49 protein-coding genes and 2 pseudogenes (1 of these 51 running past the window's edge) are annotated in these 55,866 nt (G+C 68.6%); 22 read left to right on the forward strand and 29 right to left on the reverse strand.

Annotated features, from left to right (window positions below; all coding sequences use genetic code 11):
• The first annotated feature begins 106 nt into the window (after positions 1-106).
• The 7 genes from ACLF3M_RS23810 to ACLF3M_RS23840 are packed head-to-tail and all read left to right on the forward strand — an operon-like array spanning position 107 to position 6,896.
• A complete protein-coding gene (locus ACLF3M_RS23810; RefSeq protein WP_430659481.1) occupies positions 107-1,111 on the forward strand; it encodes an ABC transporter substrate-binding protein in 1,005 nt (334 codons plus the stop codon).
• Positions 1,111-1,884: an ABC transporter ATP-binding protein gene (locus ACLF3M_RS23815; protein ID WP_430659482.1), complete on the forward strand. Its 774-nt coding sequence runs from the start codon at positions 1,111-1,113 to the stop codon at positions 1,882-1,884. The genes ACLF3M_RS23810 and ACLF3M_RS23815 overlap by 1 nt, the downstream gene beginning before the upstream one ends.
• On the forward strand, positions 1,881-2,714 hold the full coding sequence (locus ACLF3M_RS23820; RefSeq protein ID WP_430659483.1) for an ABC transporter permease: 834 nt from the start codon (positions 1,881-1,883) through the stop codon (positions 2,712-2,714). Before ACLF3M_RS23815 ends, ACLF3M_RS23820 begins: the two co-directional genes overlap by 4 nt.
• A gap of 10 nt (positions 2,715-2,724) precedes the next feature.
• Positions 2,725-4,071, forward strand: coding sequence for an FAD-dependent oxidoreductase (locus ACLF3M_RS23825; protein ID WP_430659484.1), 1,347 nt, complete (start codon positions 2,725-2,727; stop codon positions 4,069-4,071).
• Positions 4,068-5,216: a CaiB/BaiF CoA transferase family protein gene (locus tag ACLF3M_RS23830; RefSeq protein WP_430659485.1), complete on the forward strand. Its 1,149-nt coding sequence runs from the start codon at positions 4,068-4,070 to the stop codon at positions 5,214-5,216. Before ACLF3M_RS23825 ends, ACLF3M_RS23830 begins: the two co-directional genes overlap by 4 nt.
• Positions 5,213-5,989 carry an enoyl-CoA hydratase-related protein gene (locus ACLF3M_RS23835; protein WP_430659486.1) on the forward strand — a complete coding sequence of 259 codons (777 nt, stop codon included), beginning with the start codon at positions 5,213-5,215 and terminating at the stop codon, positions 5,987-5,989. Before ACLF3M_RS23830 ends, ACLF3M_RS23835 begins: the two co-directional genes overlap by 4 nt.
• Positions 5,990-5,993: 4 nt before the next feature.
• Positions 5,994-6,896, forward strand: a complete 903-nt coding sequence (locus tag ACLF3M_RS23840) for a LysR family transcriptional regulator (RefSeq protein WP_430659487.1) — start codon at positions 5,994-5,996, stop codon at positions 6,894-6,896.
• Positions 6,897-6,912: 16 nt separating this feature from the next.
• Here the strand turns inward: ACLF3M_RS23840 and ACLF3M_RS23845 are convergent, their stop codons facing one another.
• A complete protein-coding gene (locus ACLF3M_RS23845) occupies positions 6,913-7,089 on the reverse strand; it encodes a hypothetical protein (RefSeq protein ID WP_430659488.1) in 177 nt (58 codons plus the stop codon).
• A 139-nt stretch (positions 7,090-7,228) separates the two neighbouring features.
• Between ACLF3M_RS23845 and ACLF3M_RS23850 the strand changes: the two genes are divergently transcribed.
• The gene (locus tag ACLF3M_RS23850) at positions 7,229-8,635 is read left to right on the forward strand and encodes an alpha/beta hydrolase (RefSeq protein WP_430659489.1); all 1,407 of its coding nucleotides are present in this window, start codon (positions 7,229-7,231) and stop codon (positions 8,633-8,635) included.
• Between the two features lie 141 nt (positions 8,636-8,776).
• Here ACLF3M_RS23850 and ACLF3M_RS23855 read toward each other — a convergent pair whose 3' ends face one another.
• A complete protein-coding gene (locus ACLF3M_RS23855) occupies positions 8,777-10,471 on the reverse strand; it encodes a DcaP family trimeric outer membrane transporter (RefSeq protein WP_430659490.1) in 1,695 nt (564 codons plus the stop codon).
• 169 nt (positions 10,472-10,640) lie between these two features.
• A complete protein-coding gene (locus ACLF3M_RS23860) occupies positions 10,641-11,036 on the reverse strand; it encodes a cupin domain-containing protein (protein WP_430659491.1) in 396 nt (131 codons plus the stop codon).
• Positions 11,037-11,124: 88 nt separating this feature from the next.
• On the opposite strand from ACLF3M_RS23860, the gene ACLF3M_RS23865 reads away from it, so the two are divergent.
• Positions 11,125-11,334 carry a hypothetical protein gene (locus tag ACLF3M_RS23865; protein WP_430659492.1) on the forward strand — a complete coding sequence of 70 codons (210 nt, stop codon included), beginning with the start codon at positions 11,125-11,127 and terminating at the stop codon, positions 11,332-11,334.
• Positions 11,335-11,476: 142 nt separating this feature from the next.
• Here the strand turns inward: ACLF3M_RS23865 and ACLF3M_RS23870 are convergent, their stop codons facing one another.
• Complete coding sequence (locus ACLF3M_RS23870; protein ID WP_430659493.1) at positions 11,477-12,145, reverse strand: FCD domain-containing protein; 669 nt, start codon at positions 12,143-12,145, stop codon at positions 11,477-11,479.
• A complete protein-coding gene (locus ACLF3M_RS23875) occupies positions 12,142-12,891 on the reverse strand; it encodes a GntR family transcriptional regulator (protein WP_430659494.1) in 750 nt (249 codons plus the stop codon). The genes ACLF3M_RS23870 and ACLF3M_RS23875 overlap by 4 nt, the downstream gene beginning before the upstream one ends.
• A 176-nt stretch (positions 12,892-13,067) precedes the next feature.
• On the opposite strand from ACLF3M_RS23875, the gene dctP reads away from it, so the two are divergent.
• Genes dctP through ACLF3M_RS23900 form a run of 5 tightly spaced genes read left to right on the forward strand, consistent with a single transcriptional unit; the run spans position 13,068 to position 16,478 of the window.
• On the forward strand, positions 13,068-14,057 hold the full coding sequence (dctP, locus tag ACLF3M_RS23880) for a TRAP transporter substrate-binding protein DctP (protein ID WP_430659495.1): 990 nt from the start codon (positions 13,068-13,070) through the stop codon (positions 14,055-14,057).
• Between the two features lie 7 nt (positions 14,058-14,064).
• Positions 14,065-14,538, forward strand: a complete 474-nt coding sequence (locus ACLF3M_RS23885; RefSeq protein WP_430659496.1) for a TRAP transporter small permease — start codon at positions 14,065-14,067, stop codon at positions 14,536-14,538.
• A gap of 2 nt (positions 14,539-14,540) precedes the next feature.
• Complete coding sequence (locus ACLF3M_RS23890) at positions 14,541-15,836, forward strand: TRAP transporter large permease (RefSeq protein WP_430659534.1); 1,296 nt, start codon at positions 14,541-14,543, stop codon at positions 15,834-15,836.
• A 4-nt stretch (positions 15,837-15,840) separates the two neighbouring features.
• Positions 15,841-16,281 (forward strand): type II 3-dehydroquinate dehydratase, encoded by a 441-nt coding sequence (locus ACLF3M_RS23895; RefSeq protein WP_430659497.1) that lies wholly within the window; start codon positions 15,841-15,843, stop codon positions 16,279-16,281.
• Complete coding sequence (locus ACLF3M_RS23900) at positions 16,278-16,478, forward strand: hypothetical protein (protein ID WP_430659498.1); 201 nt, start codon at positions 16,278-16,280, stop codon at positions 16,476-16,478. Before ACLF3M_RS23895 ends, ACLF3M_RS23900 begins: the two co-directional genes overlap by 4 nt.
• Before the next feature lie 322 nt (positions 16,479-16,800).
• Here ACLF3M_RS23900 and ACLF3M_RS23905 read toward each other — a convergent pair whose 3' ends face one another.
• The 10 genes from ACLF3M_RS23905 to ACLF3M_RS23950 all read right to left on the reverse strand — a co-directional run bounded on the left by ACLF3M_RS23905 (position 16,801) and on the right by ACLF3M_RS23950 (position 27,656).
• The gene (locus ACLF3M_RS23905; RefSeq protein ID WP_430659499.1) at positions 16,801-18,225 is read right to left on the reverse strand and encodes a DUF1254 domain-containing protein; all 1,425 of its coding nucleotides are present in this window, start codon (positions 18,223-18,225) and stop codon (positions 16,801-16,803) included.
• A gap of 469 nt (positions 18,226-18,694) precedes the next feature.
• A complete protein-coding gene (locus ACLF3M_RS23910; protein ID WP_430659500.1) occupies positions 18,695-19,114 on the reverse strand; it encodes a c-type cytochrome in 420 nt (139 codons plus the stop codon).
• Positions 19,098-19,982, reverse strand: coding sequence for a cytochrome c oxidase assembly protein (locus ACLF3M_RS23915; RefSeq protein WP_430659501.1), 885 nt, complete (start codon positions 19,980-19,982; stop codon positions 19,098-19,100). The genes ACLF3M_RS23910 and ACLF3M_RS23915 overlap by 17 nt, the downstream gene beginning before the upstream one ends.
• Entirely contained in the window at positions 19,970-20,281 is a 312-nt protein-coding gene (locus tag ACLF3M_RS23920) for a hypothetical protein (RefSeq protein ID WP_430659502.1), read from the reverse strand. Before ACLF3M_RS23920 ends, ACLF3M_RS23915 begins: the two co-directional genes overlap by 13 nt.
• The gene (locus ACLF3M_RS23925; RefSeq protein WP_430659503.1) at positions 20,278-20,913 is read right to left on the reverse strand and encodes a cytochrome c oxidase subunit 3; all 636 of its coding nucleotides are present in this window, start codon (positions 20,911-20,913) and stop codon (positions 20,278-20,280) included. The genes ACLF3M_RS23920 and ACLF3M_RS23925 overlap by 4 nt, the downstream gene beginning before the upstream one ends.
• The gene (gene ctaF, locus ACLF3M_RS23930; protein ID WP_430659504.1) at positions 20,910-22,856 is read right to left on the reverse strand and encodes an aa3-type cytochrome oxidase subunit IV; all 1,947 of its coding nucleotides are present in this window, start codon (positions 22,854-22,856) and stop codon (positions 20,910-20,912) included. Before ctaF ends, ACLF3M_RS23925 begins: the two co-directional genes overlap by 4 nt.
• A 14-nt stretch (positions 22,857-22,870) precedes the next feature.
• Entirely contained in the window at positions 22,871-23,857 is a 987-nt protein-coding gene (locus ACLF3M_RS23935; protein ID WP_430659505.1) for a cytochrome c oxidase subunit II, read from the reverse strand.
• Positions 23,854-24,282: a c-type cytochrome gene (locus ACLF3M_RS23940; protein ID WP_430659506.1), complete on the reverse strand. Its 429-nt coding sequence runs from the start codon at positions 24,280-24,282 to the stop codon at positions 23,854-23,856. The genes ACLF3M_RS23935 and ACLF3M_RS23940 overlap by 4 nt, the downstream gene beginning before the upstream one ends.
• Before the next feature lie 124 nt (positions 24,283-24,406).
• The gene (gene fdhD, locus ACLF3M_RS23945) at positions 24,407-25,252 is read right to left on the reverse strand and encodes a formate dehydrogenase accessory sulfurtransferase FdhD (protein WP_430659507.1); all 846 of its coding nucleotides are present in this window, start codon (positions 25,250-25,252) and stop codon (positions 24,407-24,409) included.
• A 1-nt stretch (position 25,253) separates the two neighbouring features.
• Positions 25,254-27,656, reverse strand: coding sequence for an FdhF/YdeP family oxidoreductase (locus ACLF3M_RS23950; protein ID WP_430659508.1), 2,403 nt, complete (start codon positions 27,654-27,656; stop codon positions 25,254-25,256).
• Between the two features lie 369 nt (positions 27,657-28,025).
• On the opposite strand from ACLF3M_RS23950, the pseudogene ACLF3M_RS23955 reads away from it, so the two are divergent.
• Together ACLF3M_RS23955 and ACLF3M_RS23960 are read left to right on the forward strand one after the other, a co-directional pair.
• A pseudogene (locus ACLF3M_RS23955) lies at positions 28,026-28,148 on the forward strand (type II toxin-antitoxin system ParD family antitoxin); the annotation flags it as partial.
• Positions 28,149-28,248: 100 nt separating this feature from the next.
• Positions 28,249-31,566 carry a CheR family methyltransferase gene (locus ACLF3M_RS23960; RefSeq protein WP_430659509.1) on the forward strand — a complete coding sequence of 1,106 codons (3,318 nt, stop codon included), beginning with the start codon at positions 28,249-28,251 and terminating at the stop codon, positions 31,564-31,566.
• A 233-nt stretch (positions 31,567-31,799) separates the two neighbouring features.
• Here ACLF3M_RS23960 and ACLF3M_RS23965 read toward each other — a convergent pair.
• A pseudogene (locus ACLF3M_RS23965) lies at positions 31,800-32,717 on the reverse strand (GAF domain-containing protein); the annotation flags it as partial.
• A 20-nt stretch (positions 32,718-32,737) separates the two neighbouring features.
• The gene (locus ACLF3M_RS23970; RefSeq protein ID WP_430659510.1) at positions 32,738-33,229 is read right to left on the reverse strand and encodes a tyrosine-type recombinase/integrase; all 492 of its coding nucleotides are present in this window, start codon (positions 33,227-33,229) and stop codon (positions 32,738-32,740) included.
• 1,953 nt (positions 33,230-35,182) lie between these two features.
• Between ACLF3M_RS23970 and ACLF3M_RS23975 the strand changes: the two genes are divergently transcribed.
• Positions 35,183-35,410, forward strand: coding sequence for a hypothetical protein (locus ACLF3M_RS23975; RefSeq protein WP_430659511.1), 228 nt, complete (start codon positions 35,183-35,185; stop codon positions 35,408-35,410).
• Positions 35,394-35,762 carry a hypothetical protein gene (locus ACLF3M_RS23980; RefSeq protein ID WP_430659512.1) on the forward strand — a complete coding sequence of 123 codons (369 nt, stop codon included), beginning with the start codon at positions 35,394-35,396 and terminating at the stop codon, positions 35,760-35,762. Before ACLF3M_RS23975 ends, ACLF3M_RS23980 begins: the two co-directional genes overlap by 17 nt.
• A gap of 170 nt (positions 35,763-35,932) precedes the next feature.
• Here the strand turns inward: ACLF3M_RS23980 and ACLF3M_RS23985 are convergent, their stop codons facing one another.
• The 12 genes from ACLF3M_RS23985 to ACLF3M_RS24040 all read right to left on the reverse strand — a co-directional run bounded on the left by ACLF3M_RS23985 (position 35,933) and on the right by ACLF3M_RS24040 (position 52,828).
• Positions 35,933-36,133, reverse strand: coding sequence for a Flp family type IVb pilin (locus ACLF3M_RS23985; RefSeq protein WP_430659513.1), 201 nt, complete (start codon positions 36,131-36,133; stop codon positions 35,933-35,935).
• Positions 36,134-37,460: 1,327 nt separating this feature from the next.
• Positions 37,461-38,870, reverse strand: a complete 1,410-nt coding sequence (locus ACLF3M_RS23990) for a hypothetical protein (protein WP_430659514.1) — start codon at positions 38,868-38,870, stop codon at positions 37,461-37,463.
• A gap of 8 nt (positions 38,871-38,878) precedes the next feature.
• Entirely contained in the window at positions 38,879-42,427 is a 3,549-nt protein-coding gene (locus ACLF3M_RS23995) for a DEAD/DEAH box helicase (RefSeq protein WP_430659515.1), read from the reverse strand.
• Positions 42,428-42,466: 39 nt separating this feature from the next.
• Positions 42,467-43,807: an MBL fold metallo-hydrolase gene (locus ACLF3M_RS24000; protein ID WP_430659516.1), complete on the reverse strand. Its 1,341-nt coding sequence runs from the start codon at positions 43,805-43,807 to the stop codon at positions 42,467-42,469.
• The gene (locus ACLF3M_RS24005; RefSeq protein WP_430659517.1) at positions 43,804-46,833 is read right to left on the reverse strand and encodes a DUF1156 domain-containing protein; all 3,030 of its coding nucleotides are present in this window, start codon (positions 46,831-46,833) and stop codon (positions 43,804-43,806) included. The genes ACLF3M_RS24000 and ACLF3M_RS24005 overlap by 4 nt, the downstream gene beginning before the upstream one ends.
• A gap of 13 nt (positions 46,834-46,846) precedes the next feature.
• Entirely contained in the window at positions 46,847-47,290 is a 444-nt protein-coding gene (locus tag ACLF3M_RS24010) for a DUF7680 family protein (RefSeq protein WP_430659518.1), read from the reverse strand.
• A 4-nt stretch (positions 47,291-47,294) separates the two neighbouring features.
• A complete protein-coding gene (locus ACLF3M_RS24015; RefSeq protein WP_430659519.1) occupies positions 47,295-50,204 on the reverse strand; it encodes a DUF499 domain-containing protein in 2,910 nt (969 codons plus the stop codon).
• A 203-nt stretch (positions 50,205-50,407) separates the two neighbouring features.
• Entirely contained in the window at positions 50,408-50,779 is a 372-nt protein-coding gene (locus ACLF3M_RS24020) for a hypothetical protein (protein WP_430659520.1), read from the reverse strand.
• Positions 50,776-50,991 (reverse strand): hypothetical protein, encoded by a 216-nt coding sequence (locus tag ACLF3M_RS24025; protein WP_430659521.1) that lies wholly within the window; start codon positions 50,989-50,991, stop codon positions 50,776-50,778. The genes ACLF3M_RS24020 and ACLF3M_RS24025 overlap by 4 nt, the downstream gene beginning before the upstream one ends.
• Positions 50,992-51,018: 27 nt before the next feature.
• Positions 51,019-52,128, reverse strand: coding sequence for a recombinase family protein (locus tag ACLF3M_RS24030; protein ID WP_430659522.1), 1,110 nt, complete (start codon positions 52,126-52,128; stop codon positions 51,019-51,021).
• On the reverse strand, positions 52,125-52,631 hold the full coding sequence (locus ACLF3M_RS24035) for a DUF2924 domain-containing protein (RefSeq protein ID WP_430659523.1): 507 nt from the start codon (positions 52,629-52,631) through the stop codon (positions 52,125-52,127). Before ACLF3M_RS24035 ends, ACLF3M_RS24030 begins: the two co-directional genes overlap by 4 nt.
• On the reverse strand, positions 52,628-52,828 hold the full coding sequence (locus ACLF3M_RS24040) for a hypothetical protein (protein WP_430659524.1): 201 nt from the start codon (positions 52,826-52,828) through the stop codon (positions 52,628-52,630). The genes ACLF3M_RS24035 and ACLF3M_RS24040 overlap by 4 nt, the downstream gene beginning before the upstream one ends.
• A gap of 276 nt (positions 52,829-53,104) precedes the next feature.
• Between ACLF3M_RS24040 and ACLF3M_RS24045 the strand changes: the two genes are divergently transcribed.
• The 4 genes from ACLF3M_RS24045 to ACLF3M_RS24060 all read left to right on the forward strand — a co-directional run.
• Entirely contained in the window at positions 53,105-53,431 is a 327-nt protein-coding gene (locus ACLF3M_RS24045) for a helix-turn-helix domain-containing protein (RefSeq protein ID WP_149537228.1), read from the forward strand.
• A 13-nt stretch (positions 53,432-53,444) separates the two neighbouring features.
• Positions 53,445-54,164 (forward strand): ImmA/IrrE family metallo-endopeptidase, encoded by a 720-nt coding sequence (locus ACLF3M_RS24050; protein WP_430659525.1) that lies wholly within the window; start codon positions 53,445-53,447, stop codon positions 54,162-54,164.
• A 120-nt stretch (positions 54,165-54,284) separates the two neighbouring features.
• Complete coding sequence (locus ACLF3M_RS24055; RefSeq protein WP_430659526.1) at positions 54,285-55,451, forward strand: hypothetical protein; 1,167 nt, start codon at positions 54,285-54,287, stop codon at positions 55,449-55,451.
• On the forward strand, positions 55,444-55,866 hold the start of the coding sequence (locus tag ACLF3M_RS24060; protein WP_430659527.1) for a hypothetical protein. 513 nt of this gene lie beyond the right edge of the window; the window shows 423 of its 936 coding nt (coding positions 1-423); it begins with the start codon at positions 55,444-55,446; the stop codon falls past the right edge of the window. Before ACLF3M_RS24055 ends, ACLF3M_RS24060 begins: the two co-directional genes overlap by 8 nt.

Raw genomic sequence — 55,866 nt, forward strand, 5'->3', positions numbered from 1 at the left:
CCGCATATCAGCACTTTCGCGAACGCCCCTCCCATGCCTAGCATCAGGCAGGCGCGCACCGCCAACCCGGCGGGCCGCGGTTCGGCATGGACAGGGAGCGACTCCTATGGCGATCGGGCGCAGGACCCTCATGGCATCGGCCGCGGCAGCGACCGGCGCCTTCCTCGACGTGGACGCGAAGGCGCAGGGCCGCACGGTGGTGAACCTGCAGCTGGGCTGGCTGCTCTCGGGCAACCAGATCGGCGAGGTCTGCGCCAAGCAGCTCGGCTACTACGATCAGGAAGGGCTGGAGCTGCGCTTCCAGGCCGGCGGCCCGAGCATCGACGGTGTCGCCGTCGTCGCCTCCGGCCGGTTCGAGGTCGGCCAGGTCTCCTCCTCGCCCTCGCTGATGCTGGCCTCGTCCCAGGACCTGCCGATCCGCTGCTTCGCCGCCGGCGCGCAGGTGCATCCCTTCAGCTACATCTCGCGTTCCTCGAAGCCGGTGCGCGAGCCGCGCGACCTCATCGGCAAGAAGGTCGGCACGCAGTCCACCGCGGTGATCCTGCTGCGTGCAATGCTGGCGAAGCACAGCATCCCGGAGAACCAGGTCCAGGTCGTCCCGATGGGCGCCGACATGTCGCCGCTGATGACGGGCCAGGTGGATGTGGTCACGGGCTGGTTGACCAACACCAGCGCGATGAAGGTGATCCCCGATCCCGTCATCATGCGGCTGTGGGACACCGGCGTGCGCCTGTACGCCCTGCCCTATTACGCGACGGCGCAGACGATCGAGCGCCGCGCTGACGTGCTGGCGAAGTTCCTGCGCGCCTCCGGGCGCGGCTGGGCCTATGCGCACGCGAACCGCGACGCCGCGACGGACATGCTGGTGAAGGAGTTCACCAACCTCAACCGCGCGGAGGAGCGCGAGGCGCTGGACGTGATGCTTGAATACGCCTTCAGCAGCCGCACGCTGGCCGAGGGCTGGGGCACGATGGATCCGCAGGTCTGGCGCGAGCAGATCGAGCTCTATGCGCAGCTCGGCCAGTTCGCCCGCCGCACGCCGCGGCTCGAGGAAGTGATGACGATGGAAATCCTGCGGATGACGGGGGACATGCGCCCGAAGATCGGTTGATGACTCCTGCCGTAGACTGCCGCAACGTCACTGTCCGCTTCGTCACGGACAGGCGGACGGTGACCGCGTTGCACGACGTCTCCTTCGACGTCGAGGCCGGGGGGTTCCTCGCACTTCTGGGCCCGTCGGGCTGCGGCAAGTCCACGCTGCTGCGCGTGGTGGCGGACCTGGTTCAGCCCTCGTCGGGTTCCGCTGCGGTGTTCGGCACCACGCCGGCCGAGGCGCGCGCGGCCCGTGCCCTCGGCTTCGTCTTCCAGGACGCGGCGCTGCTGCCCTGGCGGACGGCGATCCAGAATGTCGAGCTGCCGCTGGAAGTCGGCGGCAAGCGCAGCCTGCCCGCCGGCGCGCCGACGCCGAAGGAACTGCTGAAGCTCGTCGGGCTCGAGGGCTGGGAGAACAGCTTCCCGCATGAGCTCTCCGGCGGCATGCGCCAGCGCGTCTCCATCGCGCGCGCACTGCTCGGCGGGCCGCGGCTGCTGCTGATGGACGAGCCCTTCGGCGCGCTGGACGAGATCACCCGCGACCGGCTGAACGAGGAGCTCCGCCGCATCTGGGCCGAGACCGGCACGACCATCCTCTTCGTCACGCATTCCGTCTACGAGGCCGTCTTCGTCGGCGAGCAGGTGCTGGTGCTCGCCGCCAATCCCGGCCGCGTCGCCGCGCGCGTCGAGGTCGAGCTGCCGCGCGATCGCGACCTGGCCATCCGCGAGACGCCTGAGTTCATCCGCATCGTCGCGGGCCTCCGCGACGCCATGGGACGCCGCGCCGCATGAGCACGACAACGGTCGACACCGCCGATCCTGGCCTGCGCGCGGCCGAGGAAGCCTATCACCGCAAGCAGCGGCGCCTGGCCTGGCGCCGGCGCATCCTGCCGGTCACGGGCATCGCGGGCTTCATCGGCCTCTGGGCTTTCATCGTCTGGTTCTGGGAGGTGCCGCGCTTCGTCGCGCCATCGCCCGCGATGGTCGTCGCCACGCTGGGGGAGAAGTGGCCGGTCCTGCTGCAGAACCTGGTGCCGACCGCGATCGAGGCGCTGTCGGGCTTCGCGCTCGGCAACCTCGCCGCCATCGTCATCGCGACGGTCTTCGTGCATCGCAAGACCGTGGAGGAGGCGTTCTTTCCCGTCGTCGTGCTGATCAACACCATCCCCGTCGTCGCCAAGGCGCCGATCCTGGTGCTGCTGATGGGCAACGGGATGGAGCCGAAGATCGCGATCGCCGCGCTGATCTGCTTCTTCCCCACGCTAGTGAACATGGTCCGCGGCCTGGAATCCGTGAACCCGCAGGCGATGGAGCTGATGCGCGTGCTCTCGGCCAGCGAGCGAGAGGTCTTCTTCAAGCTGCGCCTGCGCAACTCGATCCCCTACCTGTTCTCGGCGCTCAAGATCGCGGCGAGCACGGCGGTGATCGGCGCGATCGTCGGCGAGTGGATCGGATCCACCTATGGCATCGGCGCCCTGATCATCCAGTCCATGTACAATTTCGACAGCCCGATGCTCTACGCCACGGTGATCGTGGGCAGCGGCTTCTCCGTGCTGTTCTTCGCCGTGATCGCCGGCGCAGAGCGCTTTTTTGTGCGCTGGCAGCCTTCGAACCCCGTCTGAGGAAACGCCCATGACCGACCGGATCACCGAATCCGCGCGAGAGGCCACGGTCGTCGCGCGCAGCGATGTCGTCGTCGTCGGCGGCGGCCCCGCCGGCTTCTCCGCCGCCATCGCCGCGCGGCGCGAGGGCGCGTCCGTCACGCTGATCGAGCGCTACCCCTATCTCGGCGGGCTCGCCGCCGGCGGCATGGTCCTCGTGCTGGACGACATGCACAACGGTGATCAGATCACCACGACCGGCATCTGCATGGAGATGATCGAGCGCATGGCGCGCGTCGACGCCTGCGTCTATCCCCCGGAAGCCGAGCGCCTCGGCACGGTCGAGATGCACCGGAAATGGGCGAGCTGGGGCCTGTTCGACTTCCGCGCCGGCGGCAAGGTGCAGCCCATCGTCATGGCGGCCGCCTTCGACCCCGATGGATGGAAGCGCGTCTCGAACGAGATGATTTCCGAAACCGGCGTGGATGTGCGGCTGAACTCCTGGTTCTCCCGCGCGGTGATGGACGGCAATCGCATCACCGGCGTGATCTGCGAGACCAAGGAAGGCCGCCAGGCCATCATGGGCGACGTCGTCGTGGACGCGACCGGCGACCTCGATGTCGCGGCCGCGGCCGGCAGCCCCTTCACCCATGGAAGCTACATGCTGACCACCGTCTTCCGCCTCGGCGGGGTGGACGCCGACACGGCGGAACGCTTCCGGTGGGAGGAGCCGGAGAAATTCGCCGCGCTCGACAAGCAGGCCAAGAAGATCATCGGCGGATCCTGGGACCGCTGGTGGCTGCGCACGCCGCTGCCTGGCGTCGTCTGGTGCAACTGCCCGCACATGGTGGGGCTCGACGGCATCAGCGTCGCGGACACGACGAAGGCCGATTTCGAGGGCCGCAAGCGCATCTACGCCATGGTGGACTTCATCCGCGCCAGCATGCCGGGTTTCGCGGGCTGCTATGTCATCGACGTCGCGCCCCAGCTTGGCATCCGTCAGACCCGGCTGCTCGTCGGGGACTATGTCGTGACCAAGGAAGACGTGATGGACCGCGTCTGGTTCGCCGACACGGTGGCGCGCGGCCGCGATTACTACACGCCCTACCGATCCATGCTGCCCAAGGGGATCGACGGCATGGTCGTCGCGGGACGCCACTACTCCGCGACGGAATCCGCCCAGAAGAACTCGCGGGAGATCCCGCCCTGCATGGCTATGGGCCAGTCCGCCGGCGTCGCCGCGGCGCTGGCGGCCAGCCGCGGCACCTCGCTGCGCAACATCCCGGTCGCCGAGATCTGCGCGAAGGTGCGTGCCCAGGGCGGCGATCCCGGCGACGTGCCTTCCGCCAACGCCAAGCTTCTGGAGAAGGCGGCATGACTACCCCGCTCCCCCTTGAGGGCATCCGCGTCATCGACTTCACCCAGGTCATGATGGGGCCCGTCGCGACGCAGATGCTCGCGGATTACGGCGCCGACGTCATCAAGATCGAACGGCCGCAAGGCGACCTGTCGCGCACGTCCTTCCCTGATCCCGCGGGGCTGCTCGGCCCCGTTTTCTGCTCGCTCAACCGGAACAAGCGGAGCGTCGTGCTCGACCTGCGGAAGGAGGAGGAGCGGCAATTCGTGCTCGATCTCGCGCGGACCGCCGACGTCGTCGTCAACAATTTCCGGGCTGGCGTGATGGAGCGCCTGGGCTTCGGCTGGGAGGATCTGTCGAAGATCAACCCGCGCATCATCTACGCCGTCGGCACGGGCTACGGCCTTGAAGGGCCCTATGCCCACAAGGGCGGGCAGGACGTGCTGGCCCAGGCGATGAGCGGCGTCATGCATCGCCGGTCGAACGAGGACCAGCCGCTCTACGTCCACGCCACGACCTTCGCCGATTATTCCGCGGGGATGCATCTGGTGCAGGGCATCCTTCTCGCCATCCTGCAGCGCCAGAAGACCGGGCGCGGGCAGCGCATCGCCGTTTCCCTGCTGGATTCCATGCTGGCGGCGCAGACACAGGAAGGCGCGGCCCATCTGATGCGGGGGAAGGAGATCAACTGGGGCGCGATGCCGCTCTCCGGCGTCTTCCCGACCTCCGATGGCGCGCTGGTCATGGTCGGCGCCTTCAAGACGGACCCGCTGGGCTCGATCAGCCGCGCGCTCAGCATCGAGCATCTCGGCAAGGACCCGCGCTTCACGGATTTCGACGCGCAGGTCCGCAACAAGCCCGCCCTGCAGGCGATCTTCCGCGAGCGCTTCGCCTCCGACACCACTGCCCATTGGATCGCGCGGCTCGAAGCCGAGGACCTGCTCTGCGCGCCGGTCCGCAGCTTGGCCGAGGCGCTGGAGGACGAGCAGGCCGTCATCAACCAGATGATCCTGGAAGGCCCCGGCGAGATCGAGCCGATGCGCCTGGTCGGCTCGCCCATCAAGATGACGGACGCGCCGGTGACGCTGCGAATCCCGCCGCCGAAGCTCGGCCGCCACACGGACGAAGTGAAGGCGGAACTCACCAAGAGCCTCGCCGCGGAATGAGCGTCCTCTTCGACGTCGCCGACCACGTCGCCCGGGTCACGCTGAACCGGCCCGAGGCGATGAACGCCGTGGACCGCGCGACGGAAGCCGAGCTCCAGCGCATCTGGACCGAGATCGAGGGCCGCCGTGATATCCGCGCCATCGTGCTGACCGGCGCCGGCACGCGCGCCTTCTGCGCCGGCGCCGACGTCAAGGACGGCGACAACGTCACCGGCCTGGAATACTGGGCGGCCCCGCGACCGGGTGGCTTCGGCGGCATCGCGCTGCGCATGACGCTCGACGTGCCGGTGATCGCGCGGGTCAACGGCCATGCGCTTGGCGGCGGGTTCGAGATGGTGCTGGGCTGCGACCTGATCGTGGCCGCCGAGAACGCGACCATGGGCCTGCCCGAACCGCGCCTCGGCCGCCTGCCGCTGGATGGCGGCATGGCACTGCTGCAGCGGCAGATCCCCTACCGCATGGCGCTCGGCATGATGCTGACCGGCCGCCGCATCACCGCCGCCGAGGCGTTGACCTATCACCTCGTGAACGAGGTCGTGCCGCAGGACGGCCTCGACCCGGCGGTGGATCGGTGGCTGGAGGGCATCCTGGCCTGCGCCCCGCTCTCCGTCCGCGCGATCAAGCAATCGGTCCGCCGCACCGCGCACCTCTCGGCGCAGGAAGCCCAGGCCGCCCGGCTGCCTGCGCTGATCGAGGCGCTGCAATCCAAGGACCAGGAGGAGGGCGTCGCCGCCTTCATCGCGAAGCGCAAGCCGGTCTGGCGCGGGGAATAGCGGCTTGCATGCGGCGGCTCTCGCCTATTTCCGCGAGACCGCGCGGCTCGGCTCCATCCGCCGTGCGGCCGCGCATCTGAATGTCGCGGCAAGTGCGCTCAACCGGCAGATCCTGAATCTCGAGGGCACGCTCGGCACGCCGCTCTTCGACCGGCTGCCAAGCGGCATGCGCCTGACCGCGGCGGGCGAGCTGCTGCTGCGACACGTCGTGGCGACGCTGCACGATTTCGACGCGGTGCGCGCGCAGATCGACGACCTCCGCGCGGCGCGATCGGGGCATGTCGGCATCGTCGCGATCGACAGCCTGCTGGTTGATTTTTTGCCCCGGGCGATCGATCGCTTCCGCGCGGATTTCCCTGCCGTCTCCTACACGCTGGACGCGGTGGCGCCGATGGAGGTGCCGCAACTCGTCGCTGATGGCGCCGCCGATATCGGCTTCGCCTTCGTCGCCCGCACCGGCCGCGCCGTGCATTTCGAGGCCGAGATCCCCGCCCCCATCGGCGTCGTCATGCCCGCCGACCACCCGCTTGCGGCCAGGGCGGCGATCGGCTTCCAGGACACCGTGCCCTATCCCTTCCTCGCCCAGGCCGGTCCGCTGCCGCGGTCGGTGGACATCGATCCGGACTTCAACCGCTTCCGCGCGGGGCTGAAGCCGCGGCTGACCTCCAACTCGATCCAGGCGCTGAAGGTGGCGATCCGCCTCGGCATGGGCATCGCCTTCTTCACGCGGCTGGGATTCCTCGACGAGATCGAGCGCGGCGAGATGGCCTGGCGCCCCTTCGAGAGCCCCGCAATCGGCGCGCTGCGCGTCGGCCTGGTGTTGGCGGAGGGCCGCACGCCCAGCGCGCCGGCGCGGCAGCTCACGCGCCGTCTGATCGACGAGATGGCGAAGCTGCGCCTGCCCTAGACGCGAACGGGCCGGGCTAGGTCCGGGGCCGCATGCGCCAGGTGCACCAGCCCGCGGCGACGATCGCCAGCGCCGCGGCCAGCTGCGCCGCCATGCCGTTCAGCAACGCCAGCAGCACGCCCAGGACGGCGACGAGCCACAGCAGGGCCGTCATGAAGGCGTCCGCCGCCCGCAACAGCTTCGGGATATCCATGGCACCGGAACCGCCCGGGATCGCCGCGGTTCCCGTCGCGCGCCGCCTTGGCTAACCTCGATCCGGTCGCGCGGATTCCGGGGGGCGCATGGCACGGCGCAGGCGAGGCGGCAGGCTCCTTCGCGGTGCGGCGTTCGCCGTGGCGGCGCTGATCGCCGTCATCGTCGTCGTCCGCGCGGTGCAGGCGCTGCTGGGGCCGGAACTACGCGCCTGGCACCTGGTCGTCCCCCCGGAACTCGACGCCCGCGCGATCGACGCCGCGTCCTGGCCCACCTGGCTCGCCGCCGAGGAGCGCGCCTTCGACACGGTGCGCCGCGAGGTCACGGACCGGCTCGCGCCCGAGGACCGGGTTGCCGCGAACCGCTACTTCGAGGCCTCGCCTCTCAACCCCGCGCGCTTCGAGACCGACTGGAACCGCTCCTTCGTCATGACACCGGCGGGCACGCCGCGCGGCGCGGTGGTGCTGCTGCACGGCATGACCGACGCGCCCTATTCGATGCGCCACCTCGCGCTGCTGTACCGCGACCGCGGCTTCGTGGCGGCCGTCCCGCGCATGCCGGGCCACGGCACGGTGCCCGCAGGCCTGACGGAGGTGCATTGGCGGGACTGGCTGGCCGCGGCGCGGCTCGCGGTGCGCGAGGCTCGTGCGCGCGCGCCGGATGGGCCGCTGCACCTCGTCGGCTACTCCAACGGCGGAGCGCTCGCGCTGACATACGCAATGGACGCGATCGAGGACGAGCGGCTCGCGCGGCCTGACCGGATCGTGCTGGTCTCGCCGATGATCGGCGTCACGGCCTTCGCGCGCTTCGCGGGGATCGCGGGGCTGCCCGCACTTCTGCCGGCCTTCGCCAATGCCGCCTGGCTCGGCATCCTGCCGGAGTTCAACCCGTTCAAGTACAATTCCTTCCCCGTCAACGCGGCGCGGCAGTCGCACCTGCTGACGGCGGCGCTGCAGGACCAGACGCGGCGCCTGGCCGATGCCGGCCGGCTCGATCGCCTCGCACCGGTGCTGACCTTCCAGTCCGTCGTGGATTCCACCGTCAGCACGCTGGCGGTGGTGGACGCGCTCTATGCCCGCCTGCCCGCCAATGGCAGCGAGATCGTGCTGTTCGACCTCAACCGCGATGCGAAGATCGGCCCGTTGGTCGCGCCGAGCCTGGACACGGCGGTGGAGCGCCTGCTGCCCGCCGCGCCGCAGCGCTTCCGCATGACGGTGGTGACGAATGCCGAGCCCGACAGCGCCGAGGCCATCGCCCGCAGCACGCCGCCCGGCACGACGGCGGCGGAGGAGACGCGGATCGGCCTGGCCTGGCCGCGGGAGCTGTTCTCCCTTTCCCACATCGCCCTGCCCTTCCCGCTGACCGACGGCCTCTACGGGCTTGCGCCCGATCCTGCGGACCGGCAGGGCGTCGCCCTTGGCGCGCTGGCGCCGCGCGGGGAGACGGGCGTGCTGGTGATGAACCTCGATGCGCTGCTGCGCGTGTCGTCGAACCCGTTCTTTCCCTGGATGCGCGCGCGGATCGAGGAAGGGATAGGAAGGCGCTGACCGCTGGAGTGGAGCTCTCTGTCCCGCTTATGGGGGAGACGGTTGGGTGAGGGGGACGCGCAGACTGGAGCGCGCTCTCCCCTTGCTCCTCACCCCCCTCACCCTGCCCTCTCCCCCCTGCGGGTGGAGAGGGTTCCCTCGTCAGAACCGGGCGATCGCCGCGACGAGCACGCGATTGGCGATGCCCTTCGACGTCCCCGTCGGCAGCGTCTGCGCGTTGCCGCCGAAGACCTCGCGCTGCGTCCAGAGATACTCGATCCCGACATCGAACCAGCCGCTGCCGAAGACGCCGTTGCGCGTCTCGGCAAAGGGGCTCCAGATCAGGTTGGCGAAGACCTGCTGGATGTTGGTGTTGAGCGACGTGGCCGATGCGGATCCCGGCGTGAACTGCAGCACGTAATCCTGGTAGTCCTGGTGCGAGTAGGAATAACTGAAGTTGCTGCGCAGCGTCTGCGTCCAGAAGCGGCGATAGCCCGCCGTCACGCCCCAGGCCGGCACGGGGTCGAGCGACACGCTCGTCACGCCGGGCAGCCCGACATTGGACGTGGCGTCCAGCCCGTTGGTGCTGCCCGCGAAGTACCGCCCGATACCGGCACCGGTATAGGCCATGCCGAGCAGCTCGTCCTGGCCGAAGCCCTCCGACAGCCAGCGCATCGGGAAGCGGGCATGGCCCGCCACGCCCCAGCCCAGCGCGCTGGCGTCGCCGCCCGTCGCCGCCGTGCCGTTGGTGCGGATCGAGAGGTCGCGGACCAGCGCCCGCGCGCCGAGTTCCAGCCCGTCGCGCCGCCAGGTCAGCCGGCCCAGCAGGTCGGGCGCGGCGTTGAAGGCGGGGCTCAGCCCGCCATCCAGGCTGCTGCCCGGCGTGAAGACGCCGGCCGCCGAGGTGTATTGCGTGTCCGGCGCCTCCAGCGAGAGCTGGCCGACCAGCCCCTCGCCTAGCCGGCCCGTCACGCGCAGCTGCGCCTGGCGGATGAAGGACTGGTTCAGGTTGGTGGCGTCGATCAGCGTCTCGTAGAGGCCCTCGTTCCAGAGGCTGTTGGCCTGGCCGATCAGCACGCGGAAGCGCTCCGTGCCGATCTCGCCGAAGGCCTGGCGGAGGCGAAAGACGGCGTTGGAGGAGGTCGGCGATCCCCCGCCGAAATCGCCCTCGATCCGCGTCTCCAGCGTGCCCCAGGGCGTGAGGCTGCGCGTGTCCACGCCGAAGCGGCTGAAGCGCGCGGTCATGCCGAAATCGCCGCCCTGCTGGTCGGCGGCGCTGTTGTTCAGCGGGATGCCGCCGGGCAGCGGCGCGTCGGTCTGGTTGCGCCCGTTGAAATCCTGCCAGGCCGAGACCTTGGCGAAGCCGTAGAGCCTGACCTGCGTGTCCGTCCCCGGCACGCGGAAGGCGATGCCCGGCAGGTCCGACCGCAGCGCGTCGCCCGTGGCGTCCTGGCTGTTCATCGGCTCCGGCGGGAGCAGGCCCGGCACGGTGGATTGCAGTTGCGGCGCCGTCGCGACCCGCTGCGCGGCCTGCACCTCCTCGGCCGCGGCGCGGGCATCGCGTGCCGCGGCCTCGGCGCGCTGCGCGGCCTGCGTTGCCTGCGCGGCAGCCGGCGGCGCCGCGGCAATCGGCGCGGGCCGCGGCGCGGGCCGGGCCGGCGCGACGGCCACGGCGGGCGGCGGCTGCGCGGCCTGGGCGCGGGCGAGTTGCAGTTCCAGCTGCTCCATCCGCCGGCGCATCTCGTCGAGTTGCCGGCGCATCTCGGCCAGCGCGGCGGCGTCGCCGGTCTGCGCGGCCGCACCGCCGGCGGCCAGCAGGGAGGCCAGCACCAACGCCATGCCCGCGCGCTGTCGCATGGAACACTTCCCCCTCTCGGTCGGTGCGCCGATGCTAACGGGACGGCGCCACCGCTTCCTGCGCGCGGCGTCCCGCCGCTTGACGCGCCATCCCGCGCGGCTCGGCAAAGGCCTGCCCGACGCGCGGCCCTGGCACGCTCTGCTATGCTGCCGATGGCGCCGCCGAACCCTATCGCGGGACGGTCGGCGTCCAGGGGCCGTCCACGGCCACCGCCTCGCCATCCCCGGGCCAGGGCGGCATGGTGATCCCGATCGCGTCCAGCGGCGCGTCGGCCGTCGCGCGGAACTGGAAGCGCGTGCCGACCGGGATGGTCAGGCAGGTGCCGGGCGACAGCGGCACCACCTCCTCGCGCTCGCCGTGCCGTCGCCACATCTCCCCCGCGCCGGCCAGGACGTACCAGATCTCCTCGATCGTGCGGTGGACGATCGCGGTCGCGACCTCGCCCGGGGCCAGGCGGAAATGCGCCATGCTACCCCCGGGCCGCTGCAGCAGGATCCGCACCTCCGATCCGTCGGGCGCGACGACATCGTGACGGGCGGGCAGGGATTTCGTCTCGAAGCTCATCGCCGAACCCGGTCATTCACGCCGTTAATCCCAGCATCACACCACCCCGGCATCTTCCCGGCACCAACCGCCAGGGGATGCAGACGAGATGGCCACCGCAGCATCAGCCGGGATCGCTCGACGGCTCAAGGCCAGGCTGCGCCCGCTGCGGGCCGACCGCCGGGGCTCGACAGTGTCGGAACTGGCGGTGATCGCCGGCGTGGTCGTCGTGGTCGGGGTGATGGCGATCACCAGCCTGGGGTCCGGCGTCCGCACGCTTTTCGGCTCCGTCGCGGCCGCGACGGCGACGACGCGCTGAAGGGCGCGCAGCCAGGTCCGCAAGGCCCCCTTGCCCGATGCCCCCGGCATCCCTTCTGATCGCGCCTCCGTGCAACAAGCCGGGGACATCGCATGGGGCGGATCGGTGGAAGGGCCGAGGGCGGGTCGCGGGCCTGGGTGCCCTACAAGGCGCCGTTAGCCAGCGCGTGATCCACGCCGCCCAGGATATGCACCCGCAGCACGGCCCGAGCGTTCCCCGCGTCGCGGGACAGCGCGGCATCCCGGAGCACTGCGTGTTCCCTCACGGCAATCTCGCCGCGGAAGCCGAGCGCGCGGTTCTGATATCGCTGGTAGCGGTCGAAGACCGCGGCATGCGTCGCCATCAGCGTGCGCGAACCGCAGGCCGCGATCAGGGTCTGGTGGAACTGTGCATCGAAGCGCCGCCAGGCATCCAGCGCCGCGGCATCACCACCGCCCAGTCGATCCTGCACCTGGGACAGCTTGTGGTGGACCGCAACGACGCGGGCTTCCCATTCGACGTCGCCGGCGCGGAAGGACTGCTCCATCGCGTGGCCTTCCAGCAGCAGGCGCAGCGCTGCCAGTTCGCGCAGTTCCGTCGCGGAGAAAGGCGCGACCTCGAAGCCGCGCTGGCCCTCCGCCACGACGAGGCGTTCTGCCACGAGGCGACTCAGCGTCTCGCGCAATGTGCCGATGCCGGCGTCGTAGGTGTCGCGCAGCGCATCCAGCTTCAGCTTCTGCCCCGGCGCAAGAACGCCGCGCAGAATGTCGGCACGGATCGCGCGATACGCGCGCTCCCCTGCGGTCTCCGGGCGGTCCAGCACGGCGTTCATCGTTTGGCGGCGGCGCGCGGCGTTGGCGGATCGGCGGGACGGGGACGACGCGGCGCGGCGGCGAAGGGCGCCAGGGCACGGTTGCGCACGACATGCTCGACGCAGCCCTCGACATGCGCATCCAGCACCTGGCAGGCGCGGTCTGCGTCGCGGGCCAAGGCACAGTCCAGCAGCGCCGCATGTTGGTCGGCCGCCACTGCGCCGCGGAAGACCACCGCGACCATCTGGTAGCGGAGATAGCGGTCATAGGCCGCGGCATAGGTTTCCAGCAGGACGGCTGAGCCGCAGGCATCGATCAGCGCCTTGTGGAACTCACGATCGTAGCGCTTCCACAGCGCGGCATCCGCGTTCTCGCCGGCCAACAGCCGTCGCTCCAGCACCGCGAGGCGATGATGCGCGCCGACCACGCGTCCTTCCCAGTCGAGGTCGCCGGCGGCGAAGGACAGCTCGATCGCGTGCTTCTCGAGCAGCAGGCGCAGATCGGCGACCTCCGCGAAATCCTCGGACGAGACAGGCGCGACGGCGAAGCCGCGCTGGCCCTCGGCGACGACGAGACCCTCGCTCGCCAAGCGGTTCAGGGCTTCCCTCAGGGTGCCGACGCCGACGCCGTAGATTTCCCGCAACCCATCGAGGCCAAGCTTGCGACCCGGCGCCAGGCGCCCGAGCACCACATCGCTGCGCAGTCGGCGGTAGGCGGCCTCGCCGCCGTCATGCGTGCCTGCCGTCGTGCTGGTGCCGCTGCCCAACCCGATCCTCCCTGCCGCTGGCGGGAGTATCGACCGACAGCCGACGGCCCGCAATATAGGTTAGTAGTCGAAATATCCGATGAAATGCCGAATGTGGCTTGATCATGATAATCTCGGCCACTAGCGTCCAGGGCAGAAGCGGCCGAGCGGTCGCCGTCCAGGGAAGGAAAACGACCATGACATCGCTCATCGGGCGCCGCCCGCTGCTCGGCGCCGCCGGCGCGCTCGCCACCGCGCCGATCCTGATGGCGCAGGCGCAGCAGCGCCGGCGGATTCGCTTCACCGCCGTCTTCTCCGACCAGGACATCCGCGCCGATGCGATGAAGGGCTTCCAGCGCGACCTCGCCGGCGAGTTCGACGTGGAACTGCACCTCAACGCCACGCTGTTCCGCCAGGGGACGGAGCTGGTCGCCGTTCAGCGCGGCAATGTTGAGATGGCGAACCTCGCGCCGCAGGATTTCTCGCGCCAGATCCCGGCCTGGTCGGTGATGGCCTCGGCCTACCTGTTCCGCGACGTCGATCACATGAGCAAGGTCTTCGCCGGCCCGATCGGCGAGGACTTCAAGAAGATGGCGCGCGATCAGCTCAACGTGCAGATCCTGGGCCCGCTCTATTTCGGCACGCGGCACGTCAACCTGAAGCCGCGCCGGCGCATCGCGACGCCCGCCGACATGGCCGGTATCAAGCTGCGCATGCCTCCAGGCGAAACCTGGCAGTTCCTGGGCGAGGCGCTGGGCGCCAACCCGACGCCGGTCGCCTTCGCCGAACTCTACACCGCGCTGCAATCCGGCACGGTTGACGGGCAGGACAACCCGCTGCCGGCCAGCCGCACGCAACGCTTCTACGAGGTGACGACGCAGTTCGTGCTGACCAGCCACCTCGTCGCCTATGACCTGCTCTCGGTCTCCGCGCGCTTCTGGGACGGGCTGACGGCGGCGCAGCGCAGCGCGATCCAGGCCGCCGCCGACAAGGCGATCGCGGAGAGCACGCGCCGGCACCTCGCGGAGGAGCAGGAGTGCGTCGATTTCTTCAAGGCCCAGGGCCTGGAGGTCTACGCGCCCGATGTCGCGGCCTTCCGGGCCGAGGCGCAGCGCCGCTACCTCGCCTCCACCCAGTCGCAGGGCTGGCCGGCGGGCATCCTGGACCGCATCAATGCCGTGACGTGAAGCCGCGATGATCGGGTGGCTCGGCCGGCGCGCGGAGGACGTCCTCTCCGCGCTGCTCGTGGTGATGTTCGTCGCCTTCATGCTGCAGATCGTGACGCGCTACGTGCTGAACGCGCCGCTGAGCTGGACGGCCGAGCTGTCGACGCTGTGCTGGGTGTGGGGCATCCTCTGGGGCGCGGGGCTGGTGCTGCGCGACGAGGAGGAGATCCGCTTCGATGTGATCTATGGCGCGATGCCGCCGGGCATCAAGCGCGTGGCGGACGTCATCACCGGCACGACCGTAGTCGTGATCTTCGGCTGGTCGCTGCCGGCGATGGCGGACTACGTCGCCTTCATGAAGGTGGAGAAGACCGCCTATCTCGGGATCCGCTTCGACGTCCTCTACTCCGTCTACCTGATCTTCGCGGTCGGGCAGATTGTGCGGCACGCGCTGATCGTGTGGCGATCCGTCACCGGCAAGCGGCTGACGGGGCGCCCGTGACGATGCTTACGCCCTTCTCCCTGATGTTGATCGCGCTGCTCGGCCTTTCAGTGCTGGGGCTGCCGATTGGGGTCGCGATGATCTGCGCCACCATCGTCTATCTCGGCGCGGCGGGGCAGGACATGTCCACCGCGGCAGAGCAGGTGCTGAACGGGCTGAACGGCAGCTACGTGCTGCTCGCCGTGCCGCTCTTCATCTTCTCCGCGGGACTGATGAACGCGGGCAGCCTGACCGACCGGCTGCTGCGATTTTGCGACCTGCTCGTCGGCCGCTTCCGCGGCGGGCTCGGCCACGTCAACGTTGTGCAGAGTGTGATCTTCGCGGGCATGTCCGGCTCCGCGATCGCCGATGCCGCCGGAAGCGGCAAGGTGCAGATCGACATGATGACCAAGGGCGGCGCCTACACCCCGAGCTACGCCGCCGCGCTGACCGCCGTCACCGCGGTGATCGGGCCGATCATCCCGCCCTCGATCCCGATGGTGCTCTACGCGCTCGTCGCGGACACCTCGATCGGCTACCTCTTCCTCGGCGGGGTGATCCCGGGCCTGCTGATGGCGCTGGCGCAGATGGGCATCAACAGCTGGATGGCGCATCGCCACGACTTCCCGATCTCCGAGAAGGTGCCGCTGCGCGAGTTCCCGCGCCTGACGCTGGAGGCCCTGCCGGCGCTGCTGATGCCGGTGATCCTGCTGGGCGGCATCTATGGCGGCGTGATGACGCCGACCGAAGCCGCCGCCGTCGCCGCCGCCTACGCCTGGTTCATCGCCGCGGTCTTTTATCGCAGCCTGACCCTGCGCCAGACCTGGTCGGCCGTGGTGGAAAGCGCGCGCTCCACCGCCGCGATCGGCATGCTGATCGCGGGCGCGCTGGCGCTCAACTACGTCATCACCAGCGAGAACGTGCCCAACACCGTGCGCGGGATCCTGGCGGGATGGGAGATGTCCCGGTGGCAGTTCCTGCTCGTCGTGAACCTGATTCTGCTGGTGCTGGGCTGCCTCATGGAAGGCAGCACCATCCTGCTGGTGGTGATCCCCGTGCTGGTGCCGACGGCCAAGGCGCTCGGCATCGACATGGTGCATTTCGGCGTGGTGGTCGTGGTCAACATCATGATCGGCCTCGTCACGCCGCCCTACGGGCTGCTGCTCTTCATCTGCGCCAAGCTGTCGGACCAGCCACTGATGGCCGTCGTGCGCGATACCCTGCCTTTCGTCGTCGCGATGGTCGCCGCGCTGTTCCTGATCACCTACGTCCCCGAGCTCGTGCTCTTTCTGCCGCGCCAGCTCGGCTATCAAGGCTGAAGCAATGCCCCGCACCATCCACATCCTGAACGGCCCTAACCTCGACCGCCTCGGCAAGCGCGAGCCCGAGATCTACGGCCGCACCACGCTGGCCGAGATCGAGGCCATGTGCCGCGCCGAGGCCGGCAACGACGCGCTGGTGTTCCGCCAGACCAATTGGGAAGGCCAGCTGGTCGAGTGGATCCACGACGCCATCGATACCGATGCCGCGGGGATGGTGATCAATCCGGCCGGTCTCAGCTTCCGGTCGATTCCCGTGATCGACGCGCTACGGATGTTCCCGCGCCCGATCATCGAGCTGCACATCTCCAATATCCATGCCCGCGATGTGCTGCACCAAAACTCACTGGTTTCCGGCGTCGCGACGGCGGTGATCGCGGGTCTTGGCGCGCGCGGCTATGCAACAGCGGTGCGATCGCTGAAGGAGATGCTTGACCAGCCATGATCGAGGTGGAGAAGCCCCGCCTGCTGCTCGGCCTCATCGGCAGCGGCATCCAGGCCTCGCTGACGCCAGCGATGCACGAGCAGGAAGGCGAGGCGCAGGGGCTGCGCCTGCTCAAACGGAAAGTCGACCTCGACAAGCTCGGCCTCGACGGCGACGCGCCGGGCGAGCCGCTGACCGCGGCCGAGCGTATGAGCTGAGACGGGCGCAACATCCCTCTCCTTTCGGCCGTCATGGCCGACGGCCGATTGGCAGGTTCGCGGAGCGTCAAGTCGGCGCGGCTCGGCTGCGAGCGAACACGATGTTTGCTGGCCCTCCAGCCGGTCGGTAGCTGCCGGGCGAAGGGGCTACCACCGGTGTCGAGGCCGAAGCGGACGCCCAACGCCCGAGTTCCGCCCAACTCCGCGGTCGCAGGTTCCGCCCGACGGCTACAGCAAAGTCCGACCCTAAGCAGACATTCGCTCACGGCCCCTCTGCCTTTGTCGCAGCGCTTGCCCGCCGCGGCAGGGAAAGCGTCCTATCTCAGCCGACCTTGACGATCCCCGGCGGCTTCCAGGCGCCCTGGCCGATCGGCAGGAGCGACGGCGCCTCGGTCTTTGGCCAGTAGAGCCGCATGACGACGTAGATCGGCCCGTCCGGCGCAGGCAGCCAGTTCGGGCGGAGATCGGCGCCGGGATCGTCCTTCTGGATGTGGATGGTCACGCCGCCATCGGCGTCGCGCTTCATCCCGTTCAGCATTGGCGTGTTGATGAGGTAGCGGTCGATCGGGTTCTGCACGAGCAACTGGTTGTCGCCGTGATACATGGTCACCGACCAGAAGGCGTTCACCGGCGGCAGCTGGCCCGGGCCGAAGGTCAGGGTGTAGCGGCCCTTGCCGCCGTCCAGCGTCTCGCCCGACGCCGTCGTGCGGCTGAAGGGATAGGTCGCCTCCTCCGTGCTGTTGCCGTAGATGCCGGCCTTGGCGGCGACGGCGCGCAGCATCCAGTCGCCATTGTAGCCTTCCGGGCTGCCAGGGATCGGCGTCACGCGCCAGCCGTTCATCGCTACGCCTGCGGCGGCGACCGCGGCCTCGACCTTGCGCTCGCCTTCGAAGGCGGCGGCGAGCAGTTCCAGCCGGTCGACGAAGGATTGCGGCATCGGAGTGCCGCGGCCGTCGATGCCGATGGAGGCGATCTGCGCGCGGATTGCGGCCTCGTTCGGCTGCGGCGCATTGAACTGCAGCGCGAACGCCAGGTAGTCGAAGAAATGGTGCTTCGCGAGGTCGGCCGTGATACGCGGCCAGCGGATATCGGGCGCGGGCGGGGGCGCGGGCTGGCGAAGGAAGGCGGACAGCGGCTCCACCTTGTAGCCGCGCTGCACGGCGACGACGCCCGGGATGTCGTCGGGGCCGAAGAGCTGGGTGCGGAAGGCCGCGAGGGTGAACCAGGTGGTGGAGCGGATCACGCCCTTGATGCCGGGCGGCGTCTGGCCCTGCCAGCCCGGCCCGACCACCATCCAGGATCCTGCGCCCTGGCCCGTGGCGCGGCTGCCGATGTAGCCGACATTGTAGGTGTTGGCGTCGCAGATCATGCAGGAGAAGTAGCGGCCGGCCGGCACGTCGGGGACCGAGATCACCACGGGCTCGGCGCGCAGGTCCATCCAGCCCAGCGAGTAGGGCGTGTCGCTGTTCGGCGTCGGGATCGCGGTGTCGCGCCAAGTGAAGACCTGCGCGTCGTTCCACAGCGTGTTGAACGGCGCCTTGAACTGCGAGTTGGAGCGGTCGATCGCGTATTCGTACATCACCGCGTAGTTCATCACGATCGGCAGGCCGAAGACGAAGGCAGCCTCGGCGGCTTCGAAGCTGCCGACGACGCCGGGGCGGTTGGATTGGGCCAGGGCGGGCCGGGGCAGGCCGAGGCCGGCCAGTCCGGCGAGCGCCGAGGCGTGGATGAGGTCTCGCTTCTTCATAGAGCCTTCCAAGTGACCGATGGCGCGCAGGACCGGGTGGCAAGGCCGCCGTCGAGCCGAAAGCCTCGTGCCCCGTCGCTTTCGCGTCGTAACAATGCCAGACTAGACGGGCCTGGGGATCGCCATGGCATTAATTCGTAGTCGGAAATGGTCGGATGGATGGGGCGGCGCCCAGCCCGGGCGGGTCGGCATAGAGGCAGCAGGCGCCACCAACAGCATGGTCCGCCTCGATCGACGATTTCGGCCAGATCGCCGCGACGCACCGCGACGGCATCGTCGAGCACGTCCAGACCGGCGCCGGCGCGCTGGTCTACCGGGCGACGGGCGCGAATTTCGGGCCGGTCCGTCTGCGCTCGAATGCGACGGAGACCGCCTATCTCGCGAACGGGTATCTCCTTCCAGGGCGGTGAGCGCTTCCGCGGCAACTCGGCCGACCAGGCGCCTGCCGAAGTTGTCTTGTCGCGGGCCGTTACGGCACAGGCGGACCGAGGGCTAGCAGATACGCGGCGATGTCGCGCGCATCACGCTGGTCCACCCCGAGGTCGGGCATCGCGGTCCGCGGATCGGCCTCGCGAGGGTGGCTGATCCAGAGGATCAGCTCGGCAGGTCGGTTGGACAGTCGCCCCGCCACGTAGAAGCGCCGCGCAAGGCCGGCAAGCGGCGGACCGACGCGGCCGCTGGCGCCTGGCACGCCGGAGATGCGGTGGCATCCGCCACAGCCGTAGCGCTCGATCGCCGCACGCCCGGCCTCCACATCACCGCCCGTATGCTCGGCGGCCAGGATGCGGCGCTCGCTCCGCAACTGCCATGCCTGCACGCCGACGGCCGCGCCGGCCGCGAGCACGCCAAGGCCGAGGAGGAGCAGCAGCCACTTAACCGAGGCGGGCATGCGGCACCTCCGCGGGCTGGCTCAGCGCGCGGCCGAGCAGCGCGAGCGCCGCTCCGGCATGCAGCAGGCCGCCCGGCACCCACATCAACAGTCCCGCGAGCTGCTGGTCCTCGGCCGGCGAGAGACCAGAGGGCGTGAGGCCAAGTGCCGCGTAGCCCGCGTACCAGGGACTCTCCGACAGCGCCATCAGCGCGCCCAGCGCGCCCGAGACGAGGGAGCTTGCGAACAGACAGAGCGCCGCGAGGCTCCGCCCCCCGAGTGACCTGCCGCAGCGGTCCAGTATCGCGACCCAGAAGGCGACCGCGGCGAGCAGGAAAGACAGATGTTGCGCTGCGTGCCAGGCGGGCAAGCGCAGCGCGCGGTCGAAGATCGGCGGGGCGTGCCACAGCCACAGCACGGCCGCCTGCAGCATCGTGGCAACAAGCGGCTGCGTCGCGGCGCGGCCAAGCGCGCGCAGGGGCCGGAGCAGCCAGGCCAGACCCTGGCGTCCGGCAGCCGGCACGCCCCAGGCCAGCACCGCCGTGGGCCGTCCCAGCACGATAAGCGGGGCGGCCACCAGCATCAGCAGCTCGTGCTGCAGCATATGGGCGGAGAAGGAAACGTGGCCGACCGACGCCAGCGGCGAGACGAGCGCCAGGACAAGGCACGCCCAGCCCAGCGCGAGCGCGCCGCTCTGCCGCCGCAGCGGCCCCGCGCCGCGACCCGCGCGCCGCGCCAGCCGGACCGTGCCGCGGCCGAGCAGAATGGCCATTGCCAGCAGGGGCAGGACCGTCCAGGCATCCAGGCTCCAGCTCGACGCGGCATTGCCGGCGCCATGCGCCTGCGCCCCGCCCGCGACGAGCAGCAGGGCAAGGCTCAGCGGAAGCATGGCGCCTCGATGACCGTTGCCGCGAGCTGGAAGGCGATCGCCAGGCCGAAGGCCCCGGCGCAGCCCAGCGCGAGGCCGGCGAGCAGCGCCTGCGTCTCCGCCCCGCCGGTGCGCAGCCCGCGCCACCCGATCCAGGCCGCGCCGGCGCACAGCAGCAGCGCCGCGGCGCCGATTGCCGGACCGATCGGCGGGCCGCCCCGTTCGCAGGCGATCCGCACCACGAGGCCCAGCCCCTGCTGGAACAGGAACCAGGCCACCGGCGGCAGCATCGCCGCCGCACCGAGCGCCCGCCCGCTCATGACGGCCCCCAGAGCCGCGGCAGCCAGTAGACCAGGCCGTAGAGCGGCAGCCAGCTCAGCACGACGAAGTCCCAGTAGGCGCAGTTGTCCACGGCGCCGCTGTACTGCTTCTCCTCGATCCGTCGCATGAAGAGCCAGCCGGCCTGCACGGCGGTGTCGGCGACATCGGTCACGATGTGCGTGGTGTGCAGCACCATCAGCAGCCAGACGGTCGAGCCGTAGGCGTTGTCGCTCCAGTGCACGTTCAGGTGCAGGAACTCGAGGGCGCGGATGCCGAGAAGCACGACGCCCAGCAGGGTCATCAGCACCATGCCCCGGCGCATCGCAGGCAGGTCTTGCGCCTGGGCGCGCCGGGCGAGCCAGCGGTTCGGCCACTCCGTGGCGACGAGGCCCAGCGTGAACAGCGCGCCGTAGAGATGGTCGGGCGGCGCGGTGCCTTCGGGCGGCCAGCCTGTGCCGAGGGTCGCGAGATACAGCACGCAGACCGCGGCGAGGGCGAAGCCCATGCCTTCGATCAGCATGAAGCCGACCAGGCCCCAGCTGTTGGTGTTGCGAATCCCAATGATGTCGTCCGGCAGGCCGGAGAGATCGCCGACGACGACAGGAGCCTCTGCCTGCCCAGGCACCGTCATGTCTCGGCCCTCGATTCCTCGTGCCGCGCGCGCGGCCAGAACCAGCCAATCAGCGTCGCCGCGACGGGGACGCTGCCCCACACCACGGCCCAGGGCGTGAAGATGCTGCCGACGAAGAACGCGGACGTCGCCAGCGCCGCCAGCAGCGGCCAGATCGACGGGCCGGGGCTGAATTGGCGGTACTCCGGCGCCGCCTCTCCGACCGAGGTGACGAGCACCTCTCGGTCGGTCAGCGACAGCCCCGTCATCACCCGCCGCGGCCGCGGCTCCCAGCAGGGAACGAGGCTGCCGACCACCGGCGTCGCGGCGAAATTGTACGGCGGCGGCGGCGAGGCGCAGCCCCATTCCAGGGTGGAGCCACCCCAGGGATCGTCGCCCGCCGGCCGGCCGAGCCGCAGGCTGAGCAGCGCGTTCGCCACCATCACCGCGGCGCCGAGCGAAGCGATGAGAGTGCCAGCGGAGACCACCAGGTTCAGCGTCCCCCAGCCCATCGCGGTGGGGTAGGTGTAGATGCGGCGCGGCATGCCCATCAGGCCGAGCAGGTGCATCGGGAAGAAGCCGATGTTGAAGCCGGCGAAGACCAGCCAGAACGCGATCTTGCCCCAGCGTTCCGACATCAGCCGGCCGGTCGCCTTCGGATACCAGTAGGCCAGCGCACCGAAGAGCGGGAACAGCGCGCCGCCGACCAGGACGTAGTGCAGGTGCCCGACGATGAAATATGTATCCGTGAGTTGGAGGTCGAGCGGGGCGGAGGCGGTCATGACGCCCGACAGGCCGCCGATGACGAAAGTGGCGATGAAGCCGACGACCCAGAGCAGCGGCGTGGCGAAGCGCGGGCGGCCATCGGCGATCGTGGCGATCCAGCAGAAGATCTGCATCCCGACCGGCAGCGCGATCGCCATGCTCGCCGCGGTGTAGAAGCTCGCGCCGAGGCGCGGCAGGCCGACGGCGAACATGTGGTGCACCCACAGCCCGAAGGCGAGCAGCCCCACCGAGACGATGGCCAGCACCTGCACCGTATGGCCGAACAGGACGCGGCGCGAGAAGGTCTCCACGATCGCGGAGACGAAGCCGACGGCCGGGAGGAAGATGATGTAGACCTCGGGGTGGCCGAAGAACCAGAACATGTGCTGGAACAGCAGCACGTCGCCGCCGGCCTGCGGACTGAAGAACTGCGTCGCGACCAGCCGGTCGGCGATCAGCAGGCTCGTCGCCAGCATCACCGCCGGCAGCGCCAGCACCGTCATCACCGAGGTGACGAGCATCGCCCAGAGGAACACCGGCATGCGCGCCAGCGTCATGCCCGGCGGGCGCATCTTCAGGATGGTCACCGCGATATTGACCGAAGCTGCGAGCGCGGCGACCTCGGTGAAGGTGATCATCTGCGCCCAGACATCGGCGCGGTGGCCGGGCGCATAGGTCGGGCCAGAAAGCGGCGGATATTCGAACCAACCGAGGTCGGGTGTCACGCCGAGCGCATGCGGCACCCAGAGCATCAGCACGCCGCCGAGGTAGAGCCAGTAGCTGTAGGCCGCGAGGCGCGGATAGGCGAGGTTGCGCTGGCCGAGCATCAGCGGCACGAGCCAGATCGCCATCGCCTCCATCACCGGCACGGAGACCAGGAACAGCATGGTCGAGCCGTGCAGCGTGAAGGCCTCGTTGTAGCCCTGCGGCCCGAGGCGCTGCATCTCCGGCTGTGAGAGCTGGATGCGCATGTCGAGCGCGAGGATGCCGGAGACGACCAGCAGTGCGAGGGTGGTGACGAGGTAGCGAGCTGCGATGCGCTTGTGGTCGACGGTGGCAAGGAAGCCGATCAGGCCGGGCTTGTCGCCCCATGTCGCGGCCAGGCGCGCGGCGTCGTCGGACGGGACGGGCAGCACCGGCTCGACCGGCGCGCGGCGCGGCCGGTCGGCCAACGCCACCATCCAGGTAAGGCCGGCCATGGCGAGAAGGCGCGCTAGCGCAGCCATTCCAGATACCTCGCCAGCGCATCCGCATCGTCCGGCGCGAGTTCCATCGCCGGCATCAGCGTCCCCGGCTTCAGCGCGTCGGGATCGACGATCCAGCCCTGCAGATTGCCACGGTTGTTGGGCAGCGTGCCGGCGGCGATGCTGCGTCGCCCGCCGACATGCGTCAGGTCGGGACCGGCCTGCCCGCGCGCCGCCGTACCGCGCACGGTGTGGCAGGCCGCGCAGGGGCCGTCCTCCAGCAGGGTCCGTCCGTGCGCCAGCACGGCATCGCCCGGCTCCGCCGCCGGCGCGGCCTGTGCGGCAAGCCAGGCCGCGAAATCCCGCGGTGGCGATACCCGCACATCCAGCGCCATCAACGCATGCTGCAGGCCGCAGAACTCCGCGCATTGGCCGCGATACTCGCCTTCCCGCTCCGCCGTGAGGTCGAGGAGGTTCCGCCGGCCGGGGATGACGTCGAGCTTGCCGCTGAGATTGGGGATCCAGAAGCTGTGGATGACGTCGCCGGCGATCAGTTCCAGCCGGGCCGCGCGGCCGACCGGCAGGTGCAGCTCGTTCGCTGTCTCGATCCAGTCTCCCGACGCGGGATCGCGGTAGGCGACGCGCCACCACCATTGGTGCGCCGTGACGCGGATCTCGAGCGCGTCGCGGCCGCGCGCGGCAGCCAGCGCACGGTCCACCGCGAAGCTTGCGGTGGCGAGCACCGACAGCCCGGCGACGACCAGCACCGTCCAGATCGCCAACCCCGCACGCAGCCGGCCCTCGCCGCCGGCCGACGCCGCGGCCTTTCGCGAACGCCGGATCGCCCAGGCCAGGAAGGCAAGCGTCAGGAGATACACCCCGCCGCACACCCACAGCATCAGGCCGAACAGGCCGTGCAGCAGCGATGCCCCTTCGCCGGCGGGATCCAGGGCGGATTGTGGCCCGCCGCAGGCCGCGAGAAAGCCTGCGACCAGCAGCACGGGCCAACGCCTCACGACCCGCCCCCCCTGCTTTCAGGCTGCTGGTCCAGGCTCTGGCGCCGGCGCATCTGCGGCGTCTGCTTCTCGAGGTCGCGCACATAGGCGGTGACCTGCCAGAGCGTCTGCATCGGCATGCGGGCGGCGTAGGCCGGCATGCCCGGCCTTCCATCCGCGATGGAGACGAAGACGGCGTCGAAGTCGCCACCATGGCGCCAATCGCCATCCGCGAGATCGAGCGCCGCGCCGCCGGATTCCTGGTGGCAGCGGTCGCAACCGTACCACGCGAAGTATCGGCCACCGCGCGCCACCTGGAAGCGGTTGTCCTGGAAATACGGGATGCGCGCATCCTCCGCGCTGCGCGGGGGCGTGCGGACGGGTTCGCGATCGACAGCGCGATCCTCGCTGCCGCATCCCGTCAGCCACGCGGCAAGGAGCAGCATCGACGCCCTGATGTGCCGCCCTGCAACCACGCCATCCTCGCCGTCTCGATTGCTTGCTTGCAGCTCAGAACGTCGCGTGTCCGGTCAGGTTCGGCCTCTGCGGCCGCGCCTGTTTCGCGCCGGTTCAACCCAGGCCGATCGCATCACCGTCCAACGGAAGCGCGGTGCAGTCCGTAGGCATGGCGATGCGCGCGGCGCCTGCGAAGATCTCGAACCCGTCCGCCCGCACCACCGCGATGAGCGTGACGCCGGCCGCCTCCGCCGTGCGCACGGCCAGCGCGGTCGGCGCGGAAACCGCGGCGATCGCCGCCGCGCCGAGCCTCGCCGCCTTCTGCACCATCTCCACCGACACGCGGCTGGACAGCACGACGATGCCGCCCGCCGCGCTGCGCCCCGCCTGCGCCAGCGCGCCGGCGAGCTTGTCCAGCGCGTTGTGACGGCCGACATCCTCCCGCAGCGCGACGCAACCCTCGCCCGGCAGCCAGAGCGCCGCGGCATGCGCGGCTCGCGTCGCCAAGCCCAGCGCCTGGCGTGACGCCATCGCGTCCAGCGCGGCGGCGATGTCGGCCGGCGTGAAGTTGCCGCCGGGCGGCACGGGCGGCGGCGGGCGGACCGCCGCCTCCAGGCTCTCCACTCCGCAGAGGCCGCAGCCGGTCGGCCCGGCCAGGGCGCGTCGCCGCCCCTCCAGGTCGCGGCAGCGGTCGGGCGTCAGCCAGAGGCGCGCCACCAGCCCGTCCGGCCGGGGGATCACCTGGACTTCCTCGATCTCGTCCAGGCTTCGCACGAGGCCCTCGGTCAGGGTGAAGCCGACCGCGAGATCCTCGACATCGGCCGGCGTCGCCATCAGCACTGCATGGGTGTGGCCGGCATAGTCGATGGCAACGGGCGCTTCCTCGGCGGCCAGGCGCGCGCCGGGGATCATCACGGCGCCGCGCACCACCAGGCTCGGCAGCCGGCAGGCCGCGTCCATCTCAGCCGATCCGCGGCTGCGCGGCGCGCGAACGCGTGACGCGCACGGGTATCGCCTTGTAGGCCGGGGTATGCGCCCGCGTGTCGCGATGGCTGAGCGGCACGAGCGGGTTCGCCTCCGGGAAGTAGGCGCCGCAGCAGCCCGGCGGGATGTCGTAGGGCAGGACGCGGAAACCCTCGACGCGACGCACCGCGCCGTCGGTGTCGAGCGCGGTCTCGATGTCCACCGCCGCGTCCGCCTCCAGCCCCAGCCGCGCGATGTCGGCCTGGTTCATGAAGACCACCAGGCGCGTGCCGCGCACGCCGCGGAACCGGTCGTGGTAGCCGTAGATCGTGGTGTTGAACTGGTCGTTGCTGCGGAACGTCGTGAGCTGCAGCACGTCCGGCAGGTCGAGCGTGTCAGGGGCGCCGGCGAAGAGGCGCGTCGGCAGCAGGAAATTCGCCTTCCCGGTATGCGTGCTCCAGCTCCGCTCGCGCGCCGCAAGGGGCCGGGGGAAGCCGCCGGGGTGGCGGATGCGCTCGTTGAAGCGGGTGAAGGTGGTGGGCCAGGTGCGCTCGATCGCGTCCCGCACCAGCCCGTAATCGCCGACCCAATCCTGCCACGGAATTCGCGGATTGGGCGGCAGCGTGGCCTGGGCGATGCCGGCGATGATCGCCGGCTCCGACCGCAGCGAGTCCGAGGCCGGCTTCACCTGGCCCCAGGATCCGTGGAACTGCGCGACGCTGCTTTCGATCGAGACCATCTGCGGGCCGCTCGCCTGCTCGTCGATCTCCAGGCGGCCGAGGCAGGGCAGCAGATAGGCGATCTCGCCATGCACGACATGGCTGCGGTTGAGCTTGGTGGCGATCGCGACGGTCAGGCGCAGCTTTCGCCACGCCGCCTCGACACGCGGCTGGTCCGGCGCGGCGCGCACCACGTTGCCGCCGAGCGCGACGAAAGCGCGCAGCTTCCCCGCCAGCATCGCCTCGAGCCCGGCGACGGTGGAGTAGCCCTCGTGCCGCGGCGCCTTGAAGCCGTAGAGCTCCTCCAGCCTGTCGAGGGGGACCAGGTCGGGCTTCTCGGTGATGCCGACGGTGCGCTGGCCCTGCACGTTGGAATGGCCACGCACCGGGCAGATGCCCGTCCCGGGCTTGCCGATGTTGCCGCGCAGCAGCAGCAGGTTGGCGAGCATCTGCACGGTCTCGACGCCGCCGACATGCTGCGTCAGCCCCATCCCGTAGAGCGCCATGCAGCGATCCGCCCGCGCATAGGTCGCGGCCACCTCCTCCAGCTGTGATCGCGAAAGGCCGGAGACGTGCTCGATTTCTGCCCACTCCGCGGACCGGCAATGATCGGCGAGTGCGTCGAAGCCGGTGGTGTGCGCGGCGATGAAGTCATGGTCCAGCACGCGGCGGGACGTCGCGCGCGCGGCGGCGGCCTTGACGCCGTAGGCGGCGTCGTTCTCCGTGTCCTCGCGCAGCGCGGCCTTGTCGGTCGGCCCGGCGCCGGCTGCGTCGTCCATCGCGATCAGCGCCTTGCAGATGCCGGTCAGCGCCGCGAGGTCGCCACCGACGCGCACCTGGAGGATCGCGTCGGAGATCTGCGTTTCCGATCCCGTCAGCATCTCGCGCGGGGATTGCGGATCGGTGAAGCGCTCGAGCCCGCGTTCGCGCAGCGGGTTCACGCTGATGATCGTGGCGCCGCGCTGCTTGGCGTGCTGGAACTGGTGCAGCATGCGCGGCGCGGTGGTCGCGATGTTGTGCCCGAGATAGAGGATAAGGTCGGTCTGGTCGAAATCCTGCAGCGTGATCGTGCCGACCGGGGCGCCGATACTCTCCGGCAGCGCCACGCTGGTGGATTCGTGACACATGTTGGAGCTGTCAGGCAGGTTGTTGGTGCCGTAGAGCCGGGCGAGGAGCTGGAACATGTAGCTCGCTTCCAGGCTGGCGCGGCCGCTGGTGTAGAAGATGACCTGGTCCGGATCGGCGCGCAGCGCGCCGAGTTCCCGGCCGATCTCCTCGAAGGCGCTCTCCCAGCTCACCGGCAGGTAGCGGTCGGTGGCGGGGTCCCAGCGCATCGGCTCGGTCAGGCGGCCAGCTTCCTCCAGATGGTAGTCCAGCCAGCCTTCCAGTTCCGCCAGGCTGTGTTTCTGGAAGAAGTCGGGCTCTACGCGCCGCCGCGTGGTTTCCCATGCCGTCGCCTTGGCGCCGTTCTCGCAATACTCGAAGGGCAGCGGCTCCGGCGGCTTCGCCCAGGAACAGCTGACGCACATGTAGCCGTCGGGCTTGTTCTGGTGCTGCAGCGTCGCGATGCGGCCGGGGATCTCCTCCCGCAGCAGGATCCCACCGACCGCGCGAAGGGAGCCGTAGCCGCCGGCCGGCCCCTCATACTCCTCGATCCGCGGCGTCTTCGAGGGGCCCGCCATCCGTCGCTCCGCTCCATGCGCAAGGCAGCATCAACGCGGGCAGGCCGCGTTCGTATCGAGCGTCCCACCGCGGAAGGCGTTGCAACGTCGCGTGACCGACGCGGCGGGGTGCCGGCGCAACTCCCTCCGTGAAGCCGCTCGACCAGGACGTCCGTCAACGCCCTGGGCACTAGCGTAGGTGAAGGCACCTGCGCGCGCCCATCGCGCAGCAAAGGCATGGTCGGCGTAAAGCACTGGCTCGCCCCAGAAGTCCGCAGAGCGCGCTGAGGAATGCGCCCGGCCCTTTGGCCTCCCGACTAGCCGACGCGTGATCTCTCCAGGGTCGTAATCCTTCGCATTCAGAGGGTAGGCTGGCGCGCTGGAGGGGCGATGCCAAGCAAGCACAATCTGAGCATTTCGCTGACCGAGCACCTCTGCGCCTTCGTCCAGGCGCAGGTCGCTTCCGGCCGCTTCCGCAGCGCGAGCGAGGTGATGCGGGCCGGGCTCCGGCTGCTTGAACGAGAGTTGGAGGGCAACCCGGCAACACGCGCCGCCACCAGGGCGAGGCGGCTGAGAACGGGGCGGAGACTGCCACCCCGCGCCGGGGCCTTCGATGATGGAGCCGAAGGCCTTCCCGATCGTCGGCGTCGGCGCCTCGGCGGGCGGCATCGAGGCGCTGGAGGGGTTCCTGCAAGGACTGCCGGACCGTCCCGGCCTCGCCGTGGTCGTTGTCACGCACCTGTCCCCCGACCGCGAGAGCCTCCTGCACGAGATCCTGGCGCGCTATACGCCCATGCCGGTGCAGGTTGCAGCCGACGGCCAGCGGGTCGAGCCGGACCACGTCTACGTCCTCCCGGCCGACGCGCTCCTCGGCATCGAGCGGGGGCGGCTCAGGATCACCAAGCCCAATGCCGGCCGGCGCGAGCGCAAGCCGATCGACATCTTCTTCAGCGCCCTGGCCGCCGACCAGGGCGAGCACGCGGCGGGGGTGGTGCTCTCGGGCGGAGACGGCGACGGCACGCTCGGCATCAAGGCGATCAAGGAGCGCGGCGGCCTCACCCTGGCACAGGTGGCCGATGGCCACGGGCCGGGCCGACCGGAAATGCCCGAGAGCGCGATCGCCAGCGGCCTCGTCGACCTCGCCCTGCCCGCGGCGGAGATGGGCACGCGGCTCGTCGAGTTCGCCCATGGCCTGCGGGTGCTCGACGACTTGACGGCGGCTCCCGGCCCGCTGCAGGACGTCCGGGCCGTCGAGGATGCGCGGGCGGAGATCTGCGCGATCCTCCGCAACCAGGTCGGCCACGACTTCACGGCCTACAAGCCGAAGACCTTCCTCCGGCGGGTGCAGCGGCGCATGCAGGTGACCGCGCTCGACACGGTAGAGGGCTATGTCGAGCTGCTGCGGCGGGACCCGGAGGAGGTGAACGCCCTCTTCCGCGACCTGCTGATCGGCGTTACTAACTTCTTCCGCGACACCGACGCTTTCGAGGCCCTCGCCTCGACGGTGATACCCCGCCTGTTCGAAGGGCGCGGTGCCGACGACGCGGTGCGCGTCTGGATTCCCGGCTGCGCCACGGGCGAGGAGGTGTTCTCGATCGCCATCCTCCTGCGCGAGCACATGGACCGGCTCCAGGTGGTCCCGCGTGTGCAGGTCTTCGCCACCGACATCGACGCCCGCGCGCTCGCCGTCGCCCGCGCGGCGCGCTACCCCGGGCCGCTGCTTGACAGCGTCAGCCCGGAGCGGCGCGCACGGTTCTTCGTCCCCGACGGCGGCAGCTTCCTGGTCACGAGGGAAGTGCGCGACGTCTGCATCTTCTCGCCGCACAGCGTGCTGCGCGACCCGCCGTTTTCCCGCATCGACCTCGTCTCCTGCCGCAACCTGCTGATCTACTTCGGCGCGGACGCACAGAACCAGGTCCTCCCGGTGTTCCACTACGCGCTGAGGCCGGGCGGGCATCTCTTCCTCGGCACGTCCGAGAACATCGGCACCTTCGCCGATCTTTTCGCCCCCGTGGACAAGCAGAACCGCATCTTCGTCCGCCGGACGGACGGGACGCCGGCAGTTCGGCTGCCGATGACGCTGATCGGCCTGCGCCCCGGACGCGCGATGGAACCGGTGCCGCGGCCGACGGTCACCGGGGGGATCGCGCTGCGGCAGGCCGTCGAGGGCCAGGTCCTGGAGCGGTTCGCACCGCCCTTCACGGTGGTTAACCGGGACGGCGAGGTCGCCTACACCTCCGCTGGGACCGGCAAGTACCTCGAGGTCGCAGCGGGGCTCCCGACCCGCCAGGTGCTGACCATGGCCCGCAAGGGCCTCAGGCTCGACCTGCGGACCACCCTGAGCGAGGCGGTCGAGACCGGCGGCGCCGTGACGCGCCGCGGCATTGCCGTCGAGGAGGAGGACGGGCGCGTCCAGATGGTCTCGCTCACGGTGGAGCCGCTGCGTGACCGCGGCGGGGCCGAGCAACTCTACCTCATCCTCTTTACCGACGAGGGTCCGGTGCTGAGCCGCGAGGAGGCACTCGGCGCGGTCCGGGCCGCTCAGGACGGGACGGCGCCGCGCCTGGAGGCGGAGTTGCGGGAGACGCGCGAGCGGCTGCAGTCGCTGATCGAGGAGTACGAGACGGCGCTCGAGGAACTGAAGGCGTCGAACGAGGAGCTGGTGTCGCTGAACGAGGAACTGCAGTCGACGAACGAGGAGCTCGAGGCCTCGAAGGAGGAGCTCCAGTCGGTCAACGAGGAGCTGCAGACCGTCAACCTGGAGCTGAACGCCAAGGTCGAGGCGCTCGACCGCGCCAATGACGACCTGAACAACCTCTTCGAGAGCACCGACGTCGCCACCGTCTTCCTCGACCGCGAGCTCCGGATCCGCAGCTTCACCCCGGCCGCGAAGCGCGTGTTCAACCTCCTTCCCGGCGACCGCGGACGGCCAATCACCGACCTTTCGGCTCGCATCGAGCTGCCCGATTTCGAGACGGACATCGCCGCGGTCATGGCCGGTGGCGAGCCTCTCGAGAGGCGGCTCGACCATGAGGAGGCGAGCGCCCACTACCTCGTGCGACTGACGCCGTACCGGAACGGCGACCGCCGCATCGACGGCGTGGTGGCAACCTTCGTCGACGTCACCGGCCTGACCGAGGCCGAGGTCTACCAGCGGACCCTGGTCGCCGAGCTGCAACACCGCACCCGCAACCTGCTGAACGTGGTACAGGCAATTGTCATGCAGACCCTGGGCCGCGAGGGCACGCCGAAGGAGCTGACCGAGCGACTCGCCGCGCTGGGCCGTGTGCAGAGCCTGGTCAGCGAGACGGGCGGTGGGCCGGTGGACCTCGCCGCTGTCATCCGTCTCGAGTTGCGTGCCCACGCCGCGGCGGTCGGGGACGGCAGGGTCACCCTCGCGGGGCCGCCGGTGGCGCTCGGCGCCGAACGCCTCCAGGTGCTGGCCCTCGCGTTGCACGAGCTCACCACCAACGCCGTCAAGCACGGCGCGCTCAAGACCGGGGGGGGGACGGCTCGAGATCCGCTGGACGGTCGAGGACCACGGCGCGGCGGATGGCGGTCCGCTGCTCGCGCTGGATTGGTGGGAGAGCGGCGTCGCCATGCCGGCGGACACGTCCCGGCGCGGCTACGGGCGGGAGCTGATCGAGCGGGCCCTTGCCTACGCAGCGCGGGCGAAGAGCCGGCTCGCCTTCGGCGCGGACGGCGTGACCTGCCGGATCGAGATGCCGCTGCGCGTGCGGCCCTAAATGTTTGGTGCCGCCCCTGCTGTGATGGCTCCCCGGCCGGTCTGACGCGGGCGAAGGCGCCCGTCCGCGGCGCGGCTCCCCCTTTTGACCGGGCCGCTGCTGGGCTCAGCCGTTGCCGCTTTCGCGCTCCGGCGCCTGCCCACCGGCCTCCAGAATGGCGCGGACGGTCCTCGGGGAGGTGGTAGGTGTCCGCCCAGTTCTCGGCCGGGGTGGTCGTGTCGGGCAGCATGTGCCTGCCGTCGAGGTGGTTGATGAACCGCCAGTCCGGGCTCATGCGGTAGACAATGTTGGCGCCGGCGGTCACCAGCGCGCGGAAGCGCGCCTCGCCTGCGTGCGTCGCTGCCTCGGCGCGAGCGCGCTCCACCGCGGCCCAGATCCGCTCTGCCACCTCGCGGAGCAGGCGGGCCTCCTGCTCGGTCCAGACTCGTGGGCGGGCCATCGCAACGGAGAAGACGCCGACGAGGCGTCCATGCTTGACGAGCGGCGCGCCGACGAAGGCGATGATCCTGAGTGCCGCATAAGCTGCGCGGTCCACGGCCGGGATCGTCTCCGGGTCCTGCGTGTCGGCGACGATCTGGCATTCACCACGGCGCAGGATGCCGACCGACCATGTGAAATCGACCAGCCGGTGCACGCCTGCGAGCGACGGCGCATCGCCGCGGACGAGGTCCCGCTCGACGCGCGCAATGCCGGCCGCCTCGTCCATCTCGACATAGAAGGCGCGGTCCGCGTCCAGCCGTTCCGCGATCAACCGACTGGCCTCGCCGACGATCGCGGCCGGGTCGGCGAGCGGGCGCAGCGCGTCGGTGAGCTGCAGGAGAAAGGCCTGGCGCGCCTCGCTCTCGCGCAGCGCCGCCTCGGCCTGGACGCGCGCCGTCGTCTCCATGCAGGTACAGATCAGGCCGGCGATCCGCCCCTCCTCGTTGCGCAGCGGCGCGTAGGAGTACGAGAACCAGGTCTCCTCGGCGTAGCCCTTGCGGCGCATGACGAAGGGCAGGTCGTCCATCGTGTGCGTCTCGCCACCCACCATCGTGCGGTGGACGAGCGGGTCGAGGACATCCCAGATCTCCGGCCAGACCGCGCGAAACGCCTGGCCCAAGGCGGCAGGGTGCTTATCGAACAGGATGCCTGCGTAGGCGTCGTTGTACAGAATGGTGCGTTCCGCGCCCCAGAGCATGAAGCTTGGGAAGGCCGATCCGAGGACCACCTCCACGCAGGTGCGCATCCTGGGGGACCAGCGCTCAATCGGGCCGAGCGGTGTCGCGCCCCAGTCGTGCTCACGGATGCGCCGGGGCATCTCGCCCTTGCCGGGCGGCCAGGACACATCCTCCAGCATCTCCGGGCGTCGCGCGGCGCTCACCGCCAGAGCCCCTCGAAGCGCCGGCCCGGCGCGCGGGTGTAGTGGACGGTGTGCTGGCGGTCGCGGTGGCCGAGGTGGTCCTGGATGAGCCGCAGGTCGAGGCCGTTGGCGAGCGCGAAGCCGCAGGAGCGACGGAGCGTGTTCGGGTGGACGCCAGCCAGGCCAGCGCGTGCCGCCGCGGCGGCGGCGATGTAGTTCACCGCCTGGCGCGTCAGCGGCTGGCCGCGCTCCGCGACGAGGAGCCAGGGCAGCGCGTCGGCGCGGGTGCCAAGGTAGCGCTGGACCGCGCGCAGCTCGTCACCGGCGATCGGCTGCTCGACCGAGAGCCCGCCCTTGAGGCGGCGCACGCAGAGCCGGGCGCGGTCGAGGTCGAGCTCGTCCCGGCGCATGCCGACGGCCTCACTGACCCGCAGCCCGTGGCGGTAGGTCATCACCAACAGGAGGTGGTCGCGGATGCCGTGCCGGCGGGCCTTGGCGGCGTCCAGCAACCGGGCGACTTGGGCCGGGGAGAGGCAGTGCTCGGCGCTCTCGTGCCCATCGGCACCGGCCGCAGCGGGGCCAGCCGGCACACTCTTGACCTTTCGCCTGCCGGGCACCGCCGACGGCATCGCCGCAACTCCTTCTCCGCCCGGGAGGTGGGTGCACGCTTTCGACGAAACCCGCGTTCTGTAAAGAGTTGGCAGCCTCACGCCGCGGCGAGGAGCTCCAGATGCAGCCGCCGCTCTATGTCGCGGCCGCAGACCAGCGGGGTCAGGCCGCACCGATCGGCCGGCGTCATGCGCGCCAGCCAGGCGGGGTCGGAGTGCCCGAGAAAATTGCGCTCCGCCCGGATCCGTTCGGCGGGTCAGGACCATCGGACTCGATTCCTGAGTAAACTGCGGCGGCGTTCTGCAAGCTCAGCGAGCGCTAGGCGCCGTTTATGCTGCAAGAGACAGGGTGCTTTTGCGGCGCGCGCCCGGCTTCGTAAGGTGGCACGGAAGACGCGATACGCGCTTGGCGGCGAGCTGGGCTATCAGAAGCGCTTCGGAGCTCGTCCAGTGTTCTCGCCGTGACTGCGCCTCTCCCTGTCACAGCCCAGAGCGTCCCGCCGGGCAACCCGTAGCCGTGCCGGGCGCACTGTCGGTCTTCGGCGGCACCCCAGCGTAACGGCTGCCGGCCAGCGCGGTGCCTGCGCGGCCATCACAGGTGATTGCGGAATGCGAACTGACTCGGTGTTGCCACGTATCGGTTTCGCGGGCCGGGAGAGCGACTGTGCGCTCGTCCTCGGATGCTTCGGGTGGAGGCCCGCGCGCTCCCCTCAGCCCCGCTGACCTCTGCCCTGGTCAGCGGGGCCTTCTTGCAGCGCGATGCTCAGTGCCCCTGCAGCCACCAGGATTGGTCTCGGATCCATGCTCCCGGAGCTTCACCGATGACGGCCCGCTGGACGCGCGCGGACAGCTGCCGGACTGCCAAGACGGTGAAGGTGTGCCCACGAGCCGGGTCGCTTCGGGATCGGCTCAGGCGGCCAAGCGTTTGGCGCTGATGGGCGACCGGCTCTATAAGCCGTTCCGGCGAGCAGCAGGGCGTGGACGACGCCTGAGCGTGTCCGGCCAGCGCAGGATTTGCGCTGCGGTCGCTTGCGTGTTCTGCACTGTGCTGACGCCGACCAGCTCCGCACCCCAGCCGCCCAGCACCGTCCCGCTGACGTTCCAAGAGCAATCGGCCTTGTGGACCGCCTGTGCGGGCACGACCAATCTTCCGGCTGCTTTCCGGGACTGCACAAATCGGCACATCGCCGAACTCAGCGCGACACCGCAGCCACCCGGCACCGCTTCGCTCACGCCCCAAGAGCGATCGGCTGTAGTGGCGGCTTGCTCGGCCATTGCCGCCCAGGGTCCTGCTGCGGTCAGGCGCTGTACGACGCGACGCTTGGCGGAACTCGGACTGGTGTCACCGCGAACAGAGTCTCCGATGCGCCGACAGCAAGGACCGTCAGATCAAATTGCAGCGCCAGGCGAGGCGAAGACACCAACGACCTCAGCGCCATCACCGGAAAGCGCACAACGCCTGGCATGCGCGCTCGCGGGCACCTGTCCGAGCAACTGATCGGCTGCGCGCGTGCCGCTATGGGACAGCGTGAGACCGGGAGGCCGCACGGGGCTTGCCCGGTTCGGTGGGACTCAGTCCCAGAACTGCGCATTCGGGCGCGTATGAGCGCCCCCGCCGGGCCGGCGCATTTCTGGGCGCGAAGCCGAAGCCGCTTTGGTGGCATGCGAGAGCATGCAGCAACTGGGCACCTGGCCAGCCTAAACCACTGAGTGAACAGAAATGGAACACCCGCAATTCGCGGGAAGCTGCGCAACAGGAATCCAGAAAGTGGATTTTTCACGCTGGATGCAACTTGACGCCTGGGCATTCTCAACTTTTGATCGCCGCGGTTGCTGTTGCATGGGAGGGGACCCTTGCGGCTCATCATCGCCTTTGCCGGAAGCGCCACGCTCAGCTGGTCCGTGGCATCGCTGTTCACGGCGTCAGCCGCGGACAGGCCCCTGTTAATCGGGGCCGCGACAATCGCCTTGGCCGTCCCGGTGGCGCTGGAAAGGCGGTATGGCGCCCGCAAGCTGCGCGAGATGCAGCGAGAGCGGCAGGACTATTCCCGCTCGATGGATCCGGATGCGTGGCCAGGCTGACGAGCAGGGCGCCGTTTACATGACCATACAAAACTGGACCGCGAACGCGGACTCCGCGGGAGGTTACCCGGAGCCGCGAGCGACGACGGTGTTTGGCCCATCGTTCGACCAGACGGCAATCGAGACGGGCTTGCGCACCTGCGACGCCAATGCAGAAGCGGCGGCGCTAAGAGCGTTCGTGGCCGGGCTCTCGCGCTCCGGACGCGCGTTGCTGCTGGCGACTCTGCGTCGCCAAGCGGCTGACCAGCACATGCCGCCGTACCTGCGATCCGACATCGCCGCGCTGATTGACGACCTCGCTTCCGTATTCGCCGAGCTTCGCGATCCGGTGTGTTCCAAGGACGTGACTTAGCGCGTGTGGTGTGGCTGGCCGAGCGGGCCACAGCGAGAGCGCCGTGACTTGCAAAGAGCGATGAAGAGCCTGGGACCAGGGCGGACGCCGGGTCAGCGCCTGTAGGCGTCCGCCCCCCTAGGTCGGCGCGCGTCTGCCAGACAGCCCCTGTCTGCCGCGCTGAATCGATCTCAGCGGGTGAGATTTCCGCCGATGGTAGTGAAGGTGGTGTTGAGGTTGGTACCCACTGTCACGAGCGCAACGATGCAGACGACGATGATGAGCGCCGCGATGACGCCGTACTCCACCGCCGTCACGCCCTTGCAGTCGTTCGCGAGGTTCAAGGCCAGATCCGTCCCGCGACGCGTCAGTGCCTTCACTTTCTCAAGCACGACAGTCCCCTTTCTGTCCCATGTCCAAAAAATTGAGCCCCGGCCGCCTAACAATGACCGGCGGCCATGTTCGCGTCAACAATTACGAATCGATACGAGAATGGGACGGTGACGGCGGGCAGTACGCCTCCAAAGAATTCGGACGCGCTGCTGGCCGGCGCCCTTAGCGGCCACGCGGCGGCGAGTCCGCATAAAGCCGCCATGCTCGCCGCTTGATCGGGCGCGCGTTCGAGCCGGACCATGCCGCTCACCAGGATTAGCGTAGATCGAGATCCTGGCCGCTGTAGCCGCTGGACCGCCAGCAGGAGTTCATGCCCAGTCTCAGAGCGCGAGGGCAGAACGTGCGTCAGAGGGAACCGGAGTTGGCGCGGATGGTCGCAAGCGCCGTAAATGGATGACCGAAAATGAGGCGGAGCTAGCGCTGATGATCGCTGGCGCTGCGCTAGTGGAGTGGAACGACCTCGCCGACAGCTTCGCCACGGCCGGACTGCTCGACGTGTGGGGCGGATGCCGGACGCGGCTCCTACCGAGGAAACATGGCGGCGGGTTCGCACGCGCCAGGAGGTCTGGTGGAGTTCGGAACGATCTCACGCGGGTTTCGCGGGCCGTTCCTCTTGCCGGCTCGGGCTGGTAGAGGGCTGGCCGGCAAGCCGCCGGACGGGGCGGAGAATGACCCCTAGCACCGACGTAATCGTGCACGGCGCCCCCAAACAGAGCGCTTCCCGATTTGGGCCAACCGCTATGTTGTGACTGAGTTCTGGGCTCTGTGGTGGTCCGACGCTAAGTGTCTCAAAAGCTACGAAATCTGGCGGAGGGGATCGGATTCGAACCCACGATAGAGGTTTAAGCCCCTATGACGGTTTAGCAAACCGTTCACGACTGATGTCGGCACAAAGAGCGGCAGCGCCGCCTTCGCAATTGCAAGCGCTTAGCGGCCGCATGGAGCGCATAGAGCGCCCCTGGCGCGCAAGGGTCGGCACAGAGGTCGGCACAGCGCTGCCGGCTTCGCCGCCAGACACCTGGGCAGCGTTTAGCAGGTTCAAATCGGAGACACGCAGCCACTGGCAGTTGCCAATGCGATGCCGGTGCTGGAATGCTGAGGCGCCTCAGTGGCGACGAGAAAGTACGGGTGAGCGTACCGCCGGTTCGAATCCTACCCCATCCGCCAGTTCCCTTGCGCGTCGCGCTCTCCGCCTGACCGACCGTCGCGATGAGTGGCAGGTTTTCTGGGGTTTTCGGGGCTGACCTGTTGACCGGCCCGGCTCGGAGACGGCAGGAAATCGCTCTCCGGAGGCCGTTTCTCTCCGGACCTCCTGACTTGGGCGATTTAGTACGGAACGCGAGAACCTAGGTAAACGGCCTGTTTCCGCGCGGTCGGCACTTGCCGTTGTTCGAACCCCACTTGCCCGAAATCCGTACTTCGAGAGCAAACACTTAGGTACGGATCTGGCGCCCCTGTCAGGCACTTGTGCCGCCTGGGGCGACGGGAGTGGTTGCTTCGCCTGCTGCCTGAAACTCCTTGTAGGCCTTGTCCCAGTCCACAGCCGGGAAGGCCTCCCGAAGGCTCTGGACGAAATCCGGCTTGTTCAGGGTCTCGAAGGTGACGTCCTTGTATGTCTGCTTGAGCTCCATCCTCTTGATCAGCTCGTCCGCCTTCGGGATTACACCCTCCAACTGCTGCCGCAGCCAGCGGCGGGGCATCCTCATCGGTGGGCTCGGGCGACAGCAGTTGCCCGAGGAAACTGTCAGGAAGGTTCGCCAACACAGCTGGAACATAATATGTGACGATCTCGTCGCGGGACGCATTGAGGCTGACTTGCAGCTTGTCTCTCACCTTGGCCTGGAATTCCTCCAGCTTGGTGCGCAGCTCGTTGAGCCGCTTCTCAAACAATGGCTTCCTCGCCTTCAGCAGCACACGGCCGTGGTCCTTCCCGAGTGATGGCGTGAAGCTGTCCCGGATGCCCTTCAGCGCATCCTCAATATGCTTGGACGACAGCTCGCTTTCGCGTTCGATCAGGTCAAAGGTCGTGTTGAACCTCGACTGTGCTCCCTCCGGCACTCCGAGGTTCTGGATGACCTTGGGGATCGCCAGCTTCCGGCGTTGGATGGCCGCACCGGTGAGATTTAGTTCCACGTATTGCAGGTAGGGCTCGAAGACGCGGACCTGGCGGGCGACGTCGAAGCTTACCGGTGGCGCATCCTTCAGGCTTTGCTCAACCTCGGCAAACTGCGTCGGCGGGATGTCATCCGACCTAACCTCGACTGCTTGCTCCTGGATCCTTTCCCGTTCCTCGGGCGTCTTCGCCATCGCAACGGCGATCGCCTTGGCAGCCGGGGAAAGCCGAGCGAGGGCTTCCCGCACTTGCTCCGGAGACAAGCGGAGCGCGTTTGGAGCCTCGGTCTCCCGCCGGTCGGCCTCGAGGTACCGCGCGACGGGCGTGAAGATGAAACCCGCATCGTCAACCACCAGGAGGCCGGTGCGCAGTCCTGGGGTTGAGCGCACCGCAATGCCGGCAGCTCGCAGCGCGGTGACGGCGGCGAGGTCGCCGAAACCCATCCTCATCACACGCTCATCGAAGTCCAGGATGACTGTGATCAGGACCGGATCTAGGTGCTTGGCAAGCCGGGCGAGGGCCTCGGCGGGTTCTTGCTGGATCCCCGGCGCCGCATAGCAGACTGAGACCTGGGCGCCGCCGATGCACGCCGCCATCGCAGACGAATCCAGCGAGAGAAACATCGGACCAGTCACTGCGGCTTACCCCATCGCGGATCTGCCAACGCTGCGTCCAACTCGCGGCCAGTGAGCCGGGTCTTGACCTGGCTGGGACCGAGGTCTGCTCGAAACTCTCGGAGATCCGCGATGTGGTGGCCTTCCCAATCCGGATAGCCTCCAAGTCGCCCAAACACGTTCTGGAGGCGATGAGCGGTCGGCGTCTGCTCGCCCGCCAGCCTATGAAACTTCCCATTCAGATCATCGATATCCGGCTCGAAGCAGATCAGGAGTCGGCCAAGTTCATCGACCAACCGAAGCCGCGCCGCTTCGTTCTGGGCCGCGGCTTTCGCCGCCGCAGCTGCCGCGGCTCGATCCACCATCCCAGCGACAGTTGTCTGTGCCGAGAGGCGGAGGTTTGCTCGCGCGGCCTGCCAGGCCCCCGTTGGGGCCTCATTGCCATCCCAGGCCGCCACGAGAGCCTTCAGATCGGCGAAGGACCTGACCTCCCTCATCCCTTCTCCGCCCAGCCAAGCGCAGAGAGTAACTCGGAAAGCTCCTGCCTCGGCTGAAACCAGTAATAGCGGCAGCCGCTCACCAGGCTGTTGCAGTTGCCGCCACATAGCGTGTTGGCGCGTGTCGAGCCCATCGACACAGGCGGCATCAGGTGCGGCTGCGATCGCAGACGGATGCGTTGCGAGGCGCAGAGGGCCGTCGCCGATGCGGTGCATCGTGTTGCTCTCGGCCGTCACTTGCACACCTGTCCCGTCGAGCCCTGCAAGAAGTGCCTCGATATCGCCAGTCGAGAACAGACCGGCCTCGACCGCCATCGGGACAGGCTCGTCCTCTGGGAACGCCTGCATCAGGGTTGGATTGGCGCGGATCTCGTCTGCGGCTCGCGCCAGGGCGTCTTCGTCAACTTCCTCGCGGCCGATCAGCATGCGCAACGCCTGTGATAGCACAGGCTGCATCGGCCCCACGAAGGTCTCGAAAAGGCCGCAGCGCGACGCAAGTGCCTTGTACACCCGCTCATCGACGCTGTGCTTAAGGTAGAGGTTGACCACGGGCAGCACGGGCAGCTCCTGCCCGATGCGGTCGATACGCCCGATCCGCTGCTCGACCTTCGAGGGGTTCCAAGGCAGGTCAAAGTTGACCAGGGCACCGGCGGCCTGAAGGTTGAGCCCCTCGCTCGCAGCATCCGTACAGACGAGAACCTTGATGGTGCCGTCGCGAAGCGCCTTGGTGACCACCTCCTTCGAGGCAGAAACCCAACCATTTCCTGACCGCAGAGCCCCGCCTTCGCCGGAATAGGACGCCACTGATGTGCCGAAGGCACCTACGAGGGCATCGCGCAGATACACCATCGTGTCGGAGTAGCCGGTGAAGATGAGAACAGCTCTACCGTCGCCGGTAAGCTGTTTGGCCCGTGCCACCAGCCGGTCGCGCTTCGTATCAAGGGCGCCGAGTGCCGCGATCCGCTCCAGAAGCTCTTCGACCTCGACGAGCTCCGCGCGCGCTTCCTCAGGCGTCTCAGGCAGCGCCGACGTCAACTTCACATTCAGCAAGTCCTCCAGCTCCTGGGCGTCCTCGATGTCGAGAACACTCGGATCCGGAGCATGCTGGGCGATCACGGCCTTCAGACCGGTCGCGCGACGCTCCAGGCTTTTGCGCAACGCCACCGGCGAGCTCGCCGCACGCCGGCGATAGATCGTCATCACGAAGCCCTTGCCGGGCTTTTGGTTCTCGAGCTCGTCGAAGCGGCGATCGATGTAGCTCGTGACCGCCTCGTAGACTTCGCGCTCCTCCGCAGTCTCAAAGTCGAACGGGTCGTCCTTCACATCCCTGCTCGGCGGTGGGCGATCGAGCAGGCCCATCTCGAAGTACTTGCGCAGCGTACGCCTCGTGTTGCGGTGCATGCGCCTGGCCAACGGCGAGCAGGCGCGCAGCCACCGCACTGCGTCCTGCCGTGATGCCGCAGGCAGGAAACGCAGAGCCTTCGCGAAGGCATCCGCATCATCGATGGGAGGCAAGCCGAGGCTGGCTGGCGCAGGCGGACACTGTGGAGTCGCGGTTAGGATTCGCGCCAAGGCCATGCCTTCGCTGCGCGGCAGCGTTCCGCGGTCCAGGCTCGCCAGCGCCTCGTAGAAGCGGCGGACGACGTGGAAGCCGGAAAGCCACAACCCACCCTCACCGAGCACCTGCAGCAGATCCCAGGGCTCCCAGGGGTGCGTCTGCATCGGCGTGGCCGACAGGATCATGAAGCCGCGCGCTTGGCCCTTCATCTGCATCTGACGCAGCAGGCCGAGCAGCAAGGTTGGCGTGTTGAATTCGCCCTCGATCTGGCTGGCGCGCCGAGCGGCATGGCCTTCGTCCAGCAGCACGAGGTCCCAGGGTGTAGCGGCCATCAATGTCGGCAGATTGCTCTCCGAGCGCGCGGTCTCGCGGCTCAGCAGGAGCAGCGGCTCCTCCAGAGCCTCGGCCAGGCCAGAGACCGCCTGCTTCGTGCCATCTGGCCAGACGAGCGTCTTCGGCCCATCCATCCGCGGCACACGCAGGCCGCCCTTCTCACGGAGTTCTCCCTGCCACTGCGGCAGCAGGTTGGCGGGGGGCAGGATCAGCGCGCGCTTCACCCCACGACCTGCGAGCAGACGGCGCAGCGCAAGGATCGCCTCGACGGTCTTGCCCATGCCGACCTCGTCACAGAGCAGGCGCCCCTCGGGCCAAGCCGCGGCCGTTTCGGCGACCACATGCCGCTGATGCGGCCAGAGCGTGACGGGGGCCATCACGTCGCAGGTCGCCGCTCCGCCGTCTGGCATGTAGGGCGCCTCGAGGGCATAGCCCCACAGCATGGCGGCTCGCTGGCGACGCAGGTTGTCTTCGGGCTCCGCAACCGGCGGCGCTTCTGGCGCCAGCTTGATCAGCTCGTCCCGTACCGCATCGGGCAAGGACACGGCTACCACAGCCGGGTCGTCGCCCGACCACAGCAACTCGAACTCATCGCGAAAGTGCGCGTGACGTTCGGGATCATCCCAGCTTCGGCTGATCTCAAGCTTCTCGTAGTTGCCGCGGATGCCCTTGGCACTCTCGTTGCCGCTCCCGGCGAAGACCACTGCGTCGTCAGCCGCGTCCACAAACAGCCCGAACTTGGCGTGCAGGATGCCGTCACCCTGCCGCATGACGCCGACTTTCATCTCCAGCCAGCCTTCGCGTGCCAGCCAGGCCAGCATCTCCAGCCGGCCCTTCTGCAAGGCGGTCTCCGGCGTGCCCAGGCGCGCGAGCAGAGCATCGATCAGAGGCGCGTCATTGCCGGCATCGAGCAGCGCCCGAACGTCGGGCTCGGCCAGCTCCTCGTTCACCAGGAGGCGCAGCGCGGGCTTCTTGGTGATGGCACCATCGACGATGCGCTGGATGAACGCGCCGAAACCGGAAGCGGCGGCTGCGAGGACGGAAGACGAGAAGTAGGCGCAGCATCGATCGTATCGCACCGCGCGGCACAGCCCGGGCTCGTAAAGTCGGGCGACCAGCTGGCCGTCCGGGGCGCGGAGAAAGCGCGGCCAGTCAACGTCGCGCAGGGATGGCGTCATTGGAATAACCCCCTCGCCACCCGTCGAAGCAGGCACTTCTTACCGGCAGCCACAGCTCAGGCCTCGAACGAATTGCGGTCCCCGGAAGGGCCATCCATGAGTGCCTTCCACACCGGCGAGTACGGGAAGCATGCCGCGCTGCGGACACTTCGCGCACAGCTTCAGCGAGCAACGCAGCCGCTTGAACGTCCGGCCGGGCTGCAACTTGGTGCCGCCGGCACGGAGCAGGACATCCACCTCCGACCATCGGAAGATGTGCTTGTAGGCAATCCGATTGTTCTCCGACCCATGATGCGGCGCTGTTGCGACGATAGGTCCCCACGGCTCGGGTCGACTGTCGAGAAAGGAGTTTCGGTACTCAGGACCGTCGCCAAGCGGTGAATCGCCGCAGAACAGGACGCCCGGGGTTCGCCTCGTAGCCGGAGCGAAGAAGGCGAGGCTCGCCTCATTCGTCGGTGAGAGTCTGGCGAGGTAGCTTAGGTCGAGTTGCTCGGGCTCCCGCTGCTCGACAGCGTTGATGGGGACGAGGAAGCCAGGCACTCCGCCCGCGGGCGCACCGGTCTTCGAGTAGGCAACGAAATCAAACCAACGAATGCGTAGGTCGCGTTCTATCGCGGCCTCAGCGATCCCGCGTATCGTCTTCGCCGTCTCGATCAGCCCGAGCCAGTACGCGGCAACAGCAGCACCCAAAGGCCGTTTGGCGCGGTTCCTGCGGTAGTGGATGGATCGACGCGCTGACTTGAATGCCTTCTGGGCAGCCTCGTCCGACCCACGCTCACGCATGTGCTTCCGCAGATCGGCAAACCACGACGGCTCATCGAGAGGCTCAGTGGCGCCAAGATCGACAACCTCGTCGCCGCGATCAATCTGATCTCGCGGGACGTCGCTAGGCAGATCATCGGCAGGCCTCGGCCGCTCCGTCGGAACGTCCGCAGCACGAGCCCTTTCCTGCCTGACGCGATCGCTCAGGATCTCGGCGAAATCCTCCTCCTCAACCTCGTCGTAGTCGCGATCGGAATACTGGTCGCTCAGCTCATCCAACTCTTGAACCAGGCCGCTCATGAACCCCTTCGGATCGCGAATTAGCTCGGGGAGGACATCTACCCAGCGGCCGGGCAGCCAGACTTGCCCGAAGGAGAAAGAACGATCTTGAAGCAGGCTTGGCAGCCCTTCTGCATGGTCCTGGTCTGCGTGGGTACACACCACGATGTCGATATGGTTGAGGTCGGGAAAGTGTTCCCGCAGGACTGAGCCAACCTTGTTCCGCTCGTAGCCGCCATCGACGAGGACCGTGTAGCGACCACGACAAAGCAGGAACGACTCCCCCGATATCGGCAGGGCGTGAAGACTGCTGCGATACGGAGGGTGCGAGAGGCTCATTCCTCCTCCTCGTCCTCCTCGTCCTCCTCGGTCTCGTCGTCCTCCTCATCCTCGATCTCGGCCTCGTCAGCATCCTCGCCGCTGGGCCCGGCCGATTTGGAGAGCAGGTCGAGCACCGCCTGGTCGGGCTTCCTTTCCGTCCAGTCGGGCGGGGTCAGGCCGAAGACGGGCTGCAGCATGGCGTGCCAGGCGCGGAACTCGGCGAACTTCTGCGCCACGGCATTCTTCTCGCGCCGCACGGCGGGCGGGGCTGCGCGCAGCAGGGCCTCGATCAGTCGGACGGTCGGGTCGCCGAGCTTGATCCCGTGTCGGGTGGCGAAGGAGCGCGCTGCGCCGATGCCTGCCGCGCCGCCGCCCGCATCGAGATAGGTGAGGGCGAGGGCCTGCGCCTTATCGAGATGCGTGCGGAAAACCGTGTCACGCGGATGGATCTTCAGCGCCTCGGCCTTCTTCATCCGCCTGCCCTTGCCGGGCTCCCAGCCGAACAGGAGTTGCTGCGCCTCGGCTTCGGTGAGCGGCTCGGCACGCCTGCGGTCGGCGGCGGAGAGGATGTTCACCTTGTCCGCCTTGCGGGCGATCAGACCGGCCTGCTCCAGGTCGGAGACGTCCTTGCCGACTGCGTGGCCGAGAATCTTCGCCTCGTTGAAGCGGAACTCGGCAGCGCGCAGCGTGGCCCAGCAGAGGAGAGCGAACTGCGCCTCCTCTTCGACGCCTTGCAGGCCGCCCTGCGCCAGTTGGCGGATGCGCCAGCCGGCGACGGCATCGGCTGCGATGTCGATGGCGGCGCCAACGCTGACTGGCTCCCCCGTGTCCGTGCGGACCTGGTCGTAGGCCGAGAAGACCTCCATCGCCGGCCCAAAGCTGCCGACAAGCTGATCCACCGGGTTCAGGCCCTCGGCCGAGAGTCGCTCTGCGGCCGCTTCTGCGACGGTGCGAATACGGGCCTGCATAGCCGCATCGAAATAGCCGGTACCCGCGTGGTCGGGCCGGACGCGCGCGACGAGTATGACGGTGGACTGCGCCGCATTCTTCTTAGCCTGATGCAGGCTGTGCTCGCTCTCGGTCTTAACCGGCCAAGTCGCCGTAATGGTGAAGCCTGCCTCGATCAGGGAGGCGAATAGTGCCTCCCAGGCTTCCTGTTGCTTGTGCGTGAACATGACAGTGAGCACGCCGTCCTGCCGCAGCACGCGGTGCGCCTCGGTGAAAACCTTCGTCATCAGAGACTGGTAATGCACCTGCGCGGCTGCGGCGGCGTCCTTCGCCTTCTTGGCGCCTGCGCGGAATCGCGCATCGTTCTTCACCGCCTCCTCGGCATTCTCGCACAGGAGGGAGGAGAACCATTCGGGTCGCCGGTGGCCCTGGCTCCGCTTCAGCCAGACATAGAAGTAGTCGGCGAGTTCGCTGTACTGAACGTTGTCAGAGTAAGGCGGATCGACAACGATGGCGTCCAATGACTGGTCGGCCAAGTGGATCAGAGATGCCGCAGATCCTTGTGACATCTCAGCCGGGCTTCCGCCTTCCGCGCGCGGCAGTTTCGCTACCTGTTCGTAGGCCTCAATGACGCTTCCGTAGGCCCAGGCGAGTCCGCCCGACGCGGCGGTGGGTGCCATCTCGGCGAACGTGAGCTTGAATGAGAAGTCGTGGCGATCAAACGTATTCGCCATCGTGCCACGAATTGCATGCCAGAACGACGACGCGCTGTTGTAATTCGTCAGCTTGTCGACTCCAAACGCCAGAAGATGGATGATTGCCTCACCCAATTCCTCGCCTTCCTCAGCAAGGATCTTTGGCCGCAGGGCATGCAATTCCTCCATCAGCACACCGAAGCCGAGCAGCTGCCTGGGGCTGAACATGTCGGCCCAGCGCGTCACTCCGCGTAGCAGAGGTTCGCGCGTCTTCGATCCCTCGGGGATGCTTTCCGTCGGGATAAGATTTCGCGCCTCCCAATCCCCGCGCCACTGCTGCAACTGCGCTTCCGCGGCGTCCAGCGCGTCGAGGTCAGCCTGCTGCGGCGGGCGAAACTTCAGGCCCTGCGGCGTCTTCATCGCCACGGCATAGATCGCGCTGGCCATGCGACCAGATTGCGCCTGCGCCTTGATCCAGTCGGCAGGGATGACCTCGCCGGTGAAGAGGCTGATTCCCTTGCCCTTGGAATACGTTCGCGCCGGTGCCGATGCGAGCGCGCCAGAACCGACGCCGATAGGCCGGATTTCCGTTGTCCAGATGCCGGCCGCCTTATCCACTACGGGCTTCGCCACGACGGGAACGCCACTCTTCGTCTTCAGCAAATGCCAATCGGGCACCAGCGGCGTCATGTGCCCCGTTGTCGGGCAGGGGATGGTGCGAGCCAAAATGTAGCAGAGCGGCGGAACGTCGCCGTAGGTCGGATCGGTAACCGTAGGGTAGAAGCGCTCCATCTTCGCGTTGAAGCGCTTCCTCCAGATTGCGCCCCAATGTCGCGCACGATCCGCCAGCTTAGGGCCGAACCGAAACGGGTAGTCGAGGGTCGCTTCCAGCACGCTGCACGCAACGGGATTGTATTCGTTGGCCAGAGTCTGAAAGCCAAGACGGGCGCTTTCCAACGGGATCGAGCCACCACCAGCCATCGGGTCCATGACCGTCGGCAGATGGCCCCAGAGGGCCTGTGCCGCTTCGTGTGCCGCAGCGATATCTTTGGTCTTCAGCGGCGCGCGAAAGGCGCGCATCCCATGCGGGTTTTCGATCTTGGTCCCACTCGCCCGCGCGGCGGCGAGCATCTCCTCGCCCGCGATGACGTAGGCGGACGGCCCCCAGAACCCCATCAGACGCTCGAACGTTTCCCGCGGGAAATCCGCAGGTAGCACGCTGGCCAGGACCGCGGCGCGGCTAGCCGCCAACGGTCGGCGCGCCCACCAAACGTGGAAGCGCTTGTCAGGCGGCTGCTGGCCAGTACTGCGCTCCCGGATGCACTCCACGCCAATGGCCGCCGCCGGCAGCCACTCTTCGATCAACAGCCGCGGCCGTTCTGCCTTTTTGCCGTCCGGCATCTTCCCCCCAACCCTATTTCACGGCTTCTGTGATGATGCGCAGCGCCCGCACCCAGCGCAGCCCACGACCATCCTGCATGCGGCCAAACCAGGAGGCTGCCTCAGTGGCGTCAGCACCGCGGAAATACTCCGCCGATTTCGACAGGCGGCGGGCTTCGCGCAGGCCCATTGCCACGATCGCGAAGCCTGCGACGCGCGCGCCCCAATCCGCATCGAGCGGTTGGTAAGGTCCCGGCTCCAGCTTCGCCTTGCCGCCATTCGCCTTCAGCGCCGCGCGCAAGAGGCCAGATGATGCGGTCAGAGCCAGCGGCGACAGGGCGGCCACCCGATCGAAGCGCTCCTCCATCCGGTCATTCACACGGCGCCTGTAGATGATGGCCGCGAGCCCTTCGCGCCGCTGCACCACGCGCAGGGCAAAGGGCGCGGTGCGTGTGGCCTGGACCTGAAGCGATGCCATCGCGTCAGGCCGAGAGCGGCGCGAAGCGCGCGTCGATGGTGGCGGTGTCCGGCAGTTGCATGAAGAGGCTCCGCAAGAGGGCGCCCAGGTCAGCCTTGCCATCCTTGCCAAAGCCCAGCACCACGGTCACGCGGATCGAGCTGCCAGGCGCCAAGGCATTCCCCAGGGTCTGCGCCATAGTCAGCGGTTTGATGGCGGCAGCAACCTTCGTCTCCGCGACGCTGAAGGCAAGCTTGCCACCATCCTTCATGTCGCCGGTCAGCTCGGCCTCGATGGTGATGTCCGTGGCGCCGAGCGGGCTGGCCGCGCCGAGCGCCTTCTGCGCATCGGCGGCCGTCATGCAGGTGATTCGGAGCGAGAGCAGGTTGCGCTTGTCGGCGTAGCCCGATGCAACCTCAGTGTCCGTCGTCGAAGTAGGCCCGGCCCCCTTCGGCGGCGGTGGCGGAATCGGCAGCCCGCCGGGAGGTGGTGGGGGTTCCTGGGCGCCGGACACCTTGAGCCAGCCTTGCGCCGTCGCGCTGCCGGCTTCGGCGACGCGGGTCGCCTCGTCCATCGGGAGCGTGGTCAGCTTGCGCCCGTCATCCCGTCGGCGGTGGCCGTTCGTTGTGTAGACCGCCCCCTTGGCGTCGAAGGCCGTCCCGTCCTCCTGCCGCACCGCCAGCTTCCCTTCGGCGACGGCGCGCAGGATGGAAGCGCGCACGACCGTGGCGTTCGGCACCAGGCGAAGGCTCTGCGCCGAGAGGAAGCGTCGGTGCAGTGCCGCTGCCGAACGTGCTTCCGGTTCGTCCGACAGTGGCACGGCGCCGCCGAACACCAGTTCCAGGAAGCGATCGGGGAAGAGGCTGTCCGTGTCGCCATAGATGAGCTTCCGATCCTCGACGAACGCCTTCACAGCGTCCTGTCCGGAGGGAAGCTGCATCGGCGGTGTGTCGGGCGGCGTGATGAAGCGCTCGTCGATCGTGAGGACAGCACCGTCCGCGAGCACCAGGCGATTGAAGGCCCGTGCGGCTTCCAGGCGCGTCGCCTTCCGCAGTTCCGGAATCTGCTTCTTCAGCTGCTCGCGTGCCAGCTTGCCGCCTTCGCTGTTCGTTTGCTCGGCTTCGATCGCTTCGGCGGCCATGAGCCGCTGAATGCGTTGGATTGCCTTCTCCAGCCCGTTGGTGTCGGGCGCCACGGCGAGGATGGCGTTGCGGTAGGTGCGCATCGTCTCCGCACCTGGCGTATCATCGGTGTAGGTGACGACTGACTTCGCGATGTCCTCGTTCTCGCAGAGGGCGAGTTGCAGCTCTGGGCGTTCCGGCACCGCCTTGGCATTGGGCGGCCAAGCGAGCAGCTTGGCGAAGGCACCCTGGAAGGATTTCTGGACCTCGGTCTTGAGCCGATCGAGTGCATCTGCCCGGGGCACCTGCCCCATGCGTTCCTCGATCTGCTTCAGGATGTTCGGCTCGTAGCGGAACTGCCAGGCATTGGCGCTGCCGCTCATCGGGTAGAGGTGCCAGCAGGCACCGGCGAGCCGATCAAGTGCGTGCGCCGGTTCGTCGCCACCGTCCTCGGGCCGCACCACGGCGAGAGTCAGGTCCGCGGGATCGAGGCCGCTATTGCTTTCGAGCGGCAGGCTTTCGAGGAGCAGGGCGGAGGCAACGCGCCGGTGGTGTCCCCAGACGCCGCCGTCGAGCTCGCCGGCATGGCCTTCGACATCCGCGGCGACCGCGGCCCTGAACTTCTCGCGGCCGAGCCGTTCGAGGAGGTCGTCCTGGATCAGCGGGCTGGACCAATTGATCTCACCCGCCGTGATGATCTCGGGGTTGCGCACCGGGTCATCCCAGACGCCGCGCACCATGCGGGCGAAGAGGCGCAGCGTGCCGCGCGAGAGGTTGTAGTCCGGCAGGACACGAAGGCGCTCCTCGGCCGTCTTGATCAGGCGCGGATGCAGCGGATAGCAGGCACGCAGCCGCTCCGCATATTTCGGGGAGCGGGCTTCCTCGGGCACCAGCGTCGGATGGTCGATGGCGATGCGCTGGTAGAGGGCATGATGATCCGCCGAGGCCTTGGCGGCGAAGGCGGGATCCACCTGATCGAACAGGCGGCGGATGATGACCTGCGCGGTCTCATTGCCGATCGGTTCGATTACGGTGGCCTGGCGACCGGTCTGCTGCTCCAGCATCCGCGCGAGGTGCGCGAGGCGTGCTGCGCCCTGGGCGTTGGCGGGCTGGTCCTTCGGATCGGTAATGACGAGGACCGTCTGCTTCCGCGTGGCGATCGCTGTCATCAGCGTGCGGAGGAAGCCGATCAGGTTGCCGACCTCCTGCTCGGTGAGCTTGTCCATGTGCAGGACGAGCTCGTCGAGGAGAATGAGGGTCGGCTCGTTTGGCAGCCAGGACTCGACCGTCTGCTCGTCGGGTGAGGCCGCCGCGCTGTTGGTCGGACCGAGGGCGTTCAAGGCGCTGGGGCCGCCGAGTTGGAAGGCCAGCTCGGCCGCGAGGCTCTTGGCCTCCAGATCGCCATGGCGGGCGAAGACCGGGTAGCCGGCGCCTTCTGCGTCGATGCCGCAGATGCGGACAGAGGCTGGGCGGCCTGCCGGGGGAAGGAGATCCGTGCCCTTGGTCGGGTCGCCGATGACCTTGGCGAGGTGCCAGAGGGTCATCAGCGCGTGGGTCTTGCCGCCGCCGAAGCCGGTCGAAAGCCTGAGGATGGCGCCAGCCTCGGTGGTCGAGGCGAGTCGGCCGAAGACGTCGCGGCACAGCTTGGTCAGCGCAGCGGTCGGATGCGTGTTCTTGAAAAACTGCTCCGAGTCCCGGTAAATTAAAGGGCCGTCATTGCGGATCAGCTTACCAAAGCTGGCTGCGAAAATGGCGTCGTCCAACTCGCCCTGCAGAACGTCGTCGCGCGGCTTACTGCCCTCCTTCACACCCATAACGCTCAGTTCCTCCGGCCGGATCGGATCAATATTCTACGGGAGGCCGATTCTGCCAGAAGGCTAGTTAGCGCTCCCCTGGATAGTAATCTACAGGATAGAGCCTTCTCCGGTCGAGATCGCGATAGGCGAAGCGAACGTATGTGCTCGTATTTCTATGCCCTGCCGGCGGCTCAGGTCGCGGTTACCAGCATCTCCTGTCCTCAGCGCATCGGGCGCTGATCGCCCCAATGCTCGGAGAAAGGCTTCATCAGCCCCGGCAGCGTCATCCCCTCCGCCTGCCGCCCATCCAGGATCGCCTCGACGATGTCCGGCGCCAGCAGCGTCAGCCGCAGTACGCGCGAGACGTAAGACGAGTTGATTTTCTCGGCCGCTGCCAGCTCGTTGATCGTGGCGAAGCGCCCGGACTCCAGCATCCGCCGCCACCGGAAGGCACGGGCGACCGCCTTGATGAGCGTGATGTCCTGCCGGCGCTCCAACGCCAGCAGGCCTGGCGTGAGCATCGCCTTCCGCCCGCCACGCGGCTTCACCCGAAGCGGGATGACCACCGTGAGGGTCTGCGCCGCGTCGCTCATGCTGCAGCCCTCCCGGCCTCGGGCGTCTGGGCGGCCAGGTCCCGCACCAGGCTGCCGAGCCCGTCCAACCGCAGCCGCACCGCGGCGCCCTCCGCCCGGACGTCGACCCTGTCCACCAGCAGCCGCACGATGCGCGTCCGTTCGGCGGGGAAGAGCTCGTCCCAAAGCGGCTCTATGCGCTCCAGCGCCAGCAGCACCTCCTGCTCGGTCACGTCCGGCGCTGTCGCGCGCGCGGCCCGCTAGGTGCCGACCACCATCTCCGGCTGGCGCAGCAGCGCGCGGACTTGGGCTACCACCGCCGCCTCGATCTCGCCGGCCGGCAGACGCGCGATGGCCGGCCGCTCCGTCGCGCCGCCCTTCAGCACGGCCTGGCTGACATAGTAGCGGTACATCTGCCCGCCCCGGCCGCGGCTGTGGCTCGGCGACATGGCGCGGCCGTCGCTGTCGAAGATCAGCCCGCGAAGCAGCGGCGCCGTGGTGTTCCGCGTCCGGTTGACCCGTACCCGCGGGCTGACCTGCAGGATGGCGTGCACCGCGCCCCACTGCGCCCGGTCGACGATGGCGTCATGCTCGCCGGGATAGGCCATGCCCTTGTGCACCGCCTCGCCGAGGTACAGGCGGTTGCTGAGGATCCGGTAGACGTCGCTCTTCGTCAGCGGGCGGCCCCGCTTCGTGGTGGCGCCCTCCGCGCGCAGCGCCTGCACCAGTCGGGTGCAGGACTCCAGCTCGACGAAGCCCTGGAAGATTCGCCGCACCAGCGCGGCCTCGGCGTCGTTCACCACCAGCTTCCGCTCCCGCACGTCGTAGCCGAGCGGCACGAAGCCGCCCATCCAAATGCCCCGCTTGCGCGACGCCGCCACCTTGTCGCGGATGCGCTCGCCGATGACCTCTCGCTCGAACTGGGCAAAGCTGAGCAGGATGTTCAGCGTCAGCCGGCCCATGCTGGTGGTGGTATTGAAGGACTGGGTCACGGAAACAAAGGTCACGTTGTTCGCGTCGAACACCTCGACCAGCTTGGTGAAGTCGACCAGCGAGCGACTCAGGCGATCAATCTTGTAGACCACCACAACATCGACGAGTCCCTCCTGGATGTCGGCGACCAGGCGCTTCAGGGCGGGGCGTTCGAGGGTGCCGCCGGAGATGCCGCCATCGTCATAGCGCTCGCGGACGAGCACCCAGCCCTCGGCGCGCTGGCTGGCGATGAAGGCCTCGCAGGCCTCGCGCTGCGCGTCGAGGGAGTTGAACTCCATGTCGAGCCCCTCCTCGCTCGACTTCCGAGTGTAGACCGCGCAGCGCAGCTTCCGCAGGGTGGCCGGCATCACTCCGGCCGGCTTCGTGTCGCGCTTCATGCCGCGTTCCGGCTCGGGCGCAGCCCGAAGAACACGCGCCCATTCCACCGCGTTCCGGTGATGGCGCGGGCGATGGCGGAGAGCGACTGGTAGGGCTGGCCCTGGTACTCGTAGCCGGCGCGCGTGACCGTCACGACGTGCTCGACGCCCTGGTAGTCGCGGATGAGCTGCATTCCGGCGATCGGCTTGTCGTCGCCACGCATGCGGCGGACGGTGACCTTTCCACCGTCGAGCTGCTCGCCGAGCGCCTCGAGGCGGGCCAGGGTCTCGGGCTTCAGGCCGCCATAGGCCAGCTCCTGGATCCGATAGGCGAGGCGGCTTTCCAGGAAGCGCCGATTGTAGGGCGGCGGCTCGGTGCCGAAGAGGTCGCGCCACTGCTGTTTCAGCGCCGGCGTGGCAGCGCTCTTCAGGGCGGCGAGCCGGCCCAGCACGTCGGCGGGCGGAATGGCCGGCGCGGTGAACGTCGGCGGCGTGCCGGGCTTGGGCTTCGTGGTGCGCGTCATGCGTCTCTCCGGTTGGTCCGGTTCGCATCCAGGCGCTCCCTGGCCGAGAAGTGTAGCAACCGCTCTCCGCGCTCCGCGCCGTCGCGCGCGGCTTCCTCGGCAGCGCGGCTCCTCAGCCGCAGCAAGCCGCGCGCGAGGATGTCGCAGACCTCGCGGAGGTGGGGCTGCAGTTGGGGGTTCGGAGGGGGCGAGAGCATGGTTCGAACCGAACATCGGACCAGACCGCTGCAAATCGAAGTGCAATCAATCGCTTGGCGAAGGCGCGCGAAAACAAAGGAAGCGATGCGCAGAGCGCGCCGGTGGCGGATGCCGGTGCCAGGGAGCTGCGAGCCTGTCCGGCGTGCACGAATCGGGAAACCTGATCCGCTCGGCCGAACGCCGCACGGCGAAATTGCCCTTGACCCCCAGGGAGGGGGATGACTACGGCAATCCGCGAAGCCGCATGGGAACGGACAACTTAGAATGCAAGAGCCATGACAACGCGAACGGCCTCTCTCGGACAAGCGATCGTGGCGGCCAGAAAGGCGAAGGGTCTCAGTCAGAAGGACCTCGCCGCCGCCATCATGAAGGATGACGATTCGGGCGCGATCTCTCCCCAGTACCTGAACGACATAGAGCACGACCGCCGCAGCCCGACCTCTGATCATCTGATCCGGCAGTTCGAGAAGGTGCTCGGTATCGAGGAGGGATACCTCTTCGTGCTGGCGGGCAAGATCCCCGACGAGATGCGCCGCAAGGCGCGCGATCCTGCGAAGGTTTCCGAGGCATTCCGGGCCTTCCGCAGAACCCTGACGAAATAGCGGAGCCGCCTCGATGGTTGCCTGGGTCCCGGATCGCTCTGGTCGCTTCCCAAAGCGTCCGCACTACACGCAGCAGGAGCTCGACCGTGAATGCGAGGCGATCGTCGGGCGCTTCCTCCGCGAGAAGTACGGCAAGGTCGAGTATCCCCTGACCACGAACGACCTCACCATCCTTGTCGAAAGCTTCTGCTCCGACGTGGACCAGTACGCCGACCTCTCTGCCGAAGGAGCCGACGTGGAGGGGATGACCGAGTTCTTCCCCGACATCGCACCCAAGATCTACATCTCCGAGCGAATCGCGACGGACGAGCGGCGCGAGAACCGCCTGCGGACGACGCTGTCGCACGAGCTCGGCCACGCCCACTTCCACCGGCTTCTCTTCGCGGAGCTCTTCGCACCCGGCGCCTTGTTCTCCCGCCGACCCTCGGAAGCCAAGATGGTGTGCAAGCGGGACAACATGTTGGGCGCGAAAGAGGTGGACTGGATGGAGTGGCAGGCGGGCTATGCCAGCGGCGCCTTCCTGATGCCCGCCTCCGCCTTGCGGCGGTACCTGTCCGCCTTCTGCTCCAGCCGGGGGCTCCATACGGCCATTCCGGTCGAGTCGCCCGATTCGCGGGACATGCAGCAGGCGGTCATGGAGGGCTTCCAGGTCTCCGCGGATGCTGCGCGGGTCCGCCTGCTGAAGCTCGGCTTCCTCACGAATCAGCCGGGGCCGCCGTCGCTGTTCGGCTGACGCACGACCGCTACGCTACTCCACGTAGATTTTCGCTTGTGCCCGCACGACGAATCGCGATACGGCAATTAGCGGAGCGCCGGATCGTCTGGCGCTGGCCTGACCGAAAGACCTCCCCCCGTGCCCACTGTCCCCGATTTCCTCCGGAGCACGCCGCCGGCGTCGCTTCGCGCCTACTTCACCGCCATCAAGGCCGCTCTCCCGCCGGATGTGGTGTGGGAGGGCGCCGCAAACGAGGTCGTCCCGCCGCTGCTGCGCGCGGTGGACGGCATGGATGACGCCGCACGCCTGCGGGTGATGAACGACGCGGATCGCGTCGGCGCCATGGCGAATGAGGCTGGCGAGGCGGCGCTCTATGCCGTGGCCAAGGATCCGGCGTGCCTGGATGCGTTGGAGAACAGCCACGCCCGCGCCCTGTGGATGTTCCTCAACGACGTCGCGGGCTTCAACCACGCCGAGGAAGTCCGCTACGCCGACGACAAGCGCTTCGGAAAGACCTGGGACGGGTTCAACTGCCAGCCGAAGCTGGTCGTCCCGCGCGATGGCGAGCCGATTGCCGCGTTCAAGAAGGCCATCGGCGAGCGCTTTGAAAGCCGGCATGTCGAGATCGAGATCTGCGACCGCTCGCGTCCGTCGCAGGAGGGTACCGACGCCGAGCTGGTCCAGGTCGCGATCTATCGGGAGGGGCGCGCCGGGGATCGGCGGGTCTTCGTGAACGGCAGGTTGGATCGCCTCGCCTTCCGTCCCGTGATCGAAGCAGCCATCACCTACGAGCCGGCCAGCGGTGTCATCGAGATCGTGGCGCAGGCCCGGGAAACGCGCGAGGAGATGGTGCGCCTCTTCGCGGATCATGTCCTGCGCGCCCCCTTCGAGGGTCAGCGCATTCCTATCCGGCAGTATGACCTCAGCCGGCTGCGCGAACCGTTCGATTTCCCGACCGACCCGGAGGACAATATCGAATCCGTGCGGGTCACGCAGATGCGGCTGATGCCCTACGACGTCCAGGGACAGCGCTTCACCGTCGAATCCATGCGCACGAGCGACGAGACGGTCTGGCAGATGGCCGCGGCCGGGATGAAGGGCCAGGAGCACGGGATCGAGGGCTACGTGATCACGCAGGTCCGGTTCACGATCCGGTTCCGCGCCGTGCCCGGCGTTCGCGGCGGCCGGACCCTGCCGGTCACGATTACGATGCCGAAGGGTTGCGACTTGAAGGACCGCACCGAGCGCGAGCGGCTGGTGGGGGAGAAGTATCTCCGCCGCTGGAAGCTGCTGCGGGATGTCTGATGGCGCCGCAGGCCTCGGTGCCGAAGCGGTCGACTTCCTGCTGGAACTCCTGGAACTCCGCGAGCCGCGGCTCTCCGGCGCGGCCGCGGAGCTTCGACCCGACCCCGCACGGCGGCTGATGGCGGCCGGCCTGATGGTGCCGCAGGACCACGAGGCGGGCTCGGCCTCCCTCGCCGACCACGACGACGTGCCGGTCTCGCTGATCTGGTCGGAGCAACATGCTGCCCTGGCCTATTTCAGCCCGGCTGTCGGGTTGGTCCCCGTTCCGCATGACCGCCTGGTGCGGCACAGGGCGGATGTCGAAGCGGTCCTCGCTGCCGCGACCGCCAGGATGGACCTGCCACGCGGGCGTGCGCCGCATGCGCTGGTCGAGGGCCTGCTTTGGGAGATCGGCGAGGTGCGCCTCGGTCGGCGC

The organism is Falsiroseomonas sp. HW251 (genome assembly GCF_050563545.1).
Taxonomy (GTDB): Bacteria; Pseudomonadota; Alphaproteobacteria; order Acetobacterales; family Acetobacteraceae; genus Falsiroseomonas.

Excerpts from the sequence above, each read along its gene's own strand:
- ACLF3M_RS23810 (WP_430659481.1), top strand. The coding sequence starts at position 107 with ATGGCGATCGGGCGCAGGACCCTCATGGCATCGGCCGCGGCAGCGACC.
- ACLF3M_RS23815 (WP_430659482.1), top strand. The coding sequence starts at position 1,111 with ATGACTCCTGCCGTAGACTGCCGCAACGTCACTGTCCGCTTCGTCACG.
- ACLF3M_RS23820 (WP_430659483.1), top strand. The coding sequence starts at position 1,881 with ATGAGCACGACAACGGTCGACACCGCCGATCCTGGCCTGCGCGCGGCC.
- ACLF3M_RS23825 (WP_430659484.1), top strand. The coding sequence starts at position 2,725 with ATGACCGACCGGATCACCGAATCCGCGCGAGAGGCCACGGTCGTCGCG.
- ACLF3M_RS23830 (WP_430659485.1), top strand. The coding sequence starts at position 4,068 with ATGACTACCCCGCTCCCCCTTGAGGGCATCCGCGTCATCGACTTCACC.
- ACLF3M_RS23835 (WP_430659486.1), top strand. The coding sequence starts at position 5,213 with ATGAGCGTCCTCTTCGACGTCGCCGACCACGTCGCCCGGGTCACGCTG.
- ACLF3M_RS23845 (WP_430659488.1), bottom strand. The coding sequence starts at position 7,089 with ATGGATATCCCGAAGCTGTTGCGGGCGGCGGACGCCTTCATGACGGCC.
- ACLF3M_RS23855 (WP_430659490.1), bottom strand. The coding sequence starts at position 10,471 with ATGCGACAGCGCGCGGGCATGGCGTTGGTGCTGGCCTCCCTGCTGGCC.
- ACLF3M_RS23860 (WP_430659491.1), bottom strand. The coding sequence starts at position 11,036 with ATGAGCTTCGAGACGAAATCCCTGCCCGCCCGTCACGATGTCGTCGCG.
- ACLF3M_RS23865 (WP_430659492.1), top strand. The coding sequence starts at position 11,125 with ATGGCCACCGCAGCATCAGCCGGGATCGCTCGACGGCTCAAGGCCAGG.
- ACLF3M_RS23870 (WP_430659493.1), bottom strand. The coding sequence starts at position 12,145 with ATGAACGCCGTGCTGGACCGCCCGGAGACCGCAGGGGAGCGCGCGTAT.
- dctP (WP_430659495.1), top strand. The coding sequence starts at position 13,068 with ATGACATCGCTCATCGGGCGCCGCCCGCTGCTCGGCGCCGCCGGCGCG.
- ACLF3M_RS23885 (WP_430659496.1), top strand. The coding sequence starts at position 14,065 with ATGATCGGGTGGCTCGGCCGGCGCGCGGAGGACGTCCTCTCCGCGCTG.
- ACLF3M_RS23890 (WP_430659534.1), top strand. The coding sequence starts at position 14,541 with ATGCTTACGCCCTTCTCCCTGATGTTGATCGCGCTGCTCGGCCTTTCA.
- ACLF3M_RS23895 (WP_430659497.1), top strand. The coding sequence starts at position 15,841 with ATGCCCCGCACCATCCACATCCTGAACGGCCCTAACCTCGACCGCCTC.
- ACLF3M_RS23900 (WP_430659498.1), top strand. The coding sequence starts at position 16,278 with ATGATCGAGGTGGAGAAGCCCCGCCTGCTGCTCGGCCTCATCGGCAGC.
- ACLF3M_RS23905 (WP_430659499.1), bottom strand. The coding sequence starts at position 18,225 with ATGAAGAAGCGAGACCTCATCCACGCCTCGGCGCTCGCCGGACTGGCC.
- ACLF3M_RS23910 (WP_430659500.1), bottom strand. The coding sequence starts at position 19,114 with ATGCCCGCCTCGGTTAAGTGGCTGCTGCTCCTCCTCGGCCTTGGCGTG.
- ACLF3M_RS23915 (WP_430659501.1), bottom strand. The coding sequence starts at position 19,982 with ATGCTTCCGCTGAGCCTTGCCCTGCTGCTCGTCGCGGGCGGGGCGCAG.
- ACLF3M_RS23920 (WP_430659502.1), bottom strand. The coding sequence starts at position 20,281 with ATGAGCGGGCGGGCGCTCGGTGCGGCGGCGATGCTGCCGCCGGTGGCC.
- ACLF3M_RS23925 (WP_430659503.1), bottom strand. The coding sequence starts at position 20,913 with ATGACGGTGCCTGGGCAGGCAGAGGCTCCTGTCGTCGTCGGCGATCTC.
- ctaF (WP_430659504.1), bottom strand. The coding sequence starts at position 22,856 with ATGGCCGGCCTTACCTGGATGGTGGCGTTGGCCGACCGGCCGCGCCGC.
- ACLF3M_RS23940 (WP_430659506.1), bottom strand. The coding sequence starts at position 24,282 with ATGCTGCTCCTTGCCGCGTGGCTGACGGGATGCGGCAGCGAGGATCGC.
- fdhD (WP_430659507.1), bottom strand. The coding sequence starts at position 25,252 with ATGGACGCGGCCTGCCGGCTGCCGAGCCTGGTGGTGCGCGGCGCCGTG.
- ACLF3M_RS23950 (WP_430659508.1), bottom strand. The coding sequence starts at position 27,656 with ATGGCGGGCCCCTCGAAGACGCCGCGGATCGAGGAGTATGAGGGGCCG.
- ACLF3M_RS23960 (WP_430659509.1), top strand. The coding sequence starts at position 28,249 with ATGATGGAGCCGAAGGCCTTCCCGATCGTCGGCGTCGGCGCCTCGGCG.
- ACLF3M_RS23980 (WP_430659512.1), top strand. The coding sequence starts at position 35,394 with ATGCGTGGCCAGGCTGACGAGCAGGGCGCCGTTTACATGACCATACAA.
- ACLF3M_RS23990 (WP_430659514.1), bottom strand. The coding sequence starts at position 38,870 with ATGTTTCTCTCGCTGGATTCGTCTGCGATGGCGGCGTGCATCGGCGGC.
- ACLF3M_RS23995 (WP_430659515.1), bottom strand. The coding sequence starts at position 42,427 with ATGACGCCATCCCTGCGCGACGTTGACTGGCCGCGCTTTCTCCGCGCC.
- ACLF3M_RS24000 (WP_430659516.1), bottom strand. The coding sequence starts at position 43,807 with ATGAGCCTCTCGCACCCTCCGTATCGCAGCAGTCTTCACGCCCTGCCG.
- ACLF3M_RS24005 (WP_430659517.1), bottom strand. The coding sequence starts at position 46,833 with ATGCCGGACGGCAAAAAGGCAGAACGGCCGCGGCTGTTGATCGAAGAG.
- ACLF3M_RS24010 (WP_430659518.1), bottom strand. The coding sequence starts at position 47,290 with ATGGCATCGCTTCAGGTCCAGGCCACACGCACCGCGCCCTTTGCCCTG.
- ACLF3M_RS24015 (WP_430659519.1), bottom strand. The coding sequence starts at position 50,204 with ATGGGTGTGAAGGAGGGCAGTAAGCCGCGCGACGACGTTCTGCAGGGC.
- ACLF3M_RS24020 (WP_430659520.1), bottom strand. The coding sequence starts at position 50,779 with ATGAGCGACGCGGCGCAGACCCTCACGGTGGTCATCCCGCTTCGGGTG.
- ACLF3M_RS24030 (WP_430659522.1), bottom strand. The coding sequence starts at position 52,128 with ATGAAGCGCGACACGAAGCCGGCCGGAGTGATGCCGGCCACCCTGCGG.
- ACLF3M_RS24035 (WP_430659523.1), bottom strand. The coding sequence starts at position 52,631 with ATGACGCGCACCACGAAGCCCAAGCCCGGCACGCCGCCGACGTTCACC.
- ACLF3M_RS24040 (WP_430659524.1), bottom strand. The coding sequence starts at position 52,828 with ATGCTCTCGCCCCCTCCGAACCCCCAACTGCAGCCCCACCTCCGCGAG.
- ACLF3M_RS24045 (WP_149537228.1), top strand. The coding sequence starts at position 53,105 with ATGACAACGCGAACGGCCTCTCTCGGACAAGCGATCGTGGCGGCCAGA.
- ACLF3M_RS24050 (WP_430659525.1), top strand. The coding sequence starts at position 53,445 with ATGGTTGCCTGGGTCCCGGATCGCTCTGGTCGCTTCCCAAAGCGTCCG.